The organism is Deinococcus marmoris, assembly GCF_001949125.1.
Taxonomy (GTDB): Bacteria; Deinococcota; Deinococci; order Deinococcales; family Deinococcaceae; genus Deinococcus; species Deinococcus marmoris_A.
Genome location: NZ_MSTI01000155.1, coordinates 1 through 49,381, shown reverse-complemented (window position 1 = coordinate 49,381; position 49,381 = coordinate 1). Strand labels below are relative to the sequence as shown.

The 49,381-nt window shown below is 65.2% G+C and carries 56 protein-coding genes, 1 tRNA gene and 1 pseudogene; 34 read left to right on the top strand and 24 right to left on the bottom strand.

The annotated features are described in order from the left end of the window. Positions 1-309 (top strand): transposase family protein (locus tag BOO71_RS22310; RefSeq protein ID WP_139322960.1); only part of this gene is annotated, 309 nt, incomplete at its 5' end. Positions 310-343: 34 nt separating this feature from the next. Here the strand turns inward: BOO71_RS22310 and BOO71_RS22305 are convergent. Genes BOO71_RS22305 through BOO71_RS22295 form a run of 3 tightly spaced genes read right to left on the bottom strand, consistent with a single transcriptional unit; the run spans position 344 to position 2,691 of the window. Then, the gene (locus BOO71_RS22305) at positions 344-745 is read right to left on the bottom strand and encodes a VanZ family protein (protein ID WP_439823038.1); all 402 of its coding nucleotides are present in this window, start codon (positions 743-745) and stop codon (positions 344-346) included. Continuing rightward, entirely contained in the window at positions 742-1,164 is a 423-nt protein-coding gene (gene mce / locus BOO71_RS22300; protein ID WP_075836217.1) for a methylmalonyl-CoA epimerase, read from the bottom strand. The genes BOO71_RS22305 and mce overlap by 4 nt, the downstream gene beginning before the upstream one ends. Before the next feature lie 45 nt (positions 1,165-1,209). Further along, positions 1,210-2,691, bottom strand: coding sequence for a hypothetical protein (locus tag BOO71_RS22295; protein WP_075836215.1), 1,482 nt, complete (start codon positions 2,689-2,691; stop codon positions 1,210-1,212). Between the two features lie 184 nt (positions 2,692-2,875). Between BOO71_RS22295 and BOO71_RS22290 the strand changes: the two genes are divergently transcribed. The 4 genes from BOO71_RS22290 to BOO71_RS22275 all read left to right on the top strand — a co-directional run bounded on the left by BOO71_RS22290 (position 2,876) and on the right by BOO71_RS22275 (position 6,433). Further along, positions 2,876-3,760: a fructosamine kinase family protein gene (locus BOO71_RS22290; RefSeq protein WP_075836213.1), complete on the top strand. Its 885-nt coding sequence runs from the start codon at positions 2,876-2,878 to the stop codon at positions 3,758-3,760. Then, entirely contained in the window at positions 3,753-4,691 is a 939-nt protein-coding gene (locus tag BOO71_RS22285; protein ID WP_368482893.1) for a VOC family protein, read from the top strand. The genes BOO71_RS22290 and BOO71_RS22285 overlap by 8 nt, the downstream gene beginning before the upstream one ends. A 55-nt stretch (positions 4,692-4,746) precedes the next feature. Next, the gene (locus BOO71_RS22280) at positions 4,747-5,166 is read left to right on the top strand and encodes a hypothetical protein (RefSeq protein ID WP_075836208.1); all 420 of its coding nucleotides are present in this window, start codon (positions 4,747-4,749) and stop codon (positions 5,164-5,166) included. A gap of 382 nt (positions 5,167-5,548) precedes the next feature. Beyond that, positions 5,549-6,433, top strand: coding sequence for a hypothetical protein (locus BOO71_RS22275; protein WP_075836206.1), 885 nt, complete (start codon positions 5,549-5,551; stop codon positions 6,431-6,433). Positions 6,434-6,506: 73 nt separating this feature from the next. Here BOO71_RS22275 and BOO71_RS22270 read toward each other — a convergent pair whose 3' ends face one another. Further along, positions 6,507-8,294, bottom strand: a complete 1,788-nt coding sequence (locus BOO71_RS22270; RefSeq protein ID WP_075836204.1) for a tetratricopeptide repeat-containing diguanylate cyclase — start codon at positions 8,292-8,294, stop codon at positions 6,507-6,509. A gap of 649 nt (positions 8,295-8,943) precedes the next feature. On the opposite strand from BOO71_RS22270, the gene BOO71_RS22265 reads away from it, so the two are divergent. The 3 genes from BOO71_RS22265 to BOO71_RS22255 all read left to right on the top strand — a co-directional run bounded on the left by BOO71_RS22265 (position 8,944) and on the right by BOO71_RS22255 (position 11,192). After that, a complete protein-coding gene (locus BOO71_RS22265) occupies positions 8,944-9,255 on the top strand; it encodes a hypothetical protein (RefSeq protein WP_075836202.1) in 312 nt (103 codons plus the stop codon). A 2-nt stretch (positions 9,256-9,257) separates the two neighbouring features. Continuing rightward, positions 9,258-10,748, top strand: a complete 1,491-nt coding sequence (locus BOO71_RS22260; protein WP_083653739.1) for a PLP-dependent aminotransferase family protein — start codon at positions 9,258-9,260, stop codon at positions 10,746-10,748. 78 nt (positions 10,749-10,826) lie between these two features. Continuing rightward, positions 10,827-11,192 carry a hypothetical protein gene (locus BOO71_RS22255; RefSeq protein ID WP_075836200.1) on the top strand — a complete coding sequence of 122 codons (366 nt, stop codon included), beginning with the start codon at positions 10,827-10,829 and terminating at the stop codon, positions 11,190-11,192. Between the two features lie 64 nt (positions 11,193-11,256). On the opposite strand, the gene rpsT is transcribed toward BOO71_RS22255, so the two are convergent. After that, positions 11,257-11,544: a 30S ribosomal protein S20 gene (gene rpsT / locus BOO71_RS22250; RefSeq protein WP_075836198.1), complete on the bottom strand. Its 288-nt coding sequence runs from the start codon at positions 11,542-11,544 to the stop codon at positions 11,257-11,259. A 194-nt stretch (positions 11,545-11,738) separates the two neighbouring features. On the opposite strand from rpsT, the gene BOO71_RS22245 reads away from it, so the two are divergent. The 3 genes from BOO71_RS22245 to BOO71_RS22235 all read left to right on the top strand — a co-directional run bounded on the left by BOO71_RS22245 (position 11,739) and on the right by BOO71_RS22235 (position 13,285). Continuing rightward, complete coding sequence (locus BOO71_RS22245; RefSeq protein WP_075836196.1) at positions 11,739-12,287, top strand: RecX family transcriptional regulator; 549 nt, start codon at positions 11,739-11,741, stop codon at positions 12,285-12,287. A 123-nt stretch (positions 12,288-12,410) separates the two neighbouring features. Further along, positions 12,411-12,487, top strand: a tRNA-Pro gene (locus BOO71_RS22240). A gap of 93 nt (positions 12,488-12,580) precedes the next feature. Beyond that, a complete protein-coding gene (locus tag BOO71_RS22235) occupies positions 12,581-13,285 on the top strand; it encodes a metallophosphoesterase (RefSeq protein WP_075836194.1) in 705 nt (234 codons plus the stop codon). On the opposite strand, the gene BOO71_RS28900 is transcribed toward BOO71_RS22235, so the two are convergent. Together BOO71_RS28900 and BOO71_RS28895 are read right to left on the bottom strand one after the other, a co-directional pair. Continuing rightward, on the bottom strand, positions 13,282-13,623 hold the full coding sequence (locus tag BOO71_RS28900; RefSeq protein ID WP_254843262.1) for a hypothetical protein: 342 nt from the start codon (positions 13,621-13,623) through the stop codon (positions 13,282-13,284). The two genes, BOO71_RS22235 and BOO71_RS28900, sit on opposite strands and share 4 nt — an antisense overlap. Next, positions 13,574-14,167: pseudogene (locus BOO71_RS28895) on the bottom strand (metallophosphoesterase family protein); the annotation flags it as partial. The gene BOO71_RS28900 and the pseudogene BOO71_RS28895, both read right to left, overlap by 50 nt. On the opposite strand from BOO71_RS28895, the gene BOO71_RS22225 reads away from it, so the two are divergent. After that, a complete protein-coding gene (locus BOO71_RS22225; RefSeq protein WP_075836192.1) occupies positions 14,094-15,095 on the top strand; it encodes an aldo/keto reductase in 1,002 nt (333 codons plus the stop codon). The pseudogene BOO71_RS28895 and the gene BOO71_RS22225 sit on opposite strands and share 74 nt — an antisense overlap. 47 nt (positions 15,096-15,142) lie before the next feature. Here the strand turns inward: BOO71_RS22225 and BOO71_RS22220 are convergent, their stop codons facing one another. Beyond that, positions 15,143-15,730: a helix-turn-helix transcriptional regulator gene (locus BOO71_RS22220; RefSeq protein ID WP_075836190.1), complete on the bottom strand. Its 588-nt coding sequence runs from the start codon at positions 15,728-15,730 to the stop codon at positions 15,143-15,145. Between the two features lie 35 nt (positions 15,731-15,765). Beyond that, positions 15,766-16,773, bottom strand: a complete 1,008-nt coding sequence (locus BOO71_RS22215; protein ID WP_254843261.1) for a S1C family serine protease — start codon at positions 16,771-16,773, stop codon at positions 15,766-15,768. A gap of 278 nt (positions 16,774-17,051) precedes the next feature. Here BOO71_RS22215 and BOO71_RS22210 point away from each other — a divergent pair, with 278 nt between their 5' ends. Further along, the gene (locus BOO71_RS22210) at positions 17,052-17,432 is read left to right on the top strand and encodes an ACT domain-containing protein (protein ID WP_075836186.1); all 381 of its coding nucleotides are present in this window, start codon (positions 17,052-17,054) and stop codon (positions 17,430-17,432) included. Here BOO71_RS22210 and BOO71_RS22205 read toward each other — a convergent pair. The 3 genes from BOO71_RS22205 to BOO71_RS22195 all read right to left on the bottom strand — a co-directional run bounded on the left by BOO71_RS22205 (position 17,422) and on the right by BOO71_RS22195 (position 19,881). After that, positions 17,422-18,312 (bottom strand): glycoside hydrolase family 16 protein, encoded by an 891-nt coding sequence (locus BOO71_RS22205; protein ID WP_075836184.1) that lies wholly within the window; start codon positions 18,310-18,312, stop codon positions 17,422-17,424. The genes BOO71_RS22210 and BOO71_RS22205 overlap by 11 nt on opposite strands. Positions 18,313-18,373: 61 nt before the next feature. Beyond that, a complete protein-coding gene (locus BOO71_RS22200) occupies positions 18,374-18,877 on the bottom strand; it encodes a GNAT family N-acetyltransferase (protein WP_075836182.1) in 504 nt (167 codons plus the stop codon). After that, on the bottom strand, positions 18,868-19,881 hold the full coding sequence (locus BOO71_RS22195; RefSeq protein ID WP_075836227.1) for an NAD(P)H-dependent flavin oxidoreductase: 1,014 nt from the start codon (positions 19,879-19,881) through the stop codon (positions 18,868-18,870). The genes BOO71_RS22200 and BOO71_RS22195 overlap by 10 nt, the downstream gene beginning before the upstream one ends. Before the next feature lie 25 nt (positions 19,882-19,906). Between BOO71_RS22195 and BOO71_RS22190 the strand changes: the two genes are divergently transcribed. Beyond that, positions 19,907-20,830, top strand: coding sequence for a histone deacetylase family protein (locus tag BOO71_RS22190; protein WP_075836180.1), 924 nt, complete (start codon positions 19,907-19,909; stop codon positions 20,828-20,830). A gap of 28 nt (positions 20,831-20,858) precedes the next feature. Here BOO71_RS22190 and BOO71_RS22185 read toward each other — a convergent pair whose 3' ends face one another. The 3 genes from BOO71_RS22185 to BOO71_RS22175 form a co-directional block, all read right to left on the bottom strand. After that, positions 20,859-21,278 (bottom strand): hypothetical protein, encoded by a 420-nt coding sequence (locus tag BOO71_RS22185; protein ID WP_075836178.1) that lies wholly within the window; start codon positions 21,276-21,278, stop codon positions 20,859-20,861. 66 nt (positions 21,279-21,344) lie between these two features. Continuing rightward, positions 21,345-21,569, bottom strand: a complete 225-nt coding sequence (locus BOO71_RS27305) for a hypothetical protein (protein ID WP_139323123.1) — start codon at positions 21,567-21,569, stop codon at positions 21,345-21,347. A gap of 166 nt (positions 21,570-21,735) precedes the next feature. Continuing rightward, the gene (locus tag BOO71_RS22175; protein WP_075836174.1) at positions 21,736-22,587 is read right to left on the bottom strand and encodes a M55 family metallopeptidase; all 852 of its coding nucleotides are present in this window, start codon (positions 22,585-22,587) and stop codon (positions 21,736-21,738) included. A 108-nt stretch (positions 22,588-22,695) separates the two neighbouring features. On the opposite strand from BOO71_RS22175, the gene BOO71_RS22170 reads away from it, so the two are divergent. The 4 genes from BOO71_RS22170 (at position 22,696) to BOO71_RS22155 (ending at position 25,610) form a co-directional block, all read left to right on the top strand. After that, positions 22,696-23,304 carry a hypothetical protein gene (locus BOO71_RS22170; protein WP_139323122.1) on the top strand — a complete coding sequence of 203 codons (609 nt, stop codon included), beginning with the start codon at positions 22,696-22,698 and terminating at the stop codon, positions 23,302-23,304. Positions 23,305-23,410: 106 nt separating this feature from the next. Then, a complete protein-coding gene (gene map / locus BOO71_RS22165; RefSeq protein WP_075836170.1) occupies positions 23,411-24,172 on the top strand; it encodes a type I methionyl aminopeptidase in 762 nt (253 codons plus the stop codon). Next, on the top strand, positions 24,169-24,840 hold the full coding sequence (locus BOO71_RS22160; protein ID WP_139323120.1) for a pentapeptide repeat-containing protein: 672 nt from the start codon (positions 24,169-24,171) through the stop codon (positions 24,838-24,840). The genes map and BOO71_RS22160 overlap by 4 nt, the downstream gene beginning before the upstream one ends. 29 nt (positions 24,841-24,869) lie before the next feature. Next, the gene (locus tag BOO71_RS22155) at positions 24,870-25,610 is read left to right on the top strand and encodes a hypothetical protein (protein WP_075836166.1); all 741 of its coding nucleotides are present in this window, start codon (positions 24,870-24,872) and stop codon (positions 25,608-25,610) included. Positions 25,611-25,900: 290 nt separating this feature from the next. Here BOO71_RS22155 and BOO71_RS22150 read toward each other — a convergent pair whose 3' ends face one another. Then, a complete protein-coding gene (locus BOO71_RS22150; RefSeq protein WP_075836164.1) occupies positions 25,901-27,880 on the bottom strand; it encodes a hypothetical protein in 1,980 nt (659 codons plus the stop codon). Between the two features lie 344 nt (positions 27,881-28,224). Continuing rightward, entirely contained in the window at positions 28,225-28,746 is a 522-nt protein-coding gene (locus BOO71_RS22145) for a hypothetical protein (protein ID WP_075836162.1), read from the bottom strand. A gap of 173 nt (positions 28,747-28,919) precedes the next feature. Between BOO71_RS22145 and BOO71_RS22140 the strand changes: the two genes are divergently transcribed. Together BOO71_RS22140 and BOO71_RS22135 are read left to right on the top strand one after the other, a co-directional pair. After that, complete coding sequence (locus BOO71_RS22140) at positions 28,920-29,216, top strand: stage V sporulation protein S (protein WP_075836160.1); 297 nt, start codon at positions 28,920-28,922, stop codon at positions 29,214-29,216. Between the two features lie 306 nt (positions 29,217-29,522). Then, positions 29,523-30,197 (top strand): zinc metallopeptidase, encoded by a 675-nt coding sequence (locus tag BOO71_RS22135; RefSeq protein ID WP_075836158.1) that lies wholly within the window; start codon positions 29,523-29,525, stop codon positions 30,195-30,197. 204 nt (positions 30,198-30,401) lie between these two features. Here BOO71_RS22135 and BOO71_RS22130 read toward each other — a convergent pair whose 3' ends face one another. Beyond that, positions 30,402-30,767: a metal-sulfur cluster assembly factor gene (locus BOO71_RS22130; RefSeq protein ID WP_075836156.1), complete on the bottom strand. Its 366-nt coding sequence runs from the start codon at positions 30,765-30,767 to the stop codon at positions 30,402-30,404. Beyond that, positions 30,767-31,081 (bottom strand): rhodanese-like domain-containing protein, encoded by a 315-nt coding sequence (locus tag BOO71_RS22125; RefSeq protein WP_083653741.1) that lies wholly within the window; start codon positions 31,079-31,081, stop codon positions 30,767-30,769. The genes BOO71_RS22130 and BOO71_RS22125 overlap by 1 nt, the downstream gene beginning before the upstream one ends. 71 nt (positions 31,082-31,152) lie before the next feature. Between BOO71_RS22125 and BOO71_RS22120 the strand changes: the two genes are divergently transcribed. The 10 genes from BOO71_RS22120 to BOO71_RS22075 all read left to right on the top strand — a co-directional run bounded on the left by BOO71_RS22120 (position 31,153) and on the right by BOO71_RS22075 (position 39,471). After that, positions 31,153-31,437, top strand: coding sequence for a rhodanese-like domain-containing protein (locus BOO71_RS22120; RefSeq protein WP_075836225.1), 285 nt, complete (start codon positions 31,153-31,155; stop codon positions 31,435-31,437). Between the two features lie 34 nt (positions 31,438-31,471). Then, positions 31,472-32,956 carry an aspartate aminotransferase family protein gene (locus BOO71_RS22115; protein WP_075836152.1) on the top strand — a complete coding sequence of 495 codons (1,485 nt, stop codon included), beginning with the start codon at positions 31,472-31,474 and terminating at the stop codon, positions 32,954-32,956. A gap of 166 nt (positions 32,957-33,122) precedes the next feature. After that, positions 33,123-33,854 (top strand): BON domain-containing protein, encoded by a 732-nt coding sequence (locus tag BOO71_RS22110; RefSeq protein ID WP_439823037.1) that lies wholly within the window; start codon positions 33,123-33,125, stop codon positions 33,852-33,854. Positions 33,855-33,978: 124 nt separating this feature from the next. Next, positions 33,979-34,296 carry a PadR family transcriptional regulator gene (locus BOO71_RS22105; RefSeq protein WP_075836148.1) on the top strand — a complete coding sequence of 106 codons (318 nt, stop codon included), beginning with the start codon at positions 33,979-33,981 and terminating at the stop codon, positions 34,294-34,296. Beyond that, on the top strand, positions 34,293-34,625 hold the full coding sequence (locus BOO71_RS22100; RefSeq protein ID WP_175607507.1) for a hypothetical protein: 333 nt from the start codon (positions 34,293-34,295) through the stop codon (positions 34,623-34,625). Before BOO71_RS22105 ends, BOO71_RS22100 begins: the two co-directional genes overlap by 4 nt. Continuing rightward, the gene (lepB, locus tag BOO71_RS22095) at positions 34,622-35,344 is read left to right on the top strand and encodes a signal peptidase I (RefSeq protein WP_075836144.1); all 723 of its coding nucleotides are present in this window, start codon (positions 34,622-34,624) and stop codon (positions 35,342-35,344) included. Before BOO71_RS22100 ends, lepB begins: the two co-directional genes overlap by 4 nt. A gap of 115 nt (positions 35,345-35,459) precedes the next feature. Continuing rightward, positions 35,460-37,193 carry a sensor histidine kinase gene (locus BOO71_RS22090; protein ID WP_075836142.1) on the top strand — a complete coding sequence of 578 codons (1,734 nt, stop codon included), beginning with the start codon at positions 35,460-35,462 and terminating at the stop codon, positions 37,191-37,193. Next, positions 37,190-38,212, top strand: a complete 1,023-nt coding sequence (locus tag BOO71_RS22085; protein WP_075836140.1) for a DUF4097 family beta strand repeat-containing protein — start codon at positions 37,190-37,192, stop codon at positions 38,210-38,212. Before BOO71_RS22090 ends, BOO71_RS22085 begins: the two co-directional genes overlap by 4 nt. A gap of 37 nt (positions 38,213-38,249) precedes the next feature. Then, positions 38,250-38,924 (top strand): response regulator, encoded by a 675-nt coding sequence (locus tag BOO71_RS22080; protein WP_075836138.1) that lies wholly within the window; start codon positions 38,250-38,252, stop codon positions 38,922-38,924. 166 nt (positions 38,925-39,090) lie between these two features. Further along, positions 39,091-39,471: a hypothetical protein gene (locus tag BOO71_RS22075; RefSeq protein WP_075836136.1), complete on the top strand. Its 381-nt coding sequence runs from the start codon at positions 39,091-39,093 to the stop codon at positions 39,469-39,471. Positions 39,472-39,474: 3 nt separating this feature from the next. Here the strand turns inward: BOO71_RS22075 and BOO71_RS22070 are convergent, their stop codons facing one another. From BOO71_RS22070 to gltX, 5 genes are all read right to left on the bottom strand, one after another. Next, the gene (locus BOO71_RS22070; protein ID WP_075836223.1) at positions 39,475-41,034 is read right to left on the bottom strand and encodes a DAK2 domain-containing protein; all 1,560 of its coding nucleotides are present in this window, start codon (positions 41,032-41,034) and stop codon (positions 39,475-39,477) included. A gap of 52 nt (positions 41,035-41,086) precedes the next feature. Beyond that, entirely contained in the window at positions 41,087-41,425 is a 339-nt protein-coding gene (locus tag BOO71_RS22065) for an Asp23/Gls24 family envelope stress response protein (RefSeq protein WP_075836135.1), read from the bottom strand. A gap of 129 nt (positions 41,426-41,554) precedes the next feature. Then, positions 41,555-43,600: an MDR family MFS transporter gene (locus tag BOO71_RS22060; protein WP_075836133.1), complete on the bottom strand. Its 2,046-nt coding sequence runs from the start codon at positions 43,598-43,600 to the stop codon at positions 41,555-41,557. After that, on the bottom strand, positions 43,597-44,082 hold the full coding sequence (locus BOO71_RS22055; RefSeq protein WP_075836130.1) for a MarR family winged helix-turn-helix transcriptional regulator: 486 nt from the start codon (positions 44,080-44,082) through the stop codon (positions 43,597-43,599). Before BOO71_RS22055 ends, BOO71_RS22060 begins: the two co-directional genes overlap by 4 nt. 177 nt (positions 44,083-44,259) lie before the next feature. Continuing rightward, positions 44,260-45,705, bottom strand: a complete 1,446-nt coding sequence (gene gltX / locus BOO71_RS22050) for a glutamate--tRNA ligase (RefSeq protein ID WP_075836221.1) — start codon at positions 45,703-45,705, stop codon at positions 44,260-44,262. A 196-nt stretch (positions 45,706-45,901) separates the two neighbouring features. On the opposite strand from gltX, the gene BOO71_RS22045 reads away from it, so the two are divergent. The 4 genes from BOO71_RS22045 to BOO71_RS22030 form a co-directional block, all read left to right on the top strand. After that, positions 45,902-46,252, top strand: a complete 351-nt coding sequence (locus tag BOO71_RS22045; RefSeq protein ID WP_075836128.1) for a hypothetical protein — start codon at positions 45,902-45,904, stop codon at positions 46,250-46,252. A 19-nt stretch (positions 46,253-46,271) separates the two neighbouring features. Beyond that, on the top strand, positions 46,272-47,510 hold the full coding sequence (locus BOO71_RS22040) for a phosphotransferase (RefSeq protein ID WP_139323117.1): 1,239 nt from the start codon (positions 46,272-46,274) through the stop codon (positions 47,508-47,510). A gap of 22 nt (positions 47,511-47,532) precedes the next feature. Continuing rightward, positions 47,533-48,084 carry a flavin reductase family protein gene (locus tag BOO71_RS22035; protein ID WP_075836124.1) on the top strand — a complete coding sequence of 184 codons (552 nt, stop codon included), beginning with the start codon at positions 47,533-47,535 and terminating at the stop codon, positions 48,082-48,084. A gap of 133 nt (positions 48,085-48,217) precedes the next feature. Further along, a partial coding sequence (locus BOO71_RS22030) for a glycosyltransferase (RefSeq protein ID WP_254843260.1) occupies positions 48,218-49,381 on the top strand: 1,164 nt, incomplete at its 3' end.

The following is a 49,381-nucleotide window of genomic DNA, read 5'->3' as shown; positions in this document are numbered from 1 at the left end:
TTTCGAGCCTCCCAGACCGCCATTCACCCTGAAACTGAATTGGTTGCCGATGCTGGCTATCAGGGCGTTCAACACCAACACCCGCTGTGCCATACACCGCACAAAGCGAGCAAGAAACGCAAGCTCACTCCGGCACAGAAAGCAGAAAATCTTCGACTGGCACGCTTCAGAATCGCTGTTGAGCATGTTATTCGTCGGCTCAAGATTTTTCGAGTGTTGAAGGAAACGTATCGCCATCGGCGAAAGCGGTTCAGCCTCCGAGTCAACCTCATCGCCGCCATCTGCAACGCCACCGCTAAATGTGCCTGACTTTCGCAAGAGGTCTACTCTGTTCTCCGGGTCTCTACCAGCTCTGATTGCGAACCGTCTCCGCTTCCCCTTCTCCCTGTTCCCGCGCGCCCCTGCGCCGCGTCGCCCAGCGCGAGCCGATCCAAGCCCCGGCCAGATCGAACAGCCAGTCGGTGACGCCCGCGTCGCGGCCCGGCACGAACGCCTGATGCACCTCGTCCAGCGCGCCCCACCACACCGCGATCAGCAGGGCGATGTCCCGCCGCCCCGTCGCCCGGCCCAGCGCATAGGCCAGCGCAAAATACGCGGTGAAGTGGGCGATCCAGTCCAGCGGATGCACCAGCGGCGGCCCCGGCGTGTCGGCGCTGCTGCTCAGCCACCAGATCGTGGCCATGATCCCTAGCGAGATCAGCCACCACACCGCCCGGAAGCGGGAAGACGTTGCGGGCGGCGTCAAACCCAGTCCGGGTCGCGGGGGTGTTCCACCAGTTCGATCAGGGTTCCCGCGCCCCATTTGGGATGCAGAAAGGCCACCCGTGTTCCGGCCCGGCCCGGCGTGGGCGCTTCGCTCAGGAAGCGTGCGCCCTCGCCGCGCAGACGGGTCATCTCGGCGTCCAGATCGGCCACGCGGTAGGCGGTGTGGTGCAGGCCCGGCCCGCGTTTTTCAAGGTAGGCGGCAATCGGGCTGTCGGGGCGGGTGGGCGTCAGCAACTCGATTAAAGTCTCGCCCACCTGAAAGGCGCGCACACGCACGCCCTGGGTCTGCACGTCCTCGTCCGGCCCCTCGGGGTGCAGGCCCAGCGCCAGATACGGGGCGCTTCCGGTGTCCAGATCGGGGGTGGCGACGGCGACATGATCCAACTGCGTGACAGACATCGCTTCAGCCTACGCCAGCCGCCGGTCCTGTGGAAAGGGCAGCGTTCAGGGTGCAAGCCGCCTGGGACGCCAGCCTCCCCGCTCCAGCCCAGGCCGCAGCAACAGCACCAGGGTCAGCGCGGCCAGCAGGGTCAGCAGCAGGCCCGCGTTCCCGCCGCTCAGGAAGGCCAGCGGAACCACGCCCGCCAGGGTCAGTGGCAGCGCGAAGGGACGGCCCAGCGCCAGCGTGCCCAGGGCCACGCCAGCTACAACGCCCAGAATCTCTGCCAGCCAGATGGGCAGGTACGCGGTCAGCACGCCACCCAGCACCAGCCCCAGGCTCAGGCCGATCAATGCGGCGGCCAGTGGCAGGGGGAGCAGGCGCAGGCGACGGGTGGCAGCCCAGGCCAGCGCCAGCAATGCGGCCAGCAGCACGGCCACAGGCGCGGCGTGGCCCACCTTGCCCAGTGTCTCGCGCAGGTTGCCGCCCGTGAAGATGACCTGCACGTCCTGGGCGGTGATCACGTTTTGAAGCTGCCATTTCAGCGTCTGCTGTCCGCCCAGCACGCCGCGCACCTGAGAGGTAGGAAACAGCGTGTAGCGCCCGAATTTGGCGGGGCGGTCCGCGTTCACGCTCAGGTCGAACGCCTTGATCGCCTCGCGCCGCCCGCCCAGCGCGTAACTCCAGCTCCGCGCGCCCTGGTTGCGGTAGGTCACGTTCACCTTGACCGTTTTCCCCGCTGCCACCTCACCCTGCCACTGGCTGCCGTCGGTCAGATCGCCCGCGCGGAATTCCTGGCCGTCCACCGTCAGGCGGAAGTTGCTGAGGGTGCCGCTGCCCACCGGCAGGGGAAAGTCGAAGCGCAGGGTGGCCGCCGTCTTCAGCGGGTTGGTAAAGGTGTAATCCGCGTTGAAGACGGCGTTGTAATACGAACCGCGCCCCCCCGCCGGATCGACGAACTTGAGGTCCGTGGTGATGGCGGTGGTGTCCACGTTGACCGGCTGCTCGGTCTGCAAGGTGACCTCGCGGGTGTAGACCAGCGTGTTGCCGCGCCGCACGAAGTTCTCGCGGAAGTCCCTGACCCCGGCAGAATCGGGGGAGCCGAAATACGGCAGCAGCGGTTCCAGGCCGCCCTGCACATTGATTCGCGCGAAGACTTCCGGCGGCAGGCTCAGGCTGCGGGTGTAGGTGGTGTCCTGGAGGAGGGTCACGCGGGGCGCGCTCTGGACCGTCTGTCCGCCGTCCGGGTCGGCGGCGTTGGCGTAGCGCGCGTTCTGCTGGGTGCCCAGCCGGACATCCACCGCGCGGCGGGCCACGTCCAGCGCCAGCAGCCCGGCTCCCAGCGCCAGCGCCGCCAGTGCCCAGCGCCCCAGCCCGGACAGGTGCGAGGCTGCCCAGCCCAGCCCGGCCTGAAAGCGGGCGCGGTCCAGCAGCCCGATCAACAGCAGGGCCAGCAGCAGCGCCGCCAGCACGATTCCGGCGGGCAGGGCCAGTCCCAGCACCCCTTCCAGCGCATTTCTGAGCAATTGAACGGCGGACTGAACCATAGGCAAACCTCCGGCGACAGACAGGGATGAATGGATGGCGTGTACTCATCTGAGTAAATACCGCGCGAATGGTCCTGGCGGCGTCCATCTTTAGGTGCAGAGCGATCAAGCAAGCAGAGAGATCAAGCAGAGAGATCAATATGCGCTTCGGGCACGTTCCCCATGTGCATGGCAGACTGCGGCCATGTCCCGCTCTGTCGCGCCCTCGCTGCTGCCACTGCTGCAACACCATCTGGGAGGCCCGATTCTGGAGGCCACGCCCCTGAGCGGTGGGGATATCAACGACGTGTACCGCCTCCGCACCGGGCGGGGAGACTGTGTCTTGAAGGCCAGCCGCCGCGCCCTGCCGCATCTGTTTTTTGCGGAGGTGCAGGGCCTGGGCCTGCTGCGGGAAGCCGCGTCGCGCCGCCCGCCTGGACTGCTCGTGCCGGAGGTCATCGCTTACGGCGACGCGCCGGGTGGCTGGCAATACCTGCTTCAGAGCTACCTGCCGCCAGTGGCCGAAACGCCGCAGAGTCAGGAGGCACTGGGGCAGGGGCTGGCCGCCCTGCACAGCGTCACGGTCCCTGGATTCGGCGCTACGGCGGACAACTATTTCGGGACGCTGCCGCAGTTCAATCCGCCTTTCCAGAGCGCCGCCGACTTCTTCTGGAGCGCCCGTCTGCGGCCCCAGTTGCGGCTGGCCCAGGAGCATCTGTCGGCGGACGACACGGACAGGTTCGAGGCCCTGCGCCAGAGGCTGCCCAATCTGATTCCGACCGAGCCGTCCAGCCTCGTCCACGGCGATCTGTGGCACGGCAATCTGCTGTACACGGCGGCGGGGCCAGCCCTGATCGATCCAGCCGCCGCCTACAGCCACCGCGAGGTCGATCTGGCGGCTATGCGGCTGTTCGGCGGTGTGCCTGAGCGGGTCTTCGACGCCTATGCCGAAGCCTTCCCGCCCGCACCCGGCTGGCAGGACCGTGCCAACCTGTGGAACCTGTATCCCCTTCTGGCCCACGTCAATATGTTCGGAAGCGGATATCTGGGCCGCACCCGCGCCGCACTGAACACAGTTCTAAATTTATAAACCGATTGACTTTATAAAGTATTCGGAGGAGAATGAGAACACGACCACGCCTTCCCTGATCCTGCCCGCCACCGCCAGTGTCGGCACAGTCACGCTGCTGACCGCCGATCTGCCACGCCTGCAAACTTTTTACGGGAGCCTGCTGGGTCTGGGTGTCCTGGCGGAAACGGCTGAGGAGGTCATACTGGGCGCGCACGGAACGCCGCTGCTGCGCCTGCGGGCCACCGACCTGCAGCCTGCCTCCGTATCGCGTCCGGGGCTGTACCACACGGCGTTTCTGTTGCCCACGCGGGCCGATCTGGGGCGCTGGCTGGCGCACGCCGCACAGATGGGGGCACAGATGGGGGCACAGATGGGCCTCCGCATCGGCAGCGGCGATCATCTGGTCAGTGAGGCGTTCTACCTGAGCGACCCCGACGGCAACGGCATCGAGGTCTACGCGGACCGCCCGCGCGACACTTGGACCTTTCAGAACGGACAGGTGCAGATGGACACCGTGGCAGTGGATTCCGGGGCTGTGCTGGGCAGCGCCGGCCTGGATGCAGACACCCTGGCCGACGCGCCCGCCTACGCTGGAGCGCCCGCTGGAACCGTGCTGGGCCACGTCCACCTGAAAGTCGGCAGCGCCGAACAGGCCGCCCATTTCTACCGCGACACGCTGGGGCTGGACCTGATGGCGGACCTGGGCAGCGCCGTGTTCATGTCGTGGGGCGGATACCACCACCACGTCGGCCTGAACGAGTGGCACACGCGCGGGCAGATGGCCCCGCAGACGCCCGCACTGGGGCTGGACGAGGTGGAATTCCTGACCCCTGATCTGGCGGGCCTGCGCTCTCATCTCAAAGACCGGATTGGCGTGCAGGACAGCGGCGACGCCCTCAGTCTGCGCGATCCGTGGGGCAACCGCATCACTGTGCGGCAGACGGCCTGAAATCTACGCTTCAACCCGTCAGGAAGTTGTTACTCACCGCCCATTAACCTTGGGCATGATCCTGAAGTTTGAAAAAACGGACCGTGCCCATGTTTCCAGTCCAGAAAGGCAGCAACTCCGTTATCAGGAGCTGGCCGCGATCCTCGGAGAGTACGGCTATCTCACGGCATGGAACCCCGGCAAATACACCCACTTTTCCATGCGCCACGTGGGCAGCAGTCAGGAGCTTCGCGTGCGCGTGTCTGGACGCCTGCTCCTGCGTAAAGACATGCTGGGCGGGGATCACTGGCTGGCGTTTCAGGATCAGGACCAGTGGTATCTGGCCCCGCATGACGAACTGGTCAGCGCCGTTCATGGGGTCACGTCCTATCAGACTTCCGAATCCTGGCTCAGCGGGGGCCTCCATAGCTTTCCAGGGTTGTCGGGCGGAATCTCGGCTGTCCTGAAGCCGTACGTTGTAAAAGCCGGGCAGTAAAGAAGGCGCGGCTGGCCCGCGTGTCACGGCATCTGCGGCTGCTCCCGCCTGATCTACGTTGACTCCGCAGGGCTACCGCAAAGTCCGCGTGAAGGGGCTGGGAGTGACTGGGAGTGCGCCACGCTGGAAGGCAAACCCCTCTCCTGCGGAGCTTTACAAGCCAGTCTGCTTCGCAGCCAGCTCCCCTTGAGGGGAGCCAAGAGGTACAATTCATCGTGCCACGCAGCAATCTCCTTGCCTCCCTTCTAAGGGAGGTGGCCCGTAGGGTCGGAGGGGTTAAGCGGGCATCGCAGACTCAGAATCGGACTCGGGGACTTTGCGGTAGCCCAAGTTGACCCGGCCGAATCGAAGCACCAGCCTGTCCAAACAGGTACGCTGGTGCATGAACCACTTTCTGCGGCGAACCCTGCTGCTGGTCAGCACACTTCTGGTCACCGGGGCAGGAGGCCAGACCACCGCGCCCCCTGGCCCGGTCCCGGCTGGTTTTTCCCCGGTGCTGATCCAGGCACCCGGCGACGATCAGGCGCAACTGCTGGGCGCAGTGGCCAACGGGCGCTGGCTGACCGTGAAGGAGACCGGGCCGCGCCTGAAGGGAAAGGAAAAATACCTGCGCCGCAGTCTGGGCGGCCCCGCCGTGCCTGTCGTGGGGGGCAGGCCCGAATCCTTCGGTGAGCCGTGCGCGGACGCCTACGGGGTGTCGGTCAAGCCCACTCGGACCTCTGATCAGTTTCAACTGTTCACCGCTGCGGCCCTGAACGCGCGGCCCCGGCCCGTCACTGCCCTGCTCACGGGGAACGAGACCTACCGCCAGATCGTGCGCGCAGAGCTGATCAAACGCGGCATCAGGACCCCGAACGTGCAGCTCGTGGGCCTGATCCGCGCCGATCTGGACGGCGACGGCACGCAGGAAGTGATCATCGAGGCGACGCATTACAGCGAACGCTCCGGCATTTTTCCGCCGTCTGTCGGGCAGCCGGGCGACTATTCCATCGTGCTGCTGCGCCATGTGGTGCGCGGTCAGGTGCTGACCCTCACGCTGGGCGCGGACATTGCGCCCCAAACGCCCCTGAAACCCGGCGACACCTTCGAGACCCGTCCGCTGGCGACGGTGATCCGACTGGCCGGGGTCGCGGACCTGAACGGCGACGGCCAGATGGAATTGATTCTTTTCGGGGCCTATTACGAGGGGTACTCCTACACCGTCAAGGAATGGACCCCTGCTCGCGGCTTGACGGAGACGCCGCTGGAAACGGGCTGCGGGGTGTAGCCGCCTGGAAACCTCTGAGGTCGGTCTGGAAGGTTGATGTTGAGGCTGAGACAGCCCATCCCCGCATGCCCCGTTACCCGGCTGACGGCTTGACCTGCCGGATCTCCACCCGGTTGCGGCCCGCGTTCTTGGCGGCGTACAGCGCGTCGTCGGCGCTTTGCATCACGTCCTGGACCGCCAGCGTGGCGGGATTCAACTGCGCGACCGCCACCCCCAGGCTGATGGTCAGGCTCAGGCCGGGGCGCACCGTGGACCAGTCGTGGTTCTCGGTGGCCCGGCGCAGGTCCTCACACAGTTCCAGCGTGGCTGCCTCGCTGGCCCCGGTCAGCAGCAGCACGAATTCCTCGCCGCCGTAGCGGGCCAGCAGATCGCCCCGGTGCAACTGCCCCCGCAGGAGCGCGGCCACATGACGCAGCACCTCATCCCCAACCAGATGAGAGAACCGATCATTCACCGCCTTGAAGTGATCGATGTCGCACAGCACGACACTGATCTGCTGTGACCGCGACACCCGGTCCAGCGCCGCGTCGAAGGCCCGCCGGTTGGGCAGCCCGGTCAGGGCGTCCTCGTTGGCGTGCTGCTCCAGGCGGGCCATCAATTCGGCGGTCCGGGTCTGGGCCGCCGTCAGGTCGCGGTTGGTGGCTTCCAGGCGGGCGTTCAGCTCTGTCAGCTCGGCGTTCTGGCGCTGGGTGGCCAGCCGCTCGCGTTCGGCCTGCTCCAGCTCAAACTGCACCCTCAGGCTCTGGAGCCGCTGATCGGATTCGGCATTGAACAGTTCCCCCCTGAGCTGGAGATGTTGTTCCAGGTGGGTCAGTGCCTCATAGGGGCGGCCCGAATCCCTGTACAGCTTCGACAGTGCCAGATCAATTTCGCAGAGCTTATCGCGGAGTTGACCGCTCTCAGCCAGAGACCGTGCGCGGATCAGAGCGCTCAGGGCATCATCCACCTGACCTGTTGTGCCCAGCAACTCACCTAGATGCATCAGGGCCGTCACCTGACCGTAATCATCTCCAATTTTCTGGTAGATCTTCAGACACCGTTCGAAAATTTGCCGCGCCCCGTCCAGGTTCCCCTGCTGCTGCGCCACCCGCCCCAGAAACAGATCTGTACCAGTGAGATCAGATTGGTTTCCCGAGTGTTCAATCAGCTTGCTGGCCTTCAGGTACATGGCCTGGGCTTCCGGGAACTGCTGCAACCCGAAGTGGGCCTGGCCCGCGTTCTGGAGTGCTGCGGCCTCCAGCGCGGGCAAGGAATTCTCTGCCTGGATTTTCAAACAGGCTGTGGCCGCCTCCAGAGCGTCATGATGTTGCCCCATCTCGTTGTAGGCCATGCTCAGATTGCTCAGCGCGTGCTGCTCCATGAGCGGCAGGCCATGTTGTCGCCCGAGTCCCAGCACCAGCAGGAGGTAATGCACGGCGTTGGGATGGTCACCCATGATGCCGTAGACCGCCCCGATGCTGTTCAGTGCCCTGATCTCACCTTCAACATTTCCCAGCGTCACATGCAGATGCCTGACTTGCAAAAAGAGTTCCAGAGCTTCAACCGGACGCCCCTGGCGCGCCTTCGCAGTGCCCAGCGCGATCAGGCTGTCAAGCTGCCCTTCCTGATCGGTCAGTTCTTTATAGAGAGACAGCGCCCGCCGGAGTTCTGGCTCTGCCGCATTGAATTCGCCCTGGTACAGCAGTCCACCCCCCAGGCACAGGGTGGCGCGGGCCAGTTCAGGTTCATCTAGCGCCTGCTCCAGCACCTGACGTGAAACGCGCACACATTCCTGTGGAGCGCTGTGCCGACCTGCCCAGGCCGCATCAAGCAGCGCCCGGATCTGATCCAGGGAAAGAGGAGTGTAATCAGGGTTGGTCATGAGTATCAACAGATGGGGTTGAGGACAGAAACTGGGCAGACAGCAGCGTCATTCGCCCAGGCGACGGGTGGGACAACAGACTTGTTTTGGTCACATAGTTCACCGAGCCTGCGTTTAAAAATCAAAACGTCATTTGAGGAGGGCGAACAGGCTCCGGCAGATGGAACCTCTGCCCAGAGCCTACCCATTCCCCTCTCACCACACCCTTTCAGTCGTCCGAACCACTTCTGAACTTCGAGTGTGAGGGCAGCCGTCTGGAAACGGTCTGGAGGACAACAGTAAAACCCAGCTCTGGCGATTTCCTCTCTACGCTGGCAGCGTAATCATCCTCCTGCTTGCACGATTGTTAGAATTCATGAATACCTCGTCTGAGACGAAGAAATTATTGAACATCTCCCAGGCTATCGCCTCACTTGAGTGAAGTTGTGTGGATCTTTTTCATTTGCTTTTATGTCTAAACACGAATTCTGCAGAAACCTGTCAGACTGTTGCCCCTGGCATCTGAGGTGAAATGGGGGCAGGGTGATTGCTGGACTTAATGGTCTTCCACGCTTTCAGATTGCCTATTGAGCGAAGCTGACTGACAGGCATAGCTCCGCAGGAGACGGGTTCGCCTTTCAACCCACTCTGACCGCGCTACCCTTTCCCCATGTCTGACCCCGCCGTTACTTTTCCCGCCCCCCGCCGTATTCCCTACCCTGGCGGCTGCGTGTTGGAACCCGGTCCCTACGCGCTGGATTACCTGCTCAAGTGGCCCGCCGAGCTGAGCGTGAAGGGCCACGTTTACCCCGAGCAGCCCCTCTATCCGCTGATCCGCGAGTTGCTGGCCGATCCAGCGGCCCACGGCCTGACCCTGCCCGAAGCCCAGGCGGCGCGGGACCGTTTTCTGGAACTGGCCGGACAGGCGCTGGAGGCCGAGGGGGGAGACCGGCGCTGGCTGGAACGGGAGTTCACGCGCTGAATATGAAGGCGCTGGATGTAAATACACTAGATGTAAAGGCACTGGGCGGGCGGGAAGCGGCTGAGAGCGGGGACGAACTGGCGCTGTCCCCTCCGCTGCCCGGCGAGGCGCTGCACGCCCGCGTGGCCCGCACCCTGCGCGACGCCATAACGGGCGGCCTGTTGCCGGGGGGAACGCGCCTGCCCGGCCACCGCCGTCTGGCCAGGGCGCTGGGGGTATCGCGCAATACGCTGGTGGACGCTCTGGCGGGGCTGGAGGCCGAGGGTTATCTGCGGGTGCAGGGCCGCAGCGGCACGGTGGTGTGCGTGCCCGCCTCTTTCCCGGAAGTGGCCCAGCCCCTGGATGATCTGCCCCTCAGCGCCTGGGCCACCCGCGCGCTGTCGGGCGGCGTGGACGACGCGGGGGGGGAATACACCGTGGATTTCCGCGTGGGCCAGCCGGTGCCCGAACTGTACCCGGAGGCGGCCTGGACGGCGGCGCTGGCCCGTCAGGCGGGGCGGCTCGGCAGGCGGACGCAGGACGGGCGGCTCTCCGATCCGCTGGGACCGCTGGAGACCCGCCGCGCCCTGTCCGCCTACCTGAATGCGGCGCGTGGCGCGCGGGTCACGCCCGAGATGGTGATGCTCACGGGCGGCACGCAGTCCGCGCTGGATGCCCTGGCCCGCGTGTTTCTGGAGCCGGGGCGGGTGGCGGTGGTGGAAGACCCCACCTATCCGGGCGCGCGTGCGGCGCTGGCGGCCACCGGGGCGGCGGTGGTCCCGGTGGCCGTGGACGGGGGGGGACTCCAGCCCCAGCATCTGCCCCCGCAGGCCACGTTGCTGTATCTGACCCCTGGCTGCCAGTATCCCACCGGCGTGACCCTGGGGGCCGCCCGCCGCGCCGAACTGATCCTCTGGGCGCGGCGCGGCAACGCCTTTATTCTGGAAGACGACTACGCCGCCGATCTGCACCACACAGGCCGCCCGCTGCCCGTGATGCAGGGGCTGGCCCCGGACCGCGTGATCCTGCTGGGAAGCTTCAGCAAGAGTCTGGCCCCCGCCACCCGCAGCGGCTTTCTGGTGGCCCCGCCCCCGGTGCTGCGCGTGCTGGCCCGTACTCGCCCCCTGACGGACCGCGCCCCCGGCACGCTGGACGCCCTGGCGCTGGCCGATGTGCTGGATTCCGGGGCTTACGCGAGGCATCTGCGCCGGGCGCGGCAACTGATCGCCCACCGGCATGAAGTGCTGCTCGCGGCCCTGGCCGAGTGGTTGCCCGACTGGGAGGTCCGGGGTGTGGCCTCCGGGCTGCATGTTCATGTCCGCCTGCCCGCTGACCTGAGCGAAACGCAGGCCGTGAGGGCGGCGGCTCGGCGCGGGGTGGCGCTGTCCGCCGTCGCGCCCCTCTCGGCCAGTGGGGGAGAGCCTGCCGTGCTGCTGGCCTTCGCGCACCTGCCGCCCGACGACATCCGGCGCGGCGTGCGGCTGCTGGCCACCTCTCTGACCGCTTCCCTCTGACCTTCCCCCCCAGCAGACTCCCCCGGCGGAGTGTGACCTCCCTTTCAAAGCCGGGGGCTTTCGCGTTAGACTGGGCCGATGCGTTTGCTCGTCGTGTTGTTGTTGCTGGCCCTGGCCGCGTTGTACCTCACTTTCGGGCTGCGGGTGGGCTACGTCACCCTGACCCCCACCTACATGTTCAATGCCACGGGCGAGAACAGGTACAACTTCCGCGTCTATGACCAGAATCAGGAGGTGGGTGTGCGCGGCTCCTGCAAGGTCAGCAGCGGCAGGGCCACCTTCCGCCTGAGAGACCCCAAAGGCACCCAGATTGCCGGACAGGTCTGCCCCCAGGGCCAGTGGGGCCTGAACGTGCTGGGCACTGGGGACGCGGGCAACTATCAACTGACCATTGATCTGGAGAAGTTCAGCGGCACCATCGACGTCAAGGAAGCGCGCAAGTAGAGCCGCCGGAACAAAAAAGATCGGCAAGCCAGTTAAACGGCCTGCCGATCCTGGGTTGTGGGGCTTAGCTCTGCGCGGCGCCTTCCTGCGCGGCTTTGGCCTTGTTGATGGCCTTAGCCAGACGGCTCTTCTTGCGCGCGGCGGTGTTCTTGTGCATGGTGCTGCCCTTGGCGGCCTTGTCGATCAGGCTCTCGGCCTTGCTCTGGGCGGCGTTCAGGTCCTCACCGTTGGTGATGGCGGCCATCGCCTTCTTGGTAAAGGTCTTAATGGTGCTCTTGCGGCTGCGGTTGATCATGCGGCGCTTGAGGCTCTGGCGGTGGCGCTTCTGGGCAGATTTGTGACGTAAAGCCATGTTCGTTCTCCTTGTTCTCCCGCTGTGCGGGGCGGTCCCCCGTTGGGGAACTCGTGGCGTCCAGAGGGTTTAACCCTGCTGCACGCACCGGGGCGAGGTCACGCTGGACCACTGCCGCCGGGCTGCCTCTTTGCAAAGACAACCTCGTGACTATACGCGCTTTGGGAACGCTGGGCAAGCCTTAAAATGGATGGATGCGAAGTCGCCGCCCCCGTCCGCCCGAGGGCGATCAGCCCGCGCGTCCGGTGCGCCCCAAAACGCCCGAGGAACAGCGCGATGCCCTGCTGGCCTACGCCTTCCGGGCGCTGGGAGGCCGCGCACTGACCGAGGCCGAGCTGCGCGGCAAGCTGGAACGCCGCAGCGATAGCCCGGAACTGATCGAAGAGGTCCTGAAGCGCGTGCAGGAGCTGGGCTATCAGGACGACGAACAGGTGGCCCACATCGAGGGAACGCGGCGCGGCGTGGGGGCCTACCGGGTGCGTCAGACCCTCAAACGCCGGGGGGTCACCGAGGAACTGATCCAGGACACCCTGGAGGCCCGCGATCCCGATCAGGAGCGTACTGAGGCGCTGGAAGTGCTGGAACGCCGCTGGCCGGCACTGGCCCGCAAGAAAGACCCGAGGGCCAGTGCCTACGCCTTCCTGGCCCGCCGGGGCTTCGGCGGTGACGCCATCTGGCCCGCCATCCGCGAACTGAGCGAGCGGGCGCTGGCAGAGGAAGAGCTGGAAGCGGAGGAGCAGTGATCCGGCTGCCCTGACCCGACACCGACTTTCTGCCTTGACACCCTACAGAGCGGCGGATAAACTGCCGGACGCACTTGAAATGCTGTGCGGTCCTCTGTGGCCTCAGCACGACAGGAGCCGTGGCGGGGCGTAGCGCAGCCTGGTAGCGCACGTCGTTCGGGACGACGGGGTCGAAGGTTCGAATCCTTTCGCCCCGACCACGCGAAGAAGTGACCTCCCCGACGCGGGAGGTTTTCTTCTGTCCCGCCCCTTCTCCTGTTGCTGCCCCCGCCCTTCTTGCCCGCCGGAGTCCCATGCGCGTCTTTGCCATCGCCGATCTGCATCTGGCCTACGTGACCCCCAAACCAATGACGGTGTTCGGGCCGCAGTGGGCCGGGCATCCCGAGGCCATCTATGACCGCTGGCGCGAGATCGTGCGCCCCGGCGATCTGGTTTTGCTCCCAGGCGACCTGTCGTGGGCCATGCGCCTGCCTGACGCCATGACCGATCTGGCGCGCGTGGCCGAACTGCCCGGCACCAAAATCCTGCTGCGCGGCAACCACGACTACTGGTGGCCCACGCCTTCCAAACTGCGCGCAGCGCTGCCCGCTGGAATGCTGGCGGTCCACAACGACGCCGTGCGGGTCGAGAATGTGGTGGTGTGTGGCACGCGCGGCTGGAACACACCGGGGTATGTCCCGCTGAACGATGAGGACGAGCGTCTGCTGAACCGCGAGGCCCAGCGCCTGACCCTCAGCGTGGAGGCGGCGGGCAAATTGCGGCAGCCGGGCGATCACTTTCTGATGATGCTGCATTACCCGCCCGCCTCCGCCCCGTACCCGCCTAACCCGCTGACTGCTGTGATTGAGGCGGCGCGGCCCGAGCTGATCGCCTACGGCCACCTGCATGGCGTGCCTGTCGAGAAATCCATGCGCCATGTCAACGGCATCCCCGCGCATCTGGTGGCGGCAGACGGCCTGAAATTCACGCCTAAGCTGCTGCTGGATACCGGGGATTAGCCCTCTACCCACTCGTCGGCCAGCCACTGCGCGTGCGGCATTCCAGAAGCGAGGATGCCCGCTCTGAGTGCGGCCAGATCGTAGGGAACGCGGCGGAAGGTCACGTTCCAACCCTGACGTGCCCGGTCCAGCAGCAGGTATTCGGCGTAGGCCAGGTTGACGTATTTCCCGCCGCGTTTCTGGAAAGGCAGGCCCACGCTGCCGGGGTTGAGCAGTCGCCAGTAGTGTCCGCAGCAGCGGCTGGTGCGTGTGGCCGCCGCTCCAGACGGCATGCTGACCGTGCGCTGTACGCAGTTCTTCCAGCCGTTCCAGCGGCGTGGCGGCGTCCAGCACCTCATTGTCCTTTGCGGGGCTGCCGTGGAAACACAGCAGATCGTCCAGCGCCACCGTCGGGGCAAAGCTGCGGAGGATGTCGCGCTCGGTTCCGGTCAACTGGGCCGCGCCCCACTGGCCGATATCGTGGATTTCCTGCTCGTCGGGCAGGTCACGCACTTTGAGGGGCTGGGGCGCTTCAAGCGCTTCCCGGTCCGCGTTGCCACGCACCACCGGGCAGCCCAGCGCGGCCACCAATTGCAGGCACTCACGCGGCCACGCGCTGCCCGCCGTCACGTCTCCCAGGCAGATGTGTGCGTCGGGGGAATGCGCCTTCATGTCGGCCAGCGCCGCTTCCAGTGCGGGGAGGTTGTCGTGGATGTCGCCGAAGAGGGCCAGCCGTATGAGGGCAGCATACGCAAAGGAGTGTCCGGGGCTGGAATAGAGTGCGGGCGCGTCCGCACCAGCCTCTCTCTCTGTGTACAAAGGAGCAAGTATGACCCCTTCCACTGACCTTCCCGCCCGCAAACTCCGCGATCTGAGCGTGTCCGCTCTGGGCCTGGGCTGCATGGGCATGAGCGAGTTCTACGGCGACGCCATTGAAACTGAGAACATCCGCACCCTGGACCGCGCGCTGGATCTGGGCGTCACCTTCTTCGACACTGCCGACATCTACGGCCCCCACACCAACGAGGAACTGCTGGGGCGCTGGCTGAAGGGTAAGCGGGACCGCGTGGTGCTGGCCACCAAATTCGGCATCGTGCGCGAGCCGGGCTACCCGATGCAGCGCAGCCTGTCCGGGCGGCCCGAATACGTGCGCAAGTCCATTGAGGCCAGCCTGAAACGCCTGGGGACCGATCACGTCGATCTGTACTACCTGCATCGCCTCGATCCCGAAACGCCCATCGAGGACACCGTGGGCGCGATGGGTGAACTGGTGGAACGCGGCATGGTGCGCTACCTGGGTCTTTCAGAAGTGAATGCCGAAACGCTGCGCCGCGCCGATGCCACCCACCCGATCACCGCTCTGCAAAGCGAGTATTCGCTGTGGACGCGTGACCCCGAAGATTCTGAGTCTGGCGAGAGTGTTATCGCGGCCTGCCGTGACCTGAATGTCGGGCTGGTGCCGTACAGCCCACTGGGACGCGGTTTCCTGACCGGGCAGCTCAAGTCCCCCGACGACTTCGGCCCCGACGACTTCCGCAGCACCAGCCCGCGCTTTCAGGGCGAGAACTTCCAGAAAAACCTCGATCTGGTGGCCGAGGTTCAGGAGATGGCGCGCGATAAGGGTTGCACGCCCGCACAACTGGCGCTGGCCTGGGTGCTGGCGCAGGGGCGGAACATCGTCCCCATTCCCGGCACCAAGCGCGTCAAGTATCTGGAGGAGAATCTGGGTGCGCTGGAGATCAAGCTCATGCCGGACGATCTGGCGCGCATCGACGCTACATTTCCGGCTGGTGTGGCGACGGGTGGAAGGTACGCGCAGCCGCGAAGCTAGGAGAGCAGGAGGCCATTTGCACACAGTCATTCCGCCTTCTGCATTCTTTACACGCTGACCAGACCCAGCCCGATGCCCCGCGCCACCGCCCCAGCGCGGCTCTGGACGCCCAGCTTGGAATACAGCGAGGCGACGTGAAACTTGACCGTGCTTTCGGACACGCCCAGATCACGCGCGGCCCGCTTGTTGCTCAGGCCCAGGGCCAGCAGGTTCAGCACGTCCAGTTCGCGCGGCGTCAGGGTGATGTCTGAAAGCTCCGACTCGTCTGCATCGTCGGGGTTTTCAAGAACGCCCACCTGATCCGGCGGCAACACCGCCAGCCCCGCCGCCGCGCCCAGCACGCCCGCCAGCAGCTCGGCGGGTGTGGCATCTGCGGGCAACGCGGCCCAGCCTCCTGCCACGAGTTCGGGCAGCAGCGCGGCCCAGTCCGGCGATCCCAGCGCCACCACGGCGGGTGCATCGGCCAGTGCCTCGGAGTCAGCCAGCCAGGAGTCGTCGACCAGCAGCACGTCTTCCTCCGGCTCAGGCGTGACCGGGAACCCTGCGGAGGTCAGCAGGGCCGCCAGTCCTGCGGCCATCACCGCACTGGACACCGCGATCCGCACGCTGGGCAGCAGGGTCAGGGGCGCGGTCATTCCCCATGCTAAGGGGGACCGGCGCTCGCCCATGCTCAGCGCTCGCCGACCACCAGCGTCACGTCCTGTTCCTGGCCGCCGCGCAGGATGCGGGCGCTGACGCTCTGCCCGGCCCGTTCGCGGACGCGCCACAGCAGTTCCGGTGGACGGCGCACGGCCTGGCCGTCCAGCGACAGCAGCACGTCGCCCACCAGCAGTCCGGCCTGTGCGGCGGGGCTGCCGGACTCGACGCTCACGATGGTCAGGCCAACCTTGCCACCCTGCTGACCGCCCCAGGGGCCACGTTCCCCGCCTTCACGTTGCCAGCCGCCGCGCCCACGTCCGCCGCCCCAGCCTTCGCGGCCCCGGCCTCCGCGTGGGCCACCGCTGCGGGCCTCGTTCTCGGATTCCGTTCCCTCTGCCTGCGGGAACATCACGGGCTGGGTGGCGATGCCCAGATACCCACGTGGCACGCGCCCGGTGCGGCCCAGCAGATCGGCCACGTTCATGGCACGCCCCACAGGCACGGCCAGCAACTCGCCGCGTGATACGCCCGCGTTCAGCACGCCTACCAGACCGCCACGCGCGTCCACCAGCGCCCCGCCGCTGACGCCCCGGAAGGGGGCCGCGCCGCTGGGCAGCCAGCCCCTGGAGTGCGGCCCGCTCTCTGGAGCGTCAACCTCTGCCGGACTGGCGGTCATCTGCCGTTCCATCAGGCCCAGGGTGGCCTGGACGCCGTGCTGTGGCCTGCCCACGGCCAGTAGCAGTTCGCCCACGCGCACGCTGTCGCTGACGCTCAGGGCAGGCAGATTCAGCCCGTCCACCCTGAGCAGCGCCAGATCGCTGGAGGAGTCACGGCCCGCCACCGTCGCGCTCAGTTCGCGCCCGTCGGGGGTGACCACGGTGACCTCATCGCCGTGCAGCACATGGGCCACGGTCAGGATCAGGCCATCGCCGATCACCGTGCCGCTGATGGGCCGCCCGGCACGGACAGAGACGATGCTTGTGGAAACGGCCTCAACCGCGTCCGCCATAGTGTTCGATAAATCTGAAAAATTCGTCATGCCCATAGAGTGCGCCGTGGGCCAGAAATGCGCGCCGGGCGAATGGCGGGGGCCTCACCCTGGCCGAATGGGGAGGGAGTCAGGCAAAGTCGGCAGGAAAATCTTGCTGTCAGCTCCTTTTGGGTGAAACCGAGAAGCGTAAAAGACCGTGCAGCACAACTCTCTCCTTGCATCCCTTCCAATAAGAGGTGTCCCGAAGGGGCGGACTGGCAGAGCGGTGCAGGAGAGGGGTTAACCGTGAGAGGCACCCAGAACCTCAGCCCGCTATCCTCCTTCGCATGTCCCTGACCCTCTCCGTGCTGGGCGGCGAATATGCCGTGTGCCAGCTTCCATCCGGTATCGCGCCGCCTGCCTGGGCTTTTAGAGGCGAGTTCTGGAGCATGACCTGCGCGCCCGGCGAACTGTCGGTGGTGTGCGCGGCGGCCAATGTGCCAGACGGCGTGCGGGCCGAGAAGGGCTGGGCGGCGCTGCGGCTGCACGGCCCGTTCGAGTTCACGTTGACCGGCATTCTGGCCAGCATACTGAACCCGCTGCGGGACGCAGGCGTGGGCATCTTCGCCCTGTCCACCTTCGACACCGATTACGTGCTGGTGTCTGCGGTGCGGCTGGGCGACGCAGTGAGCGCTTTACGGGTGGCGGGGCATACGGTCAGGGAGTAGCGTTTTCCTGCCACACGCGCACGTAATCGACGTTCATCACGCCGGGAAAGACCGTGCTGGCGTTTGGTGGGCCGGGCCACTGACCGCCCACCGCCAGATTCAGCAGCAGGTAAAACGGCTGCCCAAAGACCCAGGCGCGGTCCGCTGGCAGATCATCCGGGGTGACGCGGTGATAGGGCACGCCGTCCAGCAACCACACGATTTCCCGTGGCCGTTTGATGATGGCGAAGGTGTGGTAGCCGTCCGAGGCGGCCCTGCCCAGCGTTTTGTTCTTGCTGATGCCCTGAGCGCCGGAATAGCCGGGGCCGTGCAGGGTGCCGTAGACCGTGTTCGGCTCGCGGCCCAGCCATTCCATGATGTCGATCTCGCCTCCGTCCGGCCACTTTCCATTCTGGCCCAGACTCCAGAAGGCAGGCCAGTATCCGGCTCCGGGCGGCATCTGGATGCGCGCCTCGATCCTGCCATTCGTGAACGTCACCTTGTTTTTGGTGGTCAGCCGCGCCGAGGTGTAAGCGCACGGATCGCCGTTCCAGCACGCGAGGTCTGCCGTATTCTTCAGCGCCCGGATTTCCAGATGACCCTGCCCGTCCAGACGCACGTTCGCCACGTCCCGCGTGTAAAACTGGAGTTCCTCGTTGCCCCAGCCGTTCGCGTCTGCGTTGCCGTAGTCGTAATTCCAGATGCGTTCGTCCGGCTGACTGCCCGCTGCGCCGCCGAATTCATCCTGCCAGATCAGCGTCCAGCGAGGATCGGGTGGCGTGGCCGGAATGGGCAGGGCAGCGCTGGAAAGCGGCTGGGTGGCCCACGCTGCACAGGATACCGAGAGGGCGCAGATCAGGCCCAACGTCAGTGCGGCTCTGTTCTTTCTGGGGATGTTCACGCCTCCACTTTTTCAGAAATCCTGTCCTGGAAACAGATACCCGGAAACAGATGGAGCGTGTTCAACCCCCGAAGTTCTCGCGTTCCAGCACGAAGCGCACCACGGGGACCATCTCACCCCGGTATTCCTCCAGACCGCCGGGGCCAGTTTCGGTGAAGCCCAGCCGCAGCAACAGCGCCCGCGAACGCGCGTTGGGGGCGTGGGCCTCGGCGATTACAGTCTGGAGTCCCAGTTCGGTGAAGGCGTGCGCCAGCGTCAGTCGTCCGGCCTGTAGACCCAGGCCGTGGCCCCACAGCGCCCGTTCCCCGAGGGCGATCCCAAATTCGGCGCTGCTGTCGGTGAATCCCGCCAGATCGGTGTAGCCCACCAGCACGCCGTCTACCGTGATGCCGTGGCGCAGCAATTCCGGCGGGGTCAGCGTCAGCAGCCCCTGCCAGTGCTGGCGGATGTGCGCGGCGGGCAACCCCACGGGCCAGTCGATGGCGAGACAGAACTCCTCGTCCGCACCCCAGCGCACGGCACTTTCCTCGTCGCCGGGACGCAGGGGGCGCAGCCTCAGTTCCACAACGATTCCAGAATCTCTGCCGCTGTCCCTGCCAGTCCGTGTGCCACGCCCTCCCCGGCCCACAGACTCAGCACGTCCGCGCGGCCCGCTTTCGCCCCCGCCGCACGCATGGAGCGGGTCAGGGCGTTCTGGAACGGGTAGGGGAGAGGCTGTTGCACGCCCTCAGTCACGGCGTTTCTCAGTCCCCGCGCCGTTCGTCCACTGAAGGCGCGGGTCAGCACAGTGTCGCCCGTTTTTGCCGCTGCCAGTGCGGCCCAGTACGGTGCGGAAGTCCCGGCCTCCGTCGCCCGCAGAAACGCCGTCCCACACTGCGCGAGGCTGGCCCCGGCGTCCAGCACGGCCCGCACATCTGCCGCCGTCATCAGGCCGCCCGCTGCAATTACGGGAATGCGAATGCTCTGCGCCGCCGCACGGGTCAGTGACAGCGTGTCGGCCAGTTCATCCTCTGACCAGCCGCCCCGGTGGCCGCCTGCCGCGCCGCCCTGCACCACGATGGCTTCCACGCCGTCGGCCTCTAGTTGCCGCGCTTCTTCCAGCCCTGTCGCGGTGCCTACCGTCAGAATCCCGCGTGAGCGCAACGCCTCCAGATGCTGCGCTTCCAATCGTCCAAAGGTGAAGGAGAGGACGGCGGGGCAGACCTCCAGCACGGCCTCTAGCTGTAATCCGAAATCCGGGTTCGCCTGCGCCGTCAGTTCAGGTGGTTGCAGGCCCAGGGAGGCGTGAAATGGGGCAAGTTCGGCGGCGGCCCGCTCCACCTCTGATCCTGTTGTTGCCACGGTGGGGTGCGGCGCGAACAGATTCAGCGCGAAAGCCCCTTGCGTCAGCCGCCGCACCGCCGCGCCCGCCTCCGTGATCTGCGCGGGCGTCAGGTAGGCCGCACCCAGGCTGCCCAGCCCGCCCGCAGTGCTGACGGCGGCCACCAGTTCTGGCGTGCTGATCCCGCCCGCCATTGGCGCGAGGACGATGGGCAGGCGCAGGCCGAGGCGCTGTGTGAGCGTGAGCATGCCCAGACTGTAGCCTGCCAGCATCGTGTCCGCCTCTGCCACTCCTTTCCGCGCCTTCACTGCCTACCGCCGCGCTGCCTACGCCGGGCAGCCCGCGCCCCGGCGGCAGTTCATGGCGCGCGAATCCATGCTGGAAATGCTGGCCAGGGTGGGCGAACTGCTGCCACTGGCGGAGGCCCCAGACCTGCCCTGGGCGCTGGCCGAGCGGGTGCATGACCCGGCGTATCTGGAAAGGTGGCGAAACGGAGAGGTCACGCGCGCTGAGGAACGGGCGCTGGGTTTTCCCTGGACCCCCGCTGTGGTGGAGCGCGGTCTGGGCAGCAGCGGCGCAACCCTGGCTGCCACCCATGACGCCCTGAACCTGGGACTGGGCATCAACTTCGGCGGCGGCACCCACCACGCCTACGCCGATCACGCCGAGGGATTTTCCTTCCTCAATGATGTGGTGATCAGTGCCCGGTGGCTGCTCGATACCGGGCAGGCCGCGCGCATCCTGATCCTCGATCTGGACGTGCATCAGGGCAACGGCACGGCGTCCATGCTGGCGCAGGAGGCGCGGGCGCTGTCCGTCAGCCTGCACGGCGCGAACAATTACCCCTTCACCAAGGAAACGGCGGGCCTGAATATCGCCCTGCCCGACGGCACCGGGGACGCGGCGTATCTGGCGGTGCTGGATGGGCAGGTGGCCCCCGCCGTCGCCGCCTTTCGCCCGGATTTCGTCTTTTATCTGGCCGGGGCGGACGTGTTGGCGGGCGATCAGTTGGGCAAGCTGGCCCTCAGCGTCGGCGGTGTGCGCCAGCGCGACGAGCGCGTCTTCGGATGGGCCGCCCGCGCCCGCATTCCCCTGGTGACGGTCATGGCCGGAGGGTACAACCGCGATCCGCAGCACCTGATCGCGGCGCGGCTGGGAACGCTGGAGGCGGCTTTGGAGGCGTTTGGGGCAGGGTAAACCTGCTCTCGGATGGCGGCCCTACCGCTCAGAAGCGCAGTTCCAGCCCCACGCCCCCGCCAAAGCCAGAAGCCGTGCCCGTCCGCACAAAAGCCCGCCACCCGGCTGGCCCCAGCAGCGGTCCGCGCAGGCCACCCTCGGCGTAGACACCGAAGCGGTTCACGTATTCCGCGCCCGCCGTGGCGAAGGCGTCCACCCGTGTGATCGGCAGGTTGATGTCGCGCAACGTCGCGCCCACGGCGTAACGGTTGGCGTTGGTGTTGCGCCAGGCTTTCTCTGCCGCGCCCTCTACCCCCAGCGTGCCCAGAATCGGCACCTGGAACACCGAAAGACCTGCGTGCAGGCCGTAGCCTTTGGTGCTGGCGTCCACCCCGGCCCAGGCCGTGGCCGCCGAAGCGCTGCAAGGGAAGGCGAGGGCGGTGAGGATCAGCAGGGGACGCAGATTCATGGGCTTCAGGTTACCCAGTTTCCGTGAGCATTGGCGGCGGGGAGTGGATTTTCACGCGTTGTTAGGTCAACCTGAAGGCAGGGCCACCGAGATCACTGGTGTGCAGATGGCGTACGAGATGGCCACGCAAGCTTGTAAGTAGGGGAGGGTGTTGACGCCGCCCAGCCCCCGGTCCACGACATAGACCAGCCGGTAGCAAATGACGGCGACGATGCCCATGACCACTGGTATGAGGATGCCAACCTGTCCCCAGAACAGGGCAATGGCTACCACTCCCGTCCAGAGTGCCACGGGCAGCATATAGACCAGGAGCAGCCAGGTTTTTCGCGGCTGCCAGGGCGTAGGCAGCAGGTAAATCAGGGCAACACTGAGCAACGTCGCTGCCGTAGGCAACAGTGAGGTGAAGAGAAGCGCCCAGTTCAGTGCCCATCGGCAATCCAGGCGAGCCACCCTTCACTCACCCGTTCAACCGCACGCCCGCCACCGTCGCCAGCATGCGGAAGGTCTGGAACAGGTGGTAGGCGTTCTCGCTGCTCCAGCCCACGGTCACGGCGTCCACCCGCGTGATGTCGGGAATCCGGGCGCAGGCGTCGGCGCGGGCCTGGTGGTCAAACGCCATCTGGCACGGCGCGGGCCAGCGGGTGGTGTACGGCTTGGCATTTTTAGCCGCACGCACCGCATGTTCGGCCCCCTCGCGGATGCGTTTCTGGGCCTCGGCGGGATGCAGGTGAATGGCCGCGTAGGTACTCAGCCCTTCCTTGACCGCCACCGTGACCACCTGTTCGCCCAGTTCGGCGCTGATCTCGGCCATCGCCACGTCGTCGCCGCAGGCAAAGACCACCGGAACGTCGTAATGCCCGGCCAGCAGCGCATTGATGCCGTATTCCCCGGTGTCGATCCCGCCGATCCGCACGTTGCGAATAAAGCCGTTCCAGGTGTGTGCCAGCGGCCCGAGCGGACTTCCGGCGCGGGCGTGGTAGCCCACGAACAGCAGCGCGCCCACGCCGTCTTCCTGCACGCCCTGCACCATGCTCAGCGGTTTGTCGTTGCCGCTGGTAAAGCGCACCTGCTGCGGCAGCAGTTCGGGGATCAGGTTCCGCATGGTGTCGTGGCTGTCGTTGATCAGCACGTCCGTTGCGCCGCCCATGATTGCGCCCTCGGCGGCGGCGGCGGCCTCACGCGTCATGCGCTCGCGGGCCGCCTGATACTCCGTGCCGCTCACTAGTCCCCCAAATTCCGGTGGGCTGACCTGCACCCACGACGCCACCCCGCACACGCCTTCCATATCCACGCTGATGACCACTTTCATGCGCGCAGTGTATGGGAGGCGAGGCAGGCGTGGGTCAAAAGCAAGGCTCCGTCCTTTTTTACTTGTGTCGGAAGCTCAGCGGCTTTTGAAGAGAGCAAAGCGATGTGTTTGAAAATGATTCTTGAGATATGCCACGACTATGATCGGCTGCTGCTCGCTTGGGAACTCAGTTTTGTTGAACGTTATGCGCCCCTGAAGAGTAAAGTTGATACTGTGACGAAAAAAGAAAAGCTAATGCGGGCTGCCTATGTAGCGGCAATACACGTCGTTCCAGGGGCATCGCTCATTGATGCGATTTCACAGATACTGCTCTCGGGTAGTGACACCATTGATGAACATCAAGAGGACTCTCCTGTAGACGCTCAGACGATTGCCCGCGATCAGGCGCGGACCATGCTGACTTTTCAGCAGGCACAAGTTGCTCGTGAGTTGGCTATTGCTAGACGCATAGACACGGCAGAAGAAGTTGAAATCGAAGAGTTCTTCGATATTTCTGGTAAGGGTCAGATGGGCTTGCAGACGCAGGAATCTGGGTTGAGCATGGGCATCTCAGGCGAAGGAAAAAAACTCTCTCGGCGAATTTACCGATTCAAGGGATGGCGAGATGGGGGTCTGGAAACGCTCATGGCGGACCTTGGGGGTCTTACACCAGACGAGCTTGAAAGTCTTCGGAAACTGGTTCAGATGGATGCTCCTGTATCTTCTCCCGAGCAGTAGTCCAGCACTTCATTGGATAGGAGCGTGCTGAACACTACTTTTTAGCCCTACTTTTTGAGGAACGATTCTAAAAGCCCGGCCAAGAGGCATGCTAGCCTCAGCCCTTATGAGCCGCGTTTCCCTGAAATCTGCCCGCGAGATCGAGGCCATGCGCCGCGCGGGGGCGCTGGTCGCCGAAACCTTCCGCGTTCTTGGTCCCTTCGTCAAACCCGGCGTCACCCTGGCCGAACTGGACCGTATCGCCGAGGAACATATTCGCAAAGCTGGGGCTGTTCCCGCCTACCTGGGCTACGGCCCGCGCAACAATCCCTTTCCGGCCACCATCTGCGCCAGCGTCAACGAGGTGATCTGCCACGGCATCCCCGACGGGCGCGTGCTGCTGGACGGCGACATCATCGGCGTGGACATCGGTGTGCTGATGGGCGGCGTATACGGCGACGCCTGCTTTACCTACACGGTGGGTAACGTCGCCCCCGAGGTTCAGGCGTTGGTGGACACCACCCGCGAGTCCCTGAATGCAGGGCTGGAAGTGGTGCGCCCGAATGCCCGCACGGGCGATATCGGCCACGCCATCCAGACTCTGGCGGAAGGCCGGGGCTACGGCGTGGTGCGCGAGTACACCGGCCACGGCATCGGCAAGCGGCTGCACGAGGAACCCACCATCTACCACCACGGGGCGCGCTACACCGGCCTCAAGCTCCAGCCCGGCATGGTCTTTACCATCGAGCCGATGATCAACCTGGGCCGCCCCGAGACCCGTCTGCTGGCCGACGGCTGGACCGTGATCACCGCCGACAAGCAGCCCAGCGCCCAGTTTGAACACACGCTGGTAGTCACGGCAAAAGGCCATGAAATCCTGACCCTGTGACCCGGCAACCTCTAAACATCAAATCTCCCAGCCCGCCAAAGTTTCCGCGCGGCGGGCTGCGGACCCTCGTCCCATCTGATTTAGAGGATGAATCCGTCTACCGGGGCGGCGTCATGGAGGGCATTTCGCTCGATGCTGGCACGCTGCAAACCGTGTCCTTCGAGGGTGTCGTCTTCCGCGAGGTCAACCTGAGCGGCGTGGCGTGGAACCTGATCCGTCTCAAGGACGTGCGCTTCGAGGGCTGTGACCTGAGCGGCGCAAAGTGGACCGAAGCGGCGCTGGAGCGTGTGCAATTCACCGATTGCCGCCTGACCGGGCTGCAACTGCCGGGGGCCGTGTTGCGCCACGTCCGCCTGACCCGCGCCCTGGCCCCGCTGTCCCTGTGGCCGGATGTGGAAGCAAAGCACCTGTGGCTCGAAGACTGCGACCTGACCGAGGCCGTGTTCATGGACGCCAAATTGCCCGGCGCAGTCTTCCGGGGCTGCACGCTGGGCAAGACCGAGTTTCACGGTGCGGAGATGGACGGGGCCGATCTGCGGGCCTCTGCGCTGGCGGGGGTGCGGCTGGGGCTGCGCGAACTGGCGGGCGTGACCGTCGAACCCGTGCAGCTTCTGGATCTGGCACACCTGCTGGGCGTGCGGGTGGAGGAACTGCCAGATCAGGTTTAGGTCCGCCTTCATCTGAGGAGGAAGCGTGGGTGCAGTGGCGCAGCAGCAATGCCGCAGCCGTTCTGTATCAGCCTGTCATCACCTGCCCGGTTCACACTGTGGACATGCACCTGACCCTGCTGCCCGTCTTGTTGACCTCGCTGCTGCTGGGCGCTGCGCCGCAGGCCACAGCAGGACCGTCCACAGCAGGAAAGGTACCCACCATCCTGAGTTCCATTCCCGCCGAGGAGGGCATCCATGCCCAGGTCAGCGCCGCGCAGCAGAACGCAGGCGTCACCGTCTTGCAGTTGCGGGGCGTGCCCGGCACCTCTCTGGCAGGTCAGCAACTCTCGCCGCTGCGCGTGGGCCAGTGGCCCGCAGGCGTTCAGGCCGGGCGTCTTGCTGGTGCCGTGCTGCGTGTCAGCGCCGAGCGGGAGCCGGATGGCAGCAGCAGCTCTCTGACCCTCACGCGGGGCGGCAAGGACCGTCCGCTGTTGACCCTGCTTGCGGGTGTGCGTCCCGCCGATCCCCTGGGCCTGGGTCTCTCGTTTAAGAAGGTCACCGCCAGCAGCGTGACCCTCCAGAGTGCCGATCAGCCCGCACAACAGCGCACGGTGCGTCCGGGGGAGCGGGTGACCCTGACGTCCCCGCAAGGCAAGGTCTGCGTGCAGGTGTACGCCATCACGCCCGTCCGCGCCGATTTCTCGGAACGGGGTGCGCCACCGGTCATCACGGGATACCGCGTCACGCTGGGCCTGCTGACGCCGGACCCGGCCACCGACTGCGCCTGATTCCGACTATGTCTGACACGGACTCCGATTAGAGGGTGTTGAAAACACCTGTAATCCGAGCGGGACTCGCAGAGCTGCGACGCAGAGGAGCAGCGTCCTCATGGGCGTCTGTTCGTGACGATGGCGAGCAAGAGAAAAACGGGTTCTGGGCGTGGAGTGGAAGGATCGGCGCTGTCCCGATTCCTGCACGAAACAAACGGAACCCGTAGGATTCGTCGGCCAGCCGCCCCCACAAGCAGCAATTGACCCCCACTTCTCGCGGGGGTCAACAGGTCAGTCTTTAAAAAATTTCAGCGCACCGTCCGCAGGAAGTCCAGCAACTCTGCCGAGGGCGCCTGCTCGGCGGCGGTCTGCTGGCGGTCACTCTGGAGGGCGTCGAACAGCGGCACGGCCACCTCGTCGGCGTGATCGTCATGCATCTGTTGCGCTGTCGGGGCCGAGGTGGGCCGGGTGGCGTTCAGGGTTGTGACGCCGTTGTTGTTGCCGCTCCAGTAGCGGGTAAAGGACAGGGTCAGGTTGCCCCAGTCGTCCCAATCGCGGAGCGGGGCGGTGTAGACCGGCTTGGGATTCCCGCTGTTGTCCCTGTCGAACGTGACGTCGAACTTCACCGGCTTGGCGTCGATCACGCCGTCGAAATTCCAATCGATATCAAAGGCCCCGCGCCCCAGCCCGCCGCGCTCGTCCAGTGCATTCTCGTTCAGGACAGCGCTGGAGCCGTCCGAGTAGTCCATCTTGAAGTTGTCCGAGCATGGCCCGCCCGGCAGGTCACAGCGGTTGAATACCCCCAGCTTTTCGCGGGTCACCTTCCCGGCGTTGTAAGCCCACGGCAGCTCTGCGCCCTTCTGGTTAAAAGTCTGCGGTAGCCCGTTGAGCTGGTAGGCGTAATTCATGATGCTGAGGTAATTGGGCTTGTAGTTCGGGCCGTTCTCAAAGCCGCCATGCCGCAGCCCCAGGTTGTGTCCAAGTTCGTGCATCAGGGTCCCGGCCTGAAAGTTCACCAGCAGGTTCCGGCGGTTGAGGCTCAGATCATCGAGGGCAAGGCCGTCGAAGCCAAAGTCCCCCAGCGTCACGATCAGGTCGTTGCCGTTGATCTCGGCGTACCCGCTGCTGCCCGCCTTGCCGTCTGCCTGCTGGCTGTTGGCAAACAGGACATAGTGAAACAGGTTGCGCCGCAGCGCGCTCTGGTTCTTGGCCTTGATGCTGTAGATTTCAGAGCAGCCGCCAGCGGCCTGTTCCTTCGTAGGTTCGATCGTCGTACACGCCTGAAACGCGACTGCGTTGCCGCCGCCAAGGTTGTATTTGTTCCCGTACAGGGTGCCGGTATCGATATGCACTGCAATGTTGCGGGCGGCAAACACCTTGACCAGTTTGTCCAGCGCTGCCTCAAGGGGCGTGGTGGCCTGATCCTGGGAGGGCATGTAGTCAATTTCCAGAAACAGGTCGCGCACGCCCGCCCGCGCGCCCAGCGCGTAGACATCCAGCGCCCCGTACTTCATGCCCGGCGCTTCGGCCATGTCCGGCATACCGTCCAGATCGAGGTCGGCGGCCAGCGGCGCGATGTTATTGGGTCCGAAGGGCGTCAGCCAGGCGTTCGCCGTCCAGTCGGAGGCAGTGTCAGTGTCGGTCAGGTTCAGCGCGCGGCTCAGCGCCCTTCCATACCTGTTCTCCCCGATCTGGAGCGGCAGGGCATTGGCCCCCTTCCAAGCCCCTGGGGTCAGCGGCTGGGCGGTGTTGTCGCCGAAGCGCACCATGTCCACCGTCGCGCCCTGGCTGGTCAGTTCCACGAAGCCGCTGTCGTACCAGTTGGGAATCCAGTCGCCGTCGTGGACATAGATCTGCTTGGCTTCCTTGGAAATGTTGTCGGCAAATGTGGAGACGCCCTGACCGCCGATCAGGATGTACTCGCCCGGTTCGATCATCAGGTCCGGCAGCGGGTAACTGCGGGGTTTGAGTTCGTCGTCGTAGGGGGCCACCCGCTGGCTGCTGTACGCCCGCACCTGATAGTCCTTCAGGTTGATCGCCTTGCCCGTGCCGTTGTAGACCTCCATCCACGCGGCAGAGTCGCTGAAATAGCTGGTGCTGATCTCGCTGATCCGCAGGTCGCTTGTGGCCACGGTCTTGACTGGCTCGGTGACGACGGGTGGGGTGGTTGGCTCGGTGATGACGGACGGTTGTTCAGGCCCCTTAACAACAGGCGAATTCTGCTCACTGCAAGCGGCGAGAAGCAGCGACAACGTCAATGGAAGGGCCAGAATACGGATATATTTCACGGATTCTCCTGTCTAGAAACCAGACTGTAATTAAGAAAGACGAAAAGACGACGAGTTTCGGCTAAACACAACCACAAACGTGCCCCGACGAAGGATCAGCCCCCTATTTCGGCTCCCCTGGTCACTGCGTTGCGGCTTGTGGTCTCACTCTACATCAAATGTTCATCTTCACAACAGCCCGGCTAGATTTGACAGAAGTGCGCCTTCCACCCTCTACGGCGGGCTGGAAGACCAGATGTCACGTTTGGCGAGTCCAATACCTGTCCGGGCAATCTGGACATCATGGCGTCTGTCGGCGAAATCAGTGCTGCCGTAGGCGGGCGGGCGGGGCCAGACACAACAGCTTAAGTTCGCACCCGTACAGCCGAAGCCTCAAAGCGTTCGCCTAAAAAATGCCCCTGCGTCAGCATCCGGTCTACGGAGGCGTGGTGGTGTCCCAGCGCCCCGGCCACACCGCCGCTGATCAGTTCCAACTGTTCGCGCAGCAGTTCTTCGGCGTCCTGGCCGCGCTCGTTCAGGCGGGTGCGGGCGGCGGGGGTCAGGTTCAGGTAGGCGCGCAGGGTGGTGGGCAGGTACTCGTTGCGGGCCTGCCGGATCAGATAGGCGCTGTGGGCGTCCAGTTCCTCGGCTGGCGTGTCCTGAAGGCGGCACAGCAGCGCCAGCGCGTACAGGCGGTGCGGTTCGGGCAGGCGCAGGGCCAGTTCGGCGGCGCTGTCGGGAGCCGTGGTTGAAGTGTCGGGCGCAGTGGTCTCCAGGACATCCAGACGCAGAAGCTCCAGCCGGTGGCGGTGGATCATCTGGCGGCGCAGCAGCGGAAAGGCAAACAGGCTGCCAAAGAAAAATAGGGGAACCAGAACTTCTTCCACGGTTGAAACCTCCTGTCAGTTGGGCTTCACGCTACCTGCCCGCCCCCTGCTCCGGCGTCCCTCCAAAGGCGGAGGCGCTCAGGCCACCACAGGAGGCACCCGCTGGGGGAATTGCCCACTGGACCGCCGTCGCCTAGACTCGGGGCGATTCAGTTCCTGGAGGAACCCCAGCCTTGGAAACCCTGCGCGTCTCTGCCACTTCCCGCCCCAACGCCATCGCCGGAGCCATTGCTGCCCTGCTGCGGTCCCAGGGCAGCGTGGAAATTCAGGCCATCGGCCCCGCCGCCGTCAACCAGACGGTCAAGGCGCTGGCGATTGCGCGCGGCTATCTGGTGAACGACGGTCTGGACCTGTGCGCCCAGCCGGAATTCGTCAAGCTGGACGTGCAGCACGAGGAACGCACCGCACTGAAATTCAGTGTGCTGGCGCAACCTCTGGCGGTTCCACTGCCCGTCTCTGGGGCAAAGTAGGGACTAATACGGACTCCGATTAGAAGGTGTTGAAAACACCTGAAAATCCGAGCGGAGCGAGAGGGAGAAAAACGGGTTCCGGGCGTGGAGTGGAGGGATCGGCGCTGTTCCGATTCCTGCACGAAACAAACGGAATCCGTATAACCCACGTAAATTCGGCGTCAACCTCCTCTCATAAAACCTGAGTGGGGTACGCTAAGATTTAGGCAGCGAAAGCTCTGACTGAAGCTTTTGTGCTGTCTCTCTTCTAACCACTGGCCGGACCCGTTTCAGGGCCGCGCCCCACTTCCCGGAGGAAGTTCCCCTATGTTTCTTGGCCCCTACACCATCCCGATTATCATCGTGTTCGTGGCGTCCCTGCTGATTCAGGGTTACCTGAGCCGCACCTACAAAAAGTGGGGACAGGTCCGCAATGCCCGTGGCCTGACCGGCGCGGACGTGGCCCGCATGATGCTGGACGACGGCGGCCTGCATGACGTGAAGATCATCGCCGTTCCCGGCAACCTGACCGATCACTACGATCCTGGCAAGAAGACCGTCAACCTCAGCGAGAGTGTTTTCGGCGTTGCCAGCGTCGGTGCGATGGCTGTGGCCGCCCACGAGGTCGGCCACGCCATGCAGGACAAGGTGCGGATGCCCGCGCTGGTGCTGCGCGGCAAGATGGCTGTGCCGCTCAGCCTGGGCATGAATCTGGCCCCGTGGCTGCTGCTGGCGGGCATCTTCCTGAAGCTGTCGGGCCTGCTGTGGCTGGGCGTGATTCTGTTCGGCGCGGCGCTGATCTTTCATGTGGTCACGCTGCCGGTGGAGTTCGACGCCAGCCGCCGGGCGCTGGTCTACCTGGACAGCCGGGGCCTGAACGGCACGGTGGAAGGCCAGGACGGCGCGAAGAACGTGCTGACCGCCGCCGCCCTGACCTACGTGGCCGGATTTGCGATGGCCCTGGTGCAGTTCCTAAATATCCTGGGGATTGCCCGCCGATAGTCGGCACAGCAGGGAAAGCGCAAGAGAGGCGGCCTTACTTGTAGGCCGCCTCTCTTAAGTTTGAGTTTTTATACGGACTCCGATTAGAGGGTGTCGAAAACACCCGTAATCCGAGCGGAGCGAGCAGGAGAAAAATGGGTTCCGGGCATGGAGTGGAGGGATCGGCGCTGTTCCGATTCCTGCACGAAACAAACGGAATCCGTATTAGACGTTGAAGCCAAACATCCGCATCTGGCGCTTGCCGTCCTCGGTCATCTTGTCCGGTCCCCACGGCGGCGTCCACACGAATTCCACATTCACGTCCGTCACGCCGTCCAGGCGGGCCACGGCCATCTCGGCGTCGGCGCGGATAAGGTCCTGCACCGGGCAGCCCACGCTGGTCAGGGTCATGGTGATGTCCACCAGACCGCCTTCCTGCACGTCCACACCGTAGATCAGACCCAGGTCCACCACGTTGACCGGGATTTCGGGGTCCTTGACGATCTTCAGCGCCTCGCGCACCTGGGCTTCCGTGGGCAGGCCGCCCGCCGGGGAGGCGGCGGCAGTGATCTGTTCAGTTTCTGCGTCCATCAGCTTGACTCTCCTTCGGTGGGCAGGCCCGCTGCGGCCCAGGCCATCGTGCCGCCGCTCAGGTTGACCACCTTGCTATAGCCGCTTTGCATCAGGTACTCGCCCGCCTGCTTGCTGCGTGCGCCGCTGCGGCAGATCATCACCAGTTCCTTGTCCTTGGGCAGCTCCGAGAAGCGGCTTTCCAGTTCACTCAGGGGCAACAGCGCCGCGCCCTGGGCGTGAACCTCGTCGTATTCGCTCTGCTCACGCACGTCCACGAGCATTGCGCCGTTCTGTACGCGCTGCTGTCCTTCCTGTGGGGTCACTTCTTCCATAAGGAGCAGCATAACCGAGTCCTCCGGGCGGAATGTGCCCCTTGCCAGAAGCTGTGGCCTATTCTGCGCCCATGCCCCTGCCCGAAGGCGTGACCGTGATCGACCTGCGCCCCCCCGAACTGCGCTTTGCCCAGCCGCTGGAAAAGCTGACCGCGTTGCCCGTCCTTGCCGTTTCGTTGCAGCAGATCGAGGACGGCGCACACGGCCTGAACCCACAGACGGGGCCGCTGCTGGTGATCTGCGAACGGGGCGTGCGCTCCGGGCTGGCGGCGAAGTATCTGCGGGCCGATGGGCTGGACGCCGTTGCCTATCCGGGCGGGGTTCCGGCGCTGCTGCGAGAAGTGGGAAGCGGTTAAGTCCAGCGTCCACCCACCGTCTACACTGACTCCCATGTCTGCGCCCTCTTCAAACCAGCCCCAAAAACTGCCCCCCGGTTTCATCTCCGCCGACGATGTGCTGCACGAACGCCTGAGCGCCCCGGACACCCGACGACTGGAGCTGGAATATGGCAACGCGGAATTGCTGTACGGGCTGGGCATCCTGGGCGTGGCCGGGCCGTTCGCGCGCGTGACCCCCTGGGAACTGGAAGACGAGGATGGCGTGCGCCGCATCAACGCCAGCGGGTACGCCGCCACGCCGTTTGGCGAGATGCCCCCGGTGCTGACCGGATTTCTGCATCAATTTCTGGACCTGAACCGCTCGATGGGCCTGCCGCAGCAGTCCAGCGCTCCGTGGCGCGCGGCGCTGGAGGCCAACCTGATCCGCCTGCTGGCCCGCGAACTGCCCAGCCACGCCGACTCCCAGGTCTTCTTCTGCTCCAGCGGCACCGAGGCGGTGGAGGGCGCGCTGAAATTCGCCAAGGCGTTTCGCCCCACCTCCAAATTTCAGATTTCGTTTGGCAGCGCCTATCACGGCAAAACCCTGGGCAGCCTGAGCCTGACGCCCAACCCGGAGTATCAGGACATCTTCCGCCCGCTGGTGCCGGGCGCGTTAACGGTGCCCTACGGCGATCTGGATGCCTTCAAGGCGCTGATCCGGCGTGTGGGTCCCGATAAAATTACCTGCGTGATCGTCGAACCCATCCAGGGCGAGGGCGGCGTCAACATCCCGCCCCCCGGCTTTCTGAGCGGCCTGGGCGAATACTGCCGCAAGCACGGCATCGTGGTCATCGCGGATGAAATCCAGACCGGGCTGGGGCGCACCGGCCACTGGTTCGAGTCGGCGGCGCAGGGGCTGGACCCCGACATCATCACCCTCGCCAAGCCACTGGGCGGCGGTATGACGGCAGTGGGCGCGACGATTGCCCGCCACGACATCTACAAGAAAATGCTGGGCGGCCTGAGCAGCAAACGCCACAGCAACACCTTCGGCGGCGGCGCGCTGTCGATGGCGGTGGGCCTGAAGTCGCTGGAATACCTGATCGAGAACGATCTGCCCGCCCGCAGCCTGGAACTGGGCCGGGTGGGTCTGGAGCGCTTGCAGGCCACCCAGCTCAAATATCCCCGTCTGCTGCAAGAGGTACGCGGCCAGGGTCTGCTGCTGGCCATGCAGTTCCAGCCGATGCTGGGCGTGCCGTTGCCCGGCGTGTTGAAGGAACTGGTCTTCGAGGCCACCGCCCTGCTGGCCCTGCGCGAGCTGCACCAGAGCGGCGTGATGGCCAACCTGAGTCTGAGCAGCAAGCGCACCGTGCGCCTGACCCCCGCACTGGACATGCCCCGTGACGTGTTTGACACCATGCTTGACCGTGTGGACAGCTTTGCGAAGCGTCGCCCCATCTCGCGTGATCTGCTCACCGGAACGCCACCTGTCCTGATTGCCAAACTGGCGAAGTTTGCGGCCAGCAAGCCCAAGAAACGCACGCCCAGCGACGGCTGAGACTCTGGGGGTGCCAACACGAATCCAGAACGCCCACACCCTGAGCGTTCCTTTAAGAACGTGGATTTTTTCACGCCCAGACTGTGGCTTGCGCTAAGCTCCGGGCATGTGGCCATTCGGAAAAAATACAGGGGACCGAGTCCAAGACGCCTTTAAAGAGCAAGCCATGTTGAAGGATCTGGATTTGCAGGTCCAGGAAAAGGGCGGCAACGTCACCGTGACGGGGATGGTTCCCAACAGCCACTACGAAACAGTGGTCAAGGTGGTGGCCGAGGGCATCAACGGCGTCAAGTCGGTGGACACCAGCGGCCTGATCGCTCAGGAAGCGCCCCAGCAGGCCCAGGCGGCAGCTCCACAGGACGCAGGCCCCAGCGCCTCGGCCAATACCGTGTCTTCTGGCCCAGCCAGCGCGCAGACCGAGATCGCCCCCACCTCCAGCGCCAAGCCAGCCGCCGCCTCCAGCATGGACGCGGAGATCAAGGAGATGGAGGACCGCAGCAAGATTGCCAAGGCGGTGCATCAGGCCATCCGCAACAACGGCGAGCTGAAAGACGATCCCATCGACGTGCTGCAAAGTGGCAAGAGCGTGATCCTGCGCGGCGTGGTGGACAGTGACCACGAGCAGCGTCTGGCCGAGAAGCTGGCCCGCGAGGTGGCTGGCGTGTCGGGCGTGGACATCAGCGGCCTGCGCGTGGCCGAGGGTGCCAAGGAACTGACCAGGGAAAAGGATCAGGAGACCGGGGACACCGTCTACACCGTGCAGTCCGGCGACACCCTGGGCGCGATTGCCCAGAAGTATTACGGCAACGCCGCCGAGTACAAGAAGATCGCCCACTACAACAACATCAGCAACCCTGATCTGATCAAGGTGGGTGACCAGATCAAGATTCCCGGCTGAGCAGCGCTGGGTGCTGAGCAGCGTTGGGTAAAGAGGCCGCCTCCGAGATGGGGCGGTCTTTCCTTTTCCCATCATTATCATATTCTGATATCGGAAACTGATAGTGGGTATGGAGGCCAGAGCTATGGATGTGAATCTTTTCAAGGGCAATCTCGATCTGATCCTGCTGAGCGTGCTGGAGCGGGAAGGCGGTTACGGGCAGGACATCGCCAAGCGGGTGGACGCGCTGACCGAAGGGCAGATCAGACTGAATGCCGGGAGCCTGTATCCGGCCCTGCATCGTCTGGAACGGGCCGGATTTCTGAGTGCAGCGCAGACCCAGCCGGCGCGTGGTGGGCCGCCGGTCAAGACCTACCTGCTGACCGAACCGGGCCGCGCTGAACTGCTGCGCCGCCGCGAGGGCTACGCCGCCTTTGACCGGGCGCTGCGGAGCCTGTGGTGAAGTCTCCCGGCGCGGTTGAGGTTTATCTGAAGCGTGCCGTCTGCCTGTTGCCGCCCCAGACCCGTCAGAATGTGCGGTCTGAACTGCACGCCAACCTCTACCAGACCATGCTGGACGCCCGTCTGGAGGGTCTGGACGAGGCCGATGCCTGGGCTGCCTCGCTGCGCCAGCAGGGTTCGGAGTGGGGGCTGGCCCTGAATCTGGCGCGGGTGTACACGCTGGGGCTGGTTTTACGCGTGTTTCTCGTGGGACTGGCGCTGGGTGGGGCGGCCTATGCAGTCCGGGGAGAGATCCATACTGCGCCCACGGGACAGGAGGCCCGGCCATGAAAGCCCGGCTGCTGAGGCTGTGGCGTGACTGGGCCGCCCCTGTCGTCTTCGCGCTGCTGTTCACGCAGTTCGGCGCAAGTTCGGTGGGCGTGGACGGGGCCAGCATGATGCCCGCGCTGCGCCACGGCGAACGCCTGCTGCTGCCCACGGCTGAGGGCTGGGCGCACCGGCTGGGGCTGGGTGAATATCACCGGGGCGACATCGTGGTGTTCAAGCCGCCGCGCGAGGCGCAGTACGAGTGGCGCGGCGACTACCGGGGAATGCCGCTGCCCTGGCGTTACCGCCCGTATCTGGTCAAGCGCGTGGTGGGCGTGCCGGGCGACACGGTCAGCATTCGCGCCGGGCAGGTCAGCGTGAACGGCCAACTGCTGCCCGAAGCGAGGACGCACAGGTACTGGAATGCCTTTTGCCCCGACACTGGTAGCTCCCTCGCCAACAGCGTTGCGGCGTCACCGTCCCAGACAGACTTGCCCAGTGTGAGGGTGCCTCCCAACCACTATTTCGTGATGGGCGACAACCGCAGCCCCGGCGGAAGTCTGGACAGCCGCGCTTTTGGCCCTGTGAGTGGGCAGGACATCTCGGCCCGTGTGGTGGCCAGCGTGTGGCCGCTGGTCCGCAAGGTGATGGCCACTCCGCCCTGCGACGGCGGTCCGCAGCCCGAGCAGCGCGTAAAGTTCAGCGGGCAGGAGGAATGGAATCCGCGTCTGCTGCTGCCCTGAAGCCTTCGGTAAACTGTTTTTATCCCCGCCACCGACGGCACGCTCCTGCGGTTCTGACTCTCCTTCCCCCTTTCGGCGGACGCCTTCCTGACCCCGCCCGCCGTACCTTCGTCGCATGATGGTGCGGATGAGGCCAGAACTGATTCAGGACAGGCGGCGCGGGGGCGTGCTGTCCGATTTGCTGGACCCGCACACCTACCGCGCGGCGCTGTACATCCTGCTGGCGCTGCCGATGGGCGCGTTCACGGCGGGCCTGATCACGGGGGGCGTGGTGGGGGGCCTGCTGACCCTGGCCTTTTTAGTGGGCGCGGCCTTTTTGCTGGGTTCGCTGTGGCTGGTGGGGGGCCTGGGCGACGTGCAGCGGGCGCTGGCGGGGGTGCTGGGCGTGACCTTCGCGCCGCCGCCCCTGCCGCCCCCGCACCGGGGAACGCTGGCGTGGCTGCGCGGCACGCTCGCGGACCCGATGACGTACCGCACGCTGCTGTTCCATGTGGTGCAGTTGCCGCTGGCCGTGATCTGCTGGGCGGTGCTGGCCGTGTTGCTGACGTTGACGCTGCTGGGGCTGCTGTCGCCGCTGTGGCCGCTGTACCCGCAAACGTTCCCGGTGGTCTGGGGCGAGCAGACGCTGCTGCCCAGTCCGCTGGCCGTTGTCGGTCTGGTGGCGCTGGGGCTGGGGGGCCTGCTGATCTCGGCGGGCGTGCTGAACCTGATGGGCCGGATGTGGACCCGGCTGGCGGTGGCCCTGCTCTCCCGTGACCCCGGCTATGAGGCCGCCCGCCGCGAGGTGGTGGCCCTGCGCCGCGCCGCCGGACGGGTGGCCCTGGGCGACGATCTGGAGGCCACCCTGGCCGATCTGACCGAACAGGCACGGGCCGCCAGCACGGCGCTCTCGGTGGCCCTGACTGCCCCGGACGGCACATTGCGTGCCCTGAGTGGTCCGCAGGGGCCGGGGCTGTCCGGCCCGCTGGACCGCCCGCCGTCCCAGGGCGAGGCGGACGTGCGGCTGGTTCAGGGCGGCGGCGCGCTGGCCACCCTGCCCGTCACGCTGTCTGCCTCGGCGGGTGCCCTGGAGGGAGGAACCCTGCGTGCCCTGTACCCCGCAGGCGTGCGCCCCGGAGCGGACGAACTGGCCTTCCTCCTGAGCATCGCCGATCACGCCGGGACCGCGCAGCACGCCGCGCAACTGATCGAACGGGCCGGGGCGCGTGCCGGAGAGCAGGAACGTGCCCGGCTGGCCCGCGAGTTGCACGACAGCGTGGCCCAGGCGCTGTACGGCATCTCGCTGGGCGCGAAGACCGCCCGCGCCACGCTGGACCGCGATCCAGAACGCACCCGCGCCAGCCTGGACTACACCATCCGGCTGGCCGACGGCGGCGTCTCGGAGATGAAGGCCCTGCTGTTCAGCCTGCGCCCGGACGCGCTGGAGGAAGGCGGGCTGGTGGCCGCGCTGTCGCAGCACGCCCACGCGCTGGAGGCCCGCCACGGCCTGACGGTTCACGCCGGCCTGGACCACGAGCCGTCGCTGACTCCCGACGCCCAGGCCGCCGCCTACCGCGTGGCCCAGGAGGCGCTGCACAACGTCGTCAAACATGCCCGCGCGCAGAACGTCTGGCTGGCTGTCTCTCAGGACGGCCCCGCCGTGACTGTCAGTATCCGCGACGACGGGCGCGGCTTTGACCCCACGGCTGCCGGGCGCGGCACGCTGGGGCAGCGCAGCATGCGCGAGCGGGCGGCAGGGGCGGGCGGTACGCTGGAAGTCAGGAGTGCGGCAGGCGAGGGAACCGCCGTCACGCTGCGCCTTCCCGCCGCTCAACCCATTCTCTCCAGACCCGCAGAGGTGGGGGCATGACCGTCAGCCCCGGCACCCGGCCCCTGCCCCCGGTGCTGTCGCGCATGGCGCTGGGTCTGCTCATGGCCGGAGCGGGGGCGCTGCTGGCGTGGCAGGGCGTGACAGTCAAGCCGACGCCGGGCATGGGGGCCGAGACCACCCCGGTCAGCGTGGCGCTGGACGGCCCCCGTCCCAACGATCTGGCGCGCACGGCCACTTTGAAGATCGATGGGGACCGCACCAACCTCAACCTGGGACCGCTGCCTGCCGGGAGCGCGCTGGTGGTGGGCGGACAGGTGACCCACCGCGCCCGCAATCCGGTGCAACTCCGGGCCAGCCGGGAAGGGGGGCAACTGGACTTCGGGCTGACCCTGCGGGTGCAGTCGCTGGACCGCCCCGGCGTCACCGTCGCCTCTCCCGAACCCGTGCAGCACGTCATCGACCTGAAGGCCAGCCGCAGCATTCCGCTGACCCTGAGCACCCGCACCCTGGGCGGGGATCAGGCGCTGGACCTCTCATTCCTGCGTCTGCGGGCGCTGAATGTCCGCAGTGTCAGCGGCGATCAGGTGGTCACGCTTCCGGCGCAGGCCGGTGGGCCGTTCGCGCTGGTCAGCACTTCTGGTGATATTGCCGTCATGGCTCCTGGCGGCGCGGCTCCCGAGGCTGTGCGCGTCAATACGGTCAGCGGCGATCTGAGGCTGGATCTGGCCGGGGTCAGAACGGGCACGCTGGGGGCCGGGACGGGCAGCGGCGACGTGAAACTGACGCTGCCCGCCGCCTTCTCACGCGGCACGGTCACCACGGCCAGTGGTGATGTGGCGGTCACGGCCCCGGCGGGCACGCGTGGCAACCTGGACATCCGCACCCAGAGCGGCAATGTGGTGTTGCGCGCCGCCCCTGGCCTCAAACTGCGCGTGCGTTTCACGGACCGCGAAACACTCAGTCTGCCCGCCAGCACGCCGCCTGCCAGTGCCCCCGATCTGGACGTGTTTATCGACGCGCCAGGGAACAACTTCAGCCTCGAACCACTTTCTCCCTGAACCCACTTTCTTCCTAGAACAGCCCCAGGAGGCCCCCATGTCTATTCCCGCCGTGTCCATCCCCGCCGTGTCCACTCCCACCGTCCGCGTTCTGCTCGTCGATGACCACGCTGTCGTGCGCCAGGGCCTGCGCCTGTTTCTGGGCCTCGATCCCAACATTGAAGTCGTGGGCGAGGCCGGCAACGGCGAGGAAGCCCTGGCCGAGGCGCAGCGCCTGCTTCCCGACGTGGTGGTCATGGACCTGATGATGCCCGTAATGGACGGCATTACGGCCACCAAAGCGCTGCGCCGCGCCCTGCCCGACACCGAGGTCATTGCCCTGACCAGCACGTTGGAGGAACACAAGGTCAACGGTGCAATCGAGGCCGGGGCGATCTCTTACATGCTCAAGGACGCCTCCAGCGACACGCTGGCCGACGCCATCCACGCCGCCGCACGCGGAGAGGTCCGGCTGCACCCCGAGGCCGCCCGCCGTCTGGTCCGCGACTTCCGCAGCGCCGAGATGCGTGAGACGTTGACCCCCAAGGAAACCATCGTGCTGCAACTGATCGCGCGCGGCCACAGCAACCGCGACATCGCTGCCGATCAGGGGGTCAGTGAGGCCACCGTCAAAACGCATGTCTCCCGCCTGCTGAGCAAGCTGGAGTTGGAAAGCCGGACGCAGGCGGCGCTGTACGCGCTGAAGCATGGAATTGCCAGTCTGGATGGGTGACCCGGTTCCGCGTAGATCAGGACAGTCTGGAAAATTGGGGAGGCCGTCTGCGTGGGTGAAAGTGTGGGGCCAATACGGGAAAATTGCGGTCAGCACGCTAAAAATAGGTGGCTTCTTAAAATCTCGCCGTCAGTGCCTCTGAACGGTCAGGGTCTATTCTTGGTCCATGCTGACGCCCTGGGCCGGAATCCTGACTCTGGTTTGTTGCCCCGTTCTGCTGCTCTGGGCGCTACGGCGGCGGCAGGGCTGGCTGGCGCTGTCGGCGCTGACGGTGGCATTGGTTCCACTCTGCTCTCTGCCGCTGCCAGACGGCTGGTACCTTCGCTTCGTCTGGGCCAATTGGTTCGCGTCCGGCGCTTCTTTAATTGCCGTCGGTTTTCCCGTGATCTGGATCAGCATTTGGAAGGCCAGCCTCGGCGTATTACTGGGGCTGGCGCTGATTTTTGCGGGGCTGGCATTCAGACAGGGCGGGGCAGGAAAGAGGTGGGCCGCCCTGCCCGCTTTCGCGGCGCTGATCGCGGGAACCCACCTCCTGTCGATGCTCTGAGCGTTATTCCAAAGTCACCAGATAGTCGTACAGATCCGGCCCGCCCGCGTGCGCTTCCACTTCTGCCCCATCAAACTGCTTGCCGATGCGTTCAGCCAGCGCGTCCAGATCGGCCTGCGATTTCTGCGGGCCACCGAACACCGTGATGATCTCCTGTCCGGCGTAGGCGTCGCCCAGCATCTTCAGCACGCTGTCTTCGGGACTGCCCCCGGCCTGAACGAGTTCGTCGTCCTGCAACCCGATCACGTCGCCCTCGGCAATATCCAGCGTTTCGCCCTTTTTGGTGGTGATGTTGGTGGTGCGGCTGGCGCGGGTGACTTCAAAGGTGGTCACGGCCTGGGAAGCCTCGGTCATGGCCTCCTTCAGCTCGTCGGCGGGAATATCGGGCTGGAAGGCGAGGGCCGCGCCCATGCCCTGCCCCAGCGTGCGCGTGGGGATCACCACGGCGCGGCCTTCCATCAGTTCCATCGCCTTTTCGGCGGCCATCAGCACGTTCTTGTTGTTGGGCAGCACGATCACGCGTTCGGCGCTGACACTACGAACGGCGTCCACGATGTCCTGCACGCTGGGATTGGCGGTCTGCCCACCAGACACGATGCGGGCGCCCAGGCTGCGGAACAGCTTGACCAGCCCGTAGCCGTTGGCAACCGCCACCAGACCGGACAGCGGCAACTCCTCCTCGGCGCGGGCGGTGGCCCCGGCCATGCCCAGAATCTCGGTGTGCTGCTCGGACATGTCCTCGACTTTGGTTTTCAGCATCTTGCCGTAGCGGCCCACCGTTGCCAGCAGTTCATCCGGCTCGTTGGTGTGGATGTGGCCCTTGACATAGCCCTCCGCGCCCACCACCAGCAGGCTGTCACCAAACGGGCTGACCAGCTCGCGGATTTCCTCGATGGGTTTGGTGGCCTCGGACATCAGGAACTCGGTGCAGAAGCCAAATTCCTCGTTCTCGAAACTCTGCGCGGCGTACTGGGTGATTTCCGGTGCTTCGGGCAACTCGTCGCCGCGCAATTCGGCCAGCATCCCCTCCACGATGTACAGGTAGCCCTGGCCGCCGCTGTCGATCACGCCCGCCTGCTTCAGCGCGGGCAGCATCTCCGGCGTCTGATCCAGCAATTCCTGGCCCTTGAACAGTGCATTTTCCAGCACCATGTCCACCGTATCGCCGCGTGCGCCCTCGGCAATGCCACGCGCCACGGTCAGGATCGTGCCTTCCACGGGCTTCATCACCGCGCCGTAGCCGCTTTTCTGGGCGGCGTCGAAGGCGCGGATCAGCGTGGGGGCGTCCACTTCCTGCTTGTCTTTAATGACTTCTGCAAAGCCTTTGAGCAGTTGCGAGAGGATCACGCCGCTGTTGCCGCGTGCGCCCAGCAGCGCGCCGTAGCTGATGGCGCGGGCGACTCCGGCCATGCTGCTCGTGTCGGCGGTCTCCAGTTCGCGGCGCACCGACTGCATGGTCAGGTGCATGTTGGTGCCGGTGTCGCCGTCGGGCACTGGGTAGACGTTCAGGGCGTTGACTTCCTCGCGGTACACGCCCAGCCAGTCAGTGGCGTAGCGCAGCATCCGGGCCAGATCGGCAGGGGTCAGGGTCTGGATGTGCTGGTTGGAGGTGGAATCAGGCACGCTGAACCCCCACCGCATGCACGCGGGTGGCGCTCAACTCGATTCCGGCCAGATTTTTGACGGTGTGTTCCACGCGCTCGACGATATTGCGCGCCACCGTGGGAATGCTGACGCCGTAGGCCGCCACGATGTACAGGTCGGCGGTGTAGGTGTCGCTGCCCTTCTCCCTGCCGATCACCACACCGTCGCTGACGTTGGCCCGCCCCAGCACGCGGCTGATGCCCTCCTTGAGGTTGGCGGGGGCCATGCCCACCACCCCTGGAATCTCGTGGGCCGTCAGCCCGATCAGGGAGGCCAGCGCCGCCTCGGAAATGTTTATAGAGCCAGTCACAGTACCGGCCAGTATACGGGGAGGCGGGATGGCGGGGAGGATCGCTCGCTTGTCGCTCTGTGCGCTAGAGAAGACCAGACGAAAAGGCGATCAGACCTTCTCAGCCTGACCGCCCATCACCGGAGAATTTTAGTCGCTGGCGGTGGGACTGCCCTCCGCCGAGTTCTTCCTGGCGACGTTCGTGGCCCCCAGCATGGGAATCACTGGAATGAACAGCACCACCAGAAAGCCCGCCACGATGAACCACAGGCTGGTGCCGAACATGCGGGTCATGCTGGCGGTAAAGCCGTTCTTGAGGCCGGTGGTGACCTGTTCGCCCAGCGTGGTGGCCTGCTCGTCCAGCTTGCTCCTGAGTTCGGTCAGCACGGTCTGGCGGGTCTGCGTCACGGCGGCGGCTTCCTGCGCCAGGATGCCCTGCCGAACCTGCGTGGCGGTGGCCTGCGCGGCTTGCGGAGTGTTCAGCGCCTGAGTGGGCAGGTTGCGGAGCTGTGCCTTGAGGTCAGCGGGCAACTCGCTTTTGAGCAGCGCCTGACGGCCCGGCTCCCCGGTCTTCAGCAGGGCAGCCACATTGCTGGCCTGGGCTTCCAGAGTCTGGCGAACCTGTGCCCGAAGGCCGCCGTCCTGAAGCAGCACTTTCAGTTCATCCGGCACCTGCGGATTGCTGGTCAGGGCATGGGCCGCCGCCCCATCGCCGTTCAGGGCGCGTTCAAGCTGCACGTACTGCGCGTCGTAGGCTTTCTTGATCTGCGCGGCGGGGCCGTCCGCGCCGCCGCTGGAACGCAGCGCGCCGATGTCGAAGTTCTGGGTATCGATCTGCGCGCCGGGGATGGCGGGCAGGGCGCGCGGCAACTCGGTGTGCAGGTTGTTCAGCAGCAGTGTGCCGAACACGGCGGCCCCGATGGTGGAGCCGATCTGCCGGAAGAACTGGCTGCTGGAGGTGGCGATGCCCAGTTGATCCTTGGACACGCCGTTCTGGATCGCCAGGGTAAACAGGCTCTGCGACGGCCCCAGCCCCAGCCCCACGATGAACATCCGCCAGCCCAGATCGAGCAGCGTGGTTTCTGCGGTGATCTGAGTAAGCAAAAAGATCCCGGCGATCAGCACGACACTGCCGCCGATCATCCACGGTTTGTACTGCCCGCTGCGCGCCACGAGCTGCCCGGCCACGATGCTCGACAGGATCAGGCCGCCCATCAGCGGCAGGATGGAAAAGCCGCTCTTGGTGGGGGAGACGCCCAGCACCGTCTGCATAAACAGTGGCAGGAACAGGATGACCCCCAAAAAGGCCATGCCCATGATGAACGACGCCAGATTGCCCAGGCTGAACATCTTATTCTTGAACAGATTCAGCGGAATGATCGCGTCGGGCGTGCGCGACTCCACGAAGATGAAGGCCAGCAGGCTGACGGCGCTGAGCGCGAACAGGCCCAGGACGCGGGTGCTGCCCCACGGGTAGGTGGTGCCGCCCCAGGTCAGCGCCAGCAGCAGCGGAATGGTGGTCAGCAGGATCAGCGCCGCGCCCCAGTAGTCGATGCGTCCGCCGATGCGGTGCGTCAGCCGGGGCATCTTGACGATGATCAGAAACAGCGCCAGGATGCCCAGCGGCAGGTTGACGTAAAAGACCCAGCGCCAGCTCAGATTGTCGGTGAGGAAGCCGCCCACGGCGGGGCCGATCACACTGGCAAGGCCGAAGATCGCGCCGAACAGGCCGCCGAATTTGGCGCGCTCGGCGGGTTCAAACATATCGGCCAGGATGGTAAAGGCAATCGTGAACAGCGCCGCGCCGCCCAGCCCCGCCACTGCGCGGAAGGCGATCAACTGATTCATGCCGCCGCCCAGGAAATTGCCCAGGAACGGTTCTCCGGCCAGTCCTGACAACGCCGAGCCGAACAGGAACAGCACGATGCCGAACACCAGAATCGGTTTGCGCCCGTACAGGTCCGAGAGCTTGCCGTAAATCGGCACCATCACTGTGCTGGCCAGCAGGTATGCGGTGGTGACCCAGGTGTAGAGGTTAAACCCCTTGAGGTCTTCGATGATGCGCGGCATGGCGGTGCTGACGATGGTCTGGCTCAGCGCCGCCAGCAAAAAAACCACCAGCAGGCCGATCAGCGTGATCTGCCGCTCCTGCTTGGTGAATTGCTGAGTAGAGGGTTGAAGGGTGGCCTGGGTCATGCGTTCTCCTGGGAGGGTTGAGAAGTTTTTGGGGCGTCGAGCTGTTCGAGCAGGGTGGTCAGCCCTTCTAACTGCTTGGGGTTAATGTCGGTCAGCCGTTCGGCGGCCAGAAGGAGAAAGGACTGGATCACCGTCGCCGTCAACTGTTCGCCTGCTGGCGTCAGGGTCAGGTGGATGCGGCGCGAGTCCACCGCGTCGATCTGGCGCTCGATCAGGTTCTGCTTGCACAACTGGTCCAGATAGCGGCTGAGCAGCGTGGGCGGCATGTGCAGAGCGGCGGCCAGCGCTTTGGGATAGCTGTGGCCGCTGCGAATGCCCTGCAAGACGTTGAAGCGCGGCGAATCCAGCTCGCCCTGCGCCACCAGCAGCGCGTCCAGTTCCTGCCGGAACGAGCGCCCAAAACGCCACAGCGCGCCCATGAAACGGCCCACCTGTTCCGTACTCAGGGCAGGTGGTGGGGGAGAGACAGGAGGAGAGGACATTTCTGTATTCTAGGTAAACAGTTCTCTTGAGTCAACTATTCAGTTCGAGGAATGAATGTAGGATGAAGCCCTCTCCCCCTCGTCTCTGCCCGAGGGCGACGGTGATCGGCAACAACACGAAAAAGAGGCGGGGCAAACCTGCTCCCCGCCCCGCTGATTTCGATGTTTGCTAGCGCTTCAGCGCCCGGCGCGTTCCACCCGCGACACCACGCGCTCCTGCCCCAACGCTTCCAGCATCTGTGGCAGGTCCGGGCTTTCCAGCGTTCCGGCGACGGCGGCGCGCACCGGGGGCATCACCTTGCCCAGTTTCAGTCCCTTTTCCTCGGCGAAGGCGTGGAACATGGCGCTGATGCTCTCCGCATCGAAACTCGGCAGGTTCTTGAGGCGGCCAGCCAGCTCCGGCAGCAGCTCCCGCGCGTTGTCGATGGCTTTCTGGGCCTTCTCGTTCACCGGGTAGTCCTCGGACCAGTAGTAGCCCGTCTTGTCCAGAAAATCGCTGAACACTTCGATACGCGGAATCAGCAGCCGGGTTACGGCGCGGAAGTAGTCGTCCAGCGGTAGCTCGGATTTGTGGGCCAGCAGGTAGTCGTGCAACCTCTTGACCACTTCTTCCTCGCTCAGCACCTCGCGCAGATACTTGCCGTTGTACCAGCGCAGCTTGTCCTGATCGAAGACCGGGCCGCCCAGCGTCACGTCTTCCAGCTTGAAGGTGCGCTGAAACTCGTCCAGATCGAAGATTTCGGTGCCGTCCGGGTGGGTCCAGCCCATCGTCGCCAGGAAATTCAGCATGGCTTCGGGCAGATAGCCCTGATCCATGTACCACTCGACGCTGGTGGGGTTCTTGCGCTTGCTGATCTTGGATTTGTCGGCGTTCCGCAGCAGCGGCATGTGGGCGAATCGGGGCGCGTCCCAGCCGAAAGCGCGGTATAGCAGGACGTGAATGGGGGTGCTGGTGATCCATTCCTCGGCGCGCACCACGTCGGTGACGCCCATCAGGTGATCGTCCACCACGTTCGCCAGATGGTAGGTGGGGTAACCGTCGGCCTTGAGCAGCACCTTGTCGTCGATCTCGGCGTTCTGGAAGTGGATCGGATCGCGCAGCAGATCGTTGACCACCGTTTCGCCGTCATGCGGCACCTTCAGGCGCACTACCGCCGCATCGCCCGCTGCCACCCGCCGCGCGGCCTGTTCGGGGTCCAGATCGCGGCTGGGAACGGCGATCACCGTGCCGCTGGCCTGCGCCTTCTCGCGCAGTTCGGTCAGTTCGTCGGGCGTCTCGAAGGCGTAATAGGCGTGGCCGCCTTCCACCAGTTGCTGGGCGTGCTGGCCGTACAGTTCGGTGCGCTCGGACTGGCGGTAAGGACCGTTGGGGCCGTCCTGCAACGGTGACTCGTCGGGGGTCAGCCCCAGCCACTGCATCATCTGAAAGATGCGCTTCTCGCTGTCGGCCACGTAGCGGTTCTGGTCGGTGTCCTCGATCCGCAGGATGAACTTGCCGCCGCCCTGCCGCGCCAGGACAGAGTTAAACAGGCCGATGTAGGCGGTGCCCACATGCGGGTCCCCGGTGGGACTGGGGGCGATGCGGGTCACGGTGGGCTGCATGTTTGGCTGGGAGGAAGACATGGGGCACAGGATACGGGGCATGGGGCAGGCGTCCGCCCCGTGCGTCCCTCCAGTGTGTTTATGATGCTCTATGCGACTGTTGCTGCCCGTGCTGACTGCTGGCCTGAGCGTTTGCGTCCTGGCCTCCTGCAACGCCTTCTCGCCCATTCCCAACGACGCGGACATCGACGTGAACGGCAGTTAGACCGGGCGGCTGGTGGGGCAGAACAACGACAGTGCCGTTCTGGACATCACCATCGTGGAAAAGGACTTGGCAGTCACCGGCACGGTCAAGAGCCGTGCGACGGGCGATAGCTACACCCTGACCGGCACCCGCAGCGTGTACAAGGCCAGCCCGGTCACGCTCAACGCCACCTCCAATCTGGGGGGCGGCAGTGCCTGCTCCGGCGGCTTTACCGAGCGTTACGGCGTGCAGGTCACGTTCTACAACGTCAGCAAGTACAGCGGCGCGGGCGGCACCGGTTTCGTGAACCATGACATCTGTAAGTCCGGGCAGTGGGAGCGCACCGAACTGAACAGCGGGCAACTGGAACTGGCGCGCAAGTAGGACGGGGTCAGCGATTGATATGACCGCTGTTTCCACGACTGTTCGTCCGATCATCTGGCACCCGGATGGGCGGCGGGTGCTGCGGTGTGAGGACGGGTGGCCTGCGCTGGAGCTTCGAGAAGATCAAGGCATCGCACAAGGTATGCGTGCTAACTGGAATCTCGTGGCGTGGCTGCTGCATGGTGGTGGTCTTTCTGTGGGGCATCATGAGCAGCCACGCCTGCAACTTCTGTCGGAGGAAATTCCAGACGGAATGTGCTGGGTAGATATGGAGGTGTTGCCACTTCCCAATGCCCGTCCCTGGCAGCTTCCGAGCTGGCCTTCACAAGCACAAAAGCGGCTTGACAGCACGCTAGGAACAAGTGGACTGAGAAAGTTAGATGACCTGTCCGTAGGGGACGTCAACGATCTTGCATGCGTCATGTGGGCTGCAACGGATAAGGGTGCTGTCTACCTTAAAGTCAGTGACTCGCCACGCGAGGCAGCGGTCACTGAGTATCTCTCCAAAACGTTGCCCGACTTGCTGCCGCCTGTGCTGTGGGTAGACCCGTCCTCCAATTCTTTGCTGACCCTCTCTGGCGGTAAATTGCTGGATATGGTGAGTGAGCTGGACGCCTGGACTGAAGCGGCACGCAGGCTGGCCCATTTCCAGCAGAATGCGGACGCTCATGCTCTGGCGGCTCTGGGTTGCCCAGCCTTCCCCTTGTTGGAAATGGCCGGACGGGTGGATTCGTTTCTGGCCGATCTGAACACGTTGCGCGCCTGGGGCTTGGAGGAGAGCTGCCTTGAAACGCTTTGCGCGGCAAGACCCGCCATTCGCACGGCCTTCGCTGATCTTGCCGCCCTGAATCTGCCCGATCTACCCGCGCACGGCGACGCCCACCCCCGCAATGCCCTAAGCGGCCAGCGCGGCGCAGTCTGGTTCGACTGGGCCGAGACTGCCAGCGCCGCCCACCCGTTTATGGATATGGGATGGTTCCTGGCGTTTACCTTTGATCCGGCGGGGGTTGAGTTGCCCATCAGAACTGCATATCCAGACCTCGAAAAACGGTTGATCGAGGCTTACCTATCTGCGCTCGGCTGCGTTGATGCCGCGTCCTTGCTCAGCAGCGCAGTTCCGTTGGCCCTTTTACACCGTGCTGTGGTCTACGACGCCCGCTTTCGCAACTGGGAAGGCACATTGCCCGGCTGGCGGCCCAATTTCGTCCCGTATTATCTGCGGCTGGCGGCACGGGAACTGGCGCGGCTTCCGTCCTGACCCCGCCCGCTATCCTGCCCCCATGCTCAGCGAGACAGGCACGCAGTTTTTCGGCTATTACCCCGGCACGGTAGCGCTGGTCACGGCTGAACATGCCGGGGTCCGCAACGTGATGGCGGCGGGCTGGCACACCGCCCTGAGCGCCCAGCCCCCGATGTACGGCGTGCTGATCGGCAGGGAGCGGGCCACGCATGGGCTGGTGGCGGGGAGCGGCACGTTCGGGATCAACTTCCTGCCCGCCTCGCATGCAAAGCCGATTCAGGGGACGGGTGTGCTGTCCCTCCACGATCTGCCCCAAAAGGACAAGCTGACCCGCCTGGGCCTGCAAACCCTGCCAGACGCGCCACTGGCCCTGGCCGACGCTTACCTGTACTACCGCTGCCGGGTGATCCAGACCGTGCCCACCGGGGACCATGACCTGTTCGTGGGCGAGGTGCTGGAGGTCCGCCACGATCCCACCTTCTACGATGACCGGCGGCTGTTCACGGGCGAGGCGGCGGTGTACCTGGGCCGCAGTTCGTATGTAAAAACCACGCAGGGGCGCGAGATCTACCTGCCCGAAAGCTTCGATTGAAGAGAGAACGCCCAGTGGCGTGGGGGCTGTTTCTCATTTGGCCCTTTTCAAGCCCACAATCCACGTTGCATAGTTAAGAAGACTGCAAAGTCGGGTGAACCGGGCCGAGCGCCTGACGCCACCGGGGGAGCTTTTGACTGACGCACTGCATGGATTTCTGACCATTCTCGATCTGCTGGGCCTGCTGATGCTGAGCCTGTACTTTCTGCAAATGCTGCTGTCGGCCACGCTGCCCCGGCCCCGGCGGCTGTATCCGGCAGACGAGGCATTGCGTTTTACCTTCGTGGTCCCCGCGCTGAACGAGGACGCGGTGATTGAGGCCACCGTCCGCAACCTGCGCGAGGTGGCCCCCGACGCCCGCGTGGCCGTGATCGACGACGGCAGCGATGACCGCACGGCGGAACTGGTGGAACGGCTGACGCGGAATGACGCGGGCGTGATCCTGCTGCGCCGCAGCGCGCCGGAGGCCCGCCAGGGCAAGGGCAAGGCCATGAACTGGGCGGTGTCGCAGTTGCTGCGGGACCTGCGCTCAGCGAGCGCGGACCTGCAAAAACAGGTTTTCGTGGTGGTGGACGCCGACGGGCGCGTGACCCCTGGTCTGCTGCCCGAGGCGCGGCGCGTGCTGGCCCACGCGGACGTGGTGGCCGCGCAGGCCCGCGTGCGAATCCGGCAGTCCCCCGGCAAGCTGGGGCTGAAAAACGTGGTGGGCCGCATGCTGGAGCAGCAGCAGGACCTGGAATTCTTCATCACCCGCCACATTCAACTGATGCGCTCGTGGTGGCACAGCGCCGCCCTGTGCGGCAACGGGCAATTTATGCGCGCCAGCTATGTGGCCGCTATGTTCGAGGCCGGGCAGACTCCGTGGCCTGACGTGCTGCTCGAAGATTTTGGCAGCGCGGTAGAGGCCCGGCTGGTCAACCCACGCCACCGACTGGTCTTTTTAGAGGAAGCGGTCACGCAGCAGGGCCTGCCTGATCTGCGCCGTTTCTCGCGCCAGCGCGCCCGCTGGACGCAGGGCACCATGCAGTGCCTGCCGTATCTGGCGCAGTTGTGGCGCAGGCCCGTTCCCGTGCTGGCCCGCCTGGACCTGAGCTACTTCATCCTGGGACCGTGGCTCAGCGGCATCATCGTGCTGTCGTTCCTGACCCAGCCGCTGCGCTGGGCGATGGGTACGCAGGGGCTGGTGCTGGACGCGAAGGTCAGCCTGATCATCACTGTCATCAACCTGATCATCCAGTTGCAGTGGGTGGCCCGTTATCAGCGCGAGAACCGTCTGTCGCTGGGCCGCACCGCCTTC

What these genes read in the sequence shown, in the direction of transcription:
- BOO71_RS22120 (WP_075836225.1), top strand. Translation starts at nt 31,153, where the DNA reads ATGCCCCTGCCCGAAGGCGTGACCGTGATCGACCTGCGCCCCCCCGAA.
- BOO71_RS22210 (WP_075836186.1), top strand. Translation starts at nt 17,052, where the DNA reads ATGTCCCTGACCCTCTCCGTGCTGGGCGGCGAATATGCCGTGTGCCAG.
- BOO71_RS22215 (WP_254843261.1), bottom strand. Translation starts at nt 16,773, where the DNA reads ATGACGAATTTTTCAGATTTATCGAACACTATGGCGGACGCGGTTGAG.
- BOO71_RS22265 (WP_075836202.1), top strand. Translation starts at nt 8,944, where the DNA reads ATGTCTGACCCCGCCGTTACTTTTCCCGCCCCCCGCCGTATTCCCTAC.
- BOO71_RS22175 (WP_075836174.1), bottom strand. Translation starts at nt 22,587, where the DNA reads ATGAAAGTGGTCATCAGCGTGGATATGGAAGGCGTGTGCGGGGTGGCG.
- BOO71_RS22080 (WP_075836138.1), top strand. Translation starts at nt 38,250, where the DNA reads ATGTCTATTCCCGCCGTGTCCATCCCCGCCGTGTCCACTCCCACCGTC.
- BOO71_RS22035 (WP_075836124.1), top strand. Translation starts at nt 47,533, where the DNA reads ATGCTCAGCGAGACAGGCACGCAGTTTTTCGGCTATTACCCCGGCACG.
- BOO71_RS22125 (WP_083653741.1), bottom strand. Translation starts at nt 31,081, where the DNA reads ATGGAAGAAGTGACCCCACAGGAAGGACAGCAGCGCGTACAGAACGGC.
- BOO71_RS22135 (WP_075836158.1), top strand. Translation starts at nt 29,523, where the DNA reads ATGTTTCTTGGCCCCTACACCATCCCGATTATCATCGTGTTCGTGGCG.
- BOO71_RS22040 (WP_139323117.1), top strand. Translation starts at nt 46,272, where the DNA reads ATGACCGCTGTTTCCACGACTGTTCGTCCGATCATCTGGCACCCGGAT.
- BOO71_RS22260 (WP_083653739.1), top strand. Translation starts at nt 9,258, where the DNA reads ATGAAGGCGCTGGATGTAAATACACTAGATGTAAAGGCACTGGGCGGG.
- BOO71_RS22245 (WP_075836196.1), top strand. Translation starts at nt 11,739, where the DNA reads ATGCGAAGTCGCCGCCCCCGTCCGCCCGAGGGCGATCAGCCCGCGCGT.
- lepB (WP_075836144.1), top strand. Translation starts at nt 34,622, where the DNA reads ATGAAAGCCCGGCTGCTGAGGCTGTGGCGTGACTGGGCCGCCCCTGTC.
- BOO71_RS22055 (WP_075836130.1), bottom strand. Translation starts at nt 44,082, where the DNA reads ATGTCCTCTCCTCCTGTCTCTCCCCCACCACCTGCCCTGAGTACGGAA.
- BOO71_RS22085 (WP_075836140.1), top strand. Translation starts at nt 37,190, where the DNA reads ATGACCGTCAGCCCCGGCACCCGGCCCCTGCCCCCGGTGCTGTCGCGC.
- mce (WP_075836217.1), bottom strand. Translation starts at nt 1,164, where the DNA reads ATGTCTGTCACGCAGTTGGATCATGTCGCCGTCGCCACCCCCGATCTG.
- BOO71_RS22105 (WP_075836148.1), top strand. Translation starts at nt 33,979, where the DNA reads ATGGATGTGAATCTTTTCAAGGGCAATCTCGATCTGATCCTGCTGAGC.
- map (WP_075836170.1), top strand. Translation starts at nt 23,411, where the DNA reads ATGAGCCGCGTTTCCCTGAAATCTGCCCGCGAGATCGAGGCCATGCGC.
- BOO71_RS22295 (WP_075836215.1), bottom strand. Translation starts at nt 2,691, where the DNA reads ATGGTTCAGTCCGCCGTTCAATTGCTCAGAAATGCGCTGGAAGGGGTG.
- BOO71_RS22220 (WP_075836190.1), bottom strand. Translation starts at nt 15,730, where the DNA reads ATGACCGCGCCCCTGACCCTGCTGCCCAGCGTGCGGATCGCGGTGTCC.
- BOO71_RS22110 (WP_439823037.1), top strand. Translation starts at nt 33,123, where the DNA reads ATGTTGAAGGATCTGGATTTGCAGGTCCAGGAAAAGGGCGGCAACGTC.
- BOO71_RS22225 (WP_075836192.1), top strand. Translation starts at nt 14,094, where the DNA reads ATGACCCCTTCCACTGACCTTCCCGCCCGCAAACTCCGCGATCTGAGC.
- BOO71_RS28900 (WP_254843262.1), bottom strand. Translation starts at nt 13,623, where the DNA reads ATGAGGTGCTGGACGCCGCCACGCCGCTGGAACGGCTGGAAGAACTGC.
- BOO71_RS22235 (WP_075836194.1), top strand. Translation starts at nt 12,581, where the DNA reads ATGCGCGTCTTTGCCATCGCCGATCTGCATCTGGCCTACGTGACCCCC.
- BOO71_RS22070 (WP_075836223.1), bottom strand. Translation starts at nt 41,034, where the DNA reads ATGCTGCGCTACGCCACTGACTGGCTGGGCGTGTACCGCGAGGAAGTC.
- BOO71_RS22280 (WP_075836208.1), top strand. Translation starts at nt 4,747, where the DNA reads ATGATCCTGAAGTTTGAAAAAACGGACCGTGCCCATGTTTCCAGTCCA.
- BOO71_RS22195 (WP_075836227.1), bottom strand. Translation starts at nt 19,881, where the DNA reads ATGCTCACGCTCACACAGCGCCTCGGCCTGCGCCTGCCCATCGTCCTC.
- BOO71_RS22185 (WP_075836178.1), bottom strand. Translation starts at nt 21,278, where the DNA reads ATGAATCTGCGTCCCCTGCTGATCCTCACCGCCCTCGCCTTCCCTTGC.
- BOO71_RS22290 (WP_075836213.1), top strand. Translation starts at nt 2,876, where the DNA reads ATGTCCCGCTCTGTCGCGCCCTCGCTGCTGCCACTGCTGCAACACCAT.
- rpsT (WP_075836198.1), bottom strand. Translation starts at nt 11,544, where the DNA reads ATGGCTTTACGTCACAAATCTGCCCAGAAGCGCCACCGCCAGAGCCTC.
- BOO71_RS22115 (WP_075836152.1), top strand. Translation starts at nt 31,472, where the DNA reads ATGTCTGCGCCCTCTTCAAACCAGCCCCAAAAACTGCCCCCCGGTTTC.
- BOO71_RS22090 (WP_075836142.1), top strand. Translation starts at nt 35,460, where the DNA reads ATGATGGTGCGGATGAGGCCAGAACTGATTCAGGACAGGCGGCGCGGG.
- BOO71_RS22075 (WP_075836136.1), top strand. Translation starts at nt 39,091, where the DNA reads ATGCTGACGCCCTGGGCCGGAATCCTGACTCTGGTTTGTTGCCCCGTT.
- gltX (WP_075836221.1), bottom strand. Translation starts at nt 45,705, where the DNA reads ATGTCTTCCTCCCAGCCAAACATGCAGCCCACCGTGACCCGCATCGCC.
- BOO71_RS22275 (WP_075836206.1), top strand. Translation starts at nt 5,549, where the DNA reads ATGAACCACTTTCTGCGGCGAACCCTGCTGCTGGTCAGCACACTTCTG.
- BOO71_RS22255 (WP_075836200.1), top strand. Translation starts at nt 10,827, where the DNA reads ATGCGTTTGCTCGTCGTGTTGTTGTTGCTGGCCCTGGCCGCGTTGTAC.
- BOO71_RS22060 (WP_075836133.1), bottom strand. Translation starts at nt 43,600, where the DNA reads ATGACCCAGGCCACCCTTCAACCCTCTACTCAGCAATTCACCAAGCAG.
- BOO71_RS22130 (WP_075836156.1), bottom strand. Translation starts at nt 30,767, where the DNA reads ATGGACGCAGAAACTGAACAGATCACTGCCGCCGCCTCCCCGGCGGGC.
- BOO71_RS22270 (WP_075836204.1), bottom strand. Translation starts at nt 8,294, where the DNA reads ATGACCAACCCTGATTACACTCCTCTTTCCCTGGATCAGATCCGGGCG.